We start from the raw sequence: 57,671 nt of genomic DNA on the forward strand, positions 1-57,671 counted from the left end.
CTTGCTCATCGACAGCTGTTGTTGCATTATTATCTAGATAAATCACTCTATAAAGTTATAAATTTTAGAATTTATATTTTAAATTGCTTGAAATTATTTCCTCATGAAGAAAATAGATCATATTGGCATTGCCGTAAAAGACTTGGAAGCATCTAATCAATTATTCTCAAAATTATTTAACCAAGCGCCTTTCCACGCTGAAATTGTAGAAAGTCAAAAATTAATTGCTTCATTTTTTAAGCTTCAGGATACAAAGGTTGAACTTCTGTATCCTAATTCAGAAGAAAGTACAATACATAAATTTTTATCAAAAAAAGGCGAAGGCATACATCATATTGCGTTTGAAGTTGAAGATATTGTTTCAGAAATGCAAAGGCTCAAACAGGAAGGATTTGTTCCTTTGACTGATAAGCCATATATTGGTGCATTAAATAAATTAGTATGCTTTCTTCATCCGAAAGATACTAATGGTGTTTTAATAGAACTATGCCAGAAACAAGATTAATTACTCAATATGAATTTTCTTAGCTAATACAAACTTATCATTCACTAACTGAATAATATATACGCCTCTTGCCAACTGTTGACTTGGAATAATAGAAATAATCTGTTTTCCTGTTTCTATATTTAATTGTTTGCTAAATATATTTTTTCCATCATATTGGAATAGATTAAACTCATATTCTCCTTCTTTATTCTGTGCATCAATTTTTATTGTATTATTTCCAGCATAATACATATTTATTGATGATTTATCATCTGAACAATCTACATAAATTGTATTGAATATATGTTCTTTACCATCAATATCGTATTGTTTTAGTCTATAATATACTTTTGTAGTATTAGATAAATTTGAATAATTATATATTTGATTGGTTGTAGAAAATCCTTGTGCTGCTATAGTAGAAAGTGGTACAAAATTCAATGCATCTGTTGATTTTTCAATAACAAAATAATCACTATTTACTTCGGAAGCAGTTATCCAAGTTAATTGTACCTCTTCATTATCCATACAAGTGCTTGTAAATGATAATAATTCGACTGGAAGTGCTGTTGTTCTGCCATCTCCTCCAGCTGGTGCAAAATCTGAAAATCCAGAATATCCAGATCCAATTATTTCATAATAATTATTAGAGACAATACATTCATCACCATCAAATCCTGATGCTATTGGCCATAAACCACCACCAGTACCTGTTGTTGCTTTTAATGCTCTATAATTATTTTTGTATCCTCCTATATTATCATTAGGGAAAGTATTTACATTCAATATATTTGGATGTAAATAGATATCGTAAGTAAATGTAGTTCCAGAGCTACTATTCATATTCCACCATCCTTGACCAGTCATGCCTGTATATTCAATAAATTTAGATTGACCACTACAAACAACATTTGTTATTGGCACATTTATACTTCCAGGATTTCCTGCAATAAATTTTGCAGTTGCCATTCCTGTTCCTGATTGGATATTAATTCTCAATGAATTGTAAGATTCTCCAGTGTGAATATCTCCGATTGGATATATATATTCTCCTATTGTATTTATATTTCTTTCCAAATTTCCATATACATATCTATCGTTATTATAGACACCATTTGTACTAGGTTGATCAAATCCTATGATTGCTGCTGTACGATTAGGATTAAGTACAGAAACTTTAAATGTATTTGTCCTAATAATTCCTCCACAACCAAACTCTAGAACTCCTGTGTTTGATACTGAAATATTATCACTTAATTCCACATAAGTTTGTCTTTGTTTTTCAATTACTATACTATTAAAAGATTCTATCCCAGTATTAATATCAATGAATTGATTATTTCCGCCAAAAAACTTTACCTTACTATTACCTTCTAAAAATCCACTCGTGCCATTGTTATTATTCCAATTCCCTGATATTCTTATTGTGCCATCATCAGTTGCAGAACTGCCGTCATCTGCATCTAATATTCCTCCTAAATCTATTGTAAGATTTCCATATATATCTAATCTATTATCTGCACTTCCTTCAACCGTTACTATTGCACCATTTTGTATTGTTATGTTTTTAATAGCTGCAATATCATGGTATTGGTCTGAAAATGGAGCACTAGCACTAATTACAGGTTTATTTGTTGTGTTTGGTATTGTAATATTCACATTTGCATCAGGTACCAAGAAACTGCTCCAATTATTACAATCAAACCAGTTTGTACTTGAAGCACCAGTCCAACTTGCTACTGGATTTGTATTATCAATTAGGATATTTCTACTTGGAAAGTTGGAGTTTATATCACTATTAAATCCTGCACAGTTTCCTGTTGAATAAGAAGTCCAATTACTTGTACTTATTAATCTTTGTAACCATGTGAACTTATCTGTAACCGTTTTATCACCAGTATATAGGAAATAGTTTGTTACACCAGAACTCGGACTTTGTTCGTAACAAGAAACTTGAGAAGGTAAATTTGAACGTTGTGTAGGACTCGTTGAACAACTTGCAGACCATGTCAGATCAGTATTAAATGCAAATAGATATCTACCTCCAGTATAAGTTGCATCATGATTATTGGTGATCCCATTATCCCAAACACCACCCTGTAAAAAGAACATTTGATCACCTCCAGAATTAAAATTAAATCCACTTGTGCTTCCTAAATTTGTAACATTCCAATTACTTGCCAATGTTGTAGGAACACCTGAACTTGGGAAGTACCATGTAATAATTTTTCCTGCTGGTATTGTTGAACCAACATAAGTTACTCTATAGAATCCTTCTGTATTCCCAAATTGTCCAGCATTACATCTCTCATATCCATTATCTGTTATATCTATTACTGTTCCTGTATTTATATCCTTAAAACAAACAAAATAGATACTATCTCCAGTACCAGAAACACATGGATCGTTATTGGCGTTTACACCAATAACAGCAAAATCACCAGGTTGTATTGTGGTAGCACCATTTGGTGTAGCATTTGATGAAACACCACTACTCCAAAGTGTTCCCATTCTAGTAAATACTTTAAAATGATAAGTTCTCCCATCTTCAAGTCCATTTAATGTAATTGATGTGCCTACACCTTTGTATATTACTTGTTCACAGGCATTTACTAAACATTCACTAGATCCTGTTACATTATAGTTGCTACCATCTCCAAATGGTACTGTTGATACAACAGCATCTGTACACATAATAACAAGCATTTCATCTAAACATACAGGATTTGCCCAACTTAATTGTACATTTCCTGAGCCTGATGAATTTGCAGTAACCACACTTGGATTCTCTGGTCCAACATTTACTAATATTTTTGTTGGAGACATATAAGAACCTAATGTTCCTGAAGGCGATGTTGCAATTACCCTAATTCTATATCCATTTCCAGCAAGAGTAGCAGCTGGAATTATGCCATTAATAGTTCCACCTACATCTGTTCCACTTAATGAGAGTGATCCTATAATTATTGGACTTGAGAAACTTCCAGTTGCATTAGATAATTGTGCATGAAAGACATTACCTGAATTAAATACCCCAACTGATGTAAAATCAACTGAAACTGATGCACCTTGACTAGCACTAACACAATATTGAGTTGGGGAAATTGTATTAGTTATTATTACATTCTCATTCTTACATGTAGAAAAATGAGATCCAAGAAATGTAGATTCACTTTGATCATACTGTAACCATTCTGTGCCTAGAGTAGGAAACCCAGATGATGGATTTACTCCTATACCCAACTGAACTGTTGGCTTTCTAACTAAAGTTTGCTCTGCAGTTTCAATAGTTCCACTAACCCATTTCCCACCTGAGGGGTTTTCTCCTATTCTTCCAAATATATCTAATTTTGTAGTATTATATTCTAAAGCAATAGCATCATTTCCATCGAAAGAGAAACTTGCTTGTGGGAATGTTTGATTAGCTATGGCTAATATTTCAGCAGATGCACTAGAATTTGCTGCTACCCATGTACCATAAGCTGGAATAGTGCCTGCCAAATTAGCAGAATAACTTGATGCAGCACTTCCATTACTATAAATTCTAATATAATAATTAGTTAAGCTAATTGGGTTTGCAGTTGGATTATAAATTTCAATTGCTTTATCAAAACTCAACCCTTCAATATATTCTGAAATAAATAACTCTTGACAAGGAGCTGCGTTTATAATACCATCTAATGATTGACTAACAGATTTAGTACATACAAGTGTTGGTGGAGACTGAACAGTAGCAGTCATATTTTCTGTAAATGCACCTATAGTTAAACCAGCTTTCAATCTAATATAAACTGGAATATTAGTAAATGCTCCTTCAGTGTAGTTAATATCTACAAAATTAGAAAATCCAATATCATCTAATGACACTTCATATCTAGCAGTATTTGACGAAGTAACTCTAACGGCTCCTGTACTTGGTGCTAAATTTGTTGCTGAATATTCCCTATATTGACTTGCAGATGGACCAGAACCAATTAGGTAAGTAAAAGTATTTAAAGGTGGTAATGTTTGTTGTGTGAGACTCGGAGTAAGTGTAGTAAAATTTCCAGATGGTGGAGAAGTTTTTAGATAGCAAGTATCTGAGCCATTATATTCAAAAATTTTTATATGATAAATTGAAGTACATGATAATCCGGATATATCAACAGAATCATCACTTCCATTATAGACTACATATTCATTTGTGGCAATAATAGCACCACTACCAAATGTAGAACTTGCTGTGTATGCTGTACCACTTGTAGGTGTTCCAGCTACAGCACTTCCAGCTTTTACTACTACAATTCTATTATTGCCACTACCACTTGTCCATTTTATTGTTGCTGTTGTACTATTAATATTAGATACAGCTATTGAACTTGCTTGCGTTGTTGGCGGTGTACATATTGGCGAGATAGCTACTCTTACATTATCAAAAAATGATGTTTGAGTTGCTGTGGTAGCTGCATTCCAAAATGCACCCATATTTGTTAAAGATATTCCTGTATAAGTAGAATCTACTGTCGTACCCTGATCTGCTAATAGTGTAGATACAGGATCTAGAAAGGTTGTATTATCTTTTTCTAAAGCTAATCCCCATGTCTTTGTATCAGGAATGAATGTAACTCTTATGCTAAGATAATGGTTCCCAAAATCTGTATATCCTGACGTATTAGAACTCAATATATCTGTTACAGTTCCTCTAAGACCATTATTAAACTTAACAAGTCTAATTGGGTCTGTACTACCTGAATTTCCTAAAAGAATTGCATACCCACTCCCATTTGATGCTATATTTGAATTATTTCCTGCAAGTACATATGCTACTCCATAGCTACCAGAAGCCATACCTGCTGGATCTGCTCTAATTTGTCGCATATTGAATGTCCATGTAATGACACCTATATTTGAAGCTAGTGTTGTGTTATATGGGCTTAAAAATGATGTTGTATTTGTGTATGCATAAATCCAACCGTTTGCATTTGTAGTTGCAGACGCATCATTTGTTAGTTCTAATTGTTCTGGAGATGTATTTCTTCTAGCACCCATATCATCTCCACTTCTTACTATTGTCCATGCGCTAGTTCCGATAGCACCCGAAGTAGTCCAAGTTGCATTTTTATTTGTAGAAAAGTGAGCTGAAAATACTATTGTTTGGCTTTTTACATTGTATCGTAAAAAAAATAAGAAAACAAAGAAAAGAATGTAAAATTTCTTCATAAGAAAGTATTATACTTCAAATTTAATTAAAATATTTCTACCTCGTTATAAGTTAGTATTAAGGTTTTTTGTACATTTTATATATGTTTATGCACAAAATCTGTGTGCAATATACACATTATAAAAAATCAATATGTAATATATTTTGATACTCTAATGTTATTATAAATAGTTTTTATGTATAATCGCTTTTTAACAAGTTAACTAATTCTTTACGTGCGAAAAATATTCTGCTTTTTACTGTTCCTAATGGTAAATTTAGCTTTTCAGAAATTTCTTGGTATTTGTAGCCTTTGTAATGCATTAAAAATGGAACTCGTAATTCTACTGATATTTTTTGTAGTGCCTTATTTATGTCTTCCATCATAAATACACGCTCTGCATTATTGGCTACTTGTATTGATGAATTTAGTAAATGTAGATTAGGTGTATTATCAGATACTATAATGTTCTTAGATTTTTTCTATAATCATTTATAAAAATATTTTTCATTATAGTATATAACCATGCTTTTAAGTTTGTTCCTTCTTGAAACTTGCCATAATTATTTATAGCTTTCATCAAAGTTTCTTGAACTAAATCTTCAGCATCTGTTATATTCTTTGTCAGCTTTACAGCAAAAGGTTTTAATGTTACATTTGCCTCACTTACACTTTTATTAAACAACTCTGCACTCATATACATATTTTTTAGTATATCAAAGTTAGTGCTATATTTTAAGACTTGCAATTAAATATTGTTAAAATGCAAGTCTAGATTATAAATTTATTTTTTCTTAGAAAAACGACTTTTTGAATACAATAAAATCAGTGTATTGAATACCATCTGCATTAGAAATAGTGATTAAATAAGAACCTTCATCTAGTGAATTTCCTTTTAAATTGATAGTTGATTCTCCCGCTAATATTGCGAATTGTACATCAGCAACTTTTGTACCTGCAATATTAAACAACTCAATATATAAATTTTGAGCTTTAGGACTTGAGACAAAAATCTCTAAATCTTCATAAATAGTAATTGACTTTTCTGGAATATCTATTTTAAATGGAAACTCAGAATAATATTCGTTGTTTGTGTTAGTATTTGTATTTGTTGTGGTATTTGAATTACTAATATTTGGATATAGTCCATTTCTTAAGTTTGGTATAGATTTATTGTTTGTATTAGTAACTGTAATTGGTTGTTGAGAACCATCGCAAGCTCTGAATCCTTTTGTTTTTGGGCAAGTTTGCTTTGCTGTATATGGAAATTCTGGCAATGATGTAACTGTTACTTCTAAACTTTTAGATGCATTTCCATTAATTACATTATTTAAGAAATCTGTACTTGCATCTAAAACATACAACATACCTTTAGATATTTTGGTATTTGCAGCATCTTGCTTACTCATAAAATCATGATCGAAATTGCACAATGTGTGTAATTCGTAATAATTATTTTGTTTCTTTAAATTTTCTGTAATTACATCTGGTCCATAAGTTTTAGGAAAATTTGGACATGCTACCATCTTGCCTTCTCTACCATAAGGTACAGCAAAATCACAACTACCATGAAAGAATGCAGTTGGTATATTTCTATAATTTGAATTATCCATAGTATGTGCACCAGCAATACTAATGATACCTGCTACTTGTGTAGACGCATCATCAGTTGGCATTGCACCCAATCTATTCTTTCTATCAGCATTGAACATACTTGCATCATCACCTAAATGTGTTAAAGCCAATATTGCACCAGCACTATAGCCTAATACAAATATGGCATTTGGATCTATTTTTAAGTCGTCTGCGTTTGTTTTTAAATATTTCACTAAGTTTCTAGAATCTTGAAATGCTCTATACATAGCATCTTTGTAATCTTCTTCTTTGGTAGAGAAACAAGCATCAATAATATCTGATTGTCCTTTTCCTTTATAATTCCATCCTAATCTATATGATGCTGTAATTACTGTAAATCCTCTTTTGTTGTAATAATCTGCTAATTGTTTGTTGATAGCACTATTTCTGCCTCCTGGAGGAAAAAAACCACCACCATGATATAAAATAATTGCTGGTCTTCTTACGTTGTTTCCATTGTCATTTGCAGTGCCTGGATAATAAAGGTCTGCTTGTAATGCTTGGTCAACTCCTTTAAAATTTTTGGCTACAGAATAAGTAATTAATCTTGTATAAGATGTATTGTAATACTCTTTTTTGAAATACATTGCATTGTTGTCTTGAGCATTAACGTACTCAGATATTGCAATTAAGATTAGAAATAAAAAAAATATTTTATTTACAAAGGATAAGTCTGGAAGATATTTTCTCATAGTGAAGTGCTTTAATGATATAATTTTATACATTTATAACAAATTATCTGCCAAAATAAAAAAAATTATATGAAATCTCTATTTTTTAACGAAGAACACGAATTATTTAGGAATTCTGTAAAGCAATTTGTGGAAAAGGAAATCATGCCTTATGCCAATCAATGGGAAAAGGATAAGAAAATTGATAGAGCATTATTTCAAAAATTAGGCGAACAAGGATTTTTAGGTATTAATCATGATGAAAAATTTGGTGGTACACAAGCAGATATTTTTTACACAATTGCATACTTAGAAGAATTGGCTAAGTGTGGCTACGCTGGTGTTTGTGCTGCAGTATCTGTACATCAATACATGGCAACAAACCACTTAGCTGAAGCTGGCTCTGACGAATTAAAAGAGCGATTTTTAAGACCATCCATTGAAGGAAAGAAAGTAGGTGCCATTGCAATTACTGAGCCTTTTGGTGGTTCTGATGTTCAGGCAATAAAAACTACAGCAGTAAAACAAGGTAATAACTATATTATCAATGGTTCTAAGACATTTATTACAAACGGACATTATGCAGATTTTGTGGTGGTAGCATGTAAAACTGATAATAATGCAGGCATTAATGGTATGAGTTTAATTGTAATAGAAAGAGGCACAGCTGGTTTTAGCTCTACATCATTAGATAAAATTGGTTGGCATTCTTCAGATACTGGCGAATTAGCTTTTGATAATGTAATTGTACCACAAAGTAATTTGGTAGGCAAAGAAGGCATGGCATTTTTTTATATTATGGAAAGTTTTCAAGTAGAAAGGTTAGTTGCTGCCATTCTTGGTGTTGGTGGTGCTGATGCTTGTTTAGAGCAAACATTAAAATATATGAATGAACGCGAAGCATTTGGAAAACCGATAAAGAAATTTCAAGTATTAAGACATGAAATTGTACAACTATATACTGAACTTGAAGCTGGGCGACAACTAACCTACCATACTGCTTGGCAAATGCAAAATGGCATAGTGCCTGTGAAAGAATGTACCATGGCAAAAATGTACATGACAGAACTTAGTAATAAAATTGTAGATAAATGTTTGCAAATGTATGGTGGCTATGGCTACATGGAAGATTTTCCAATTGCAAGAGCTTATAGAGATGCGCGTGTAGGCACAATAGTTGGTGGCACTACACAAATTATGAAAGAAATTTTAGCAAAAATAATTATTGATGATATTAGATACAAAAAAATATATCAAGAAGACGTTGTAGAAAATTCTAAGCCTTGGGGCAATCCACAAACTGCAAAAGAAATTATTTATTCTATTCCATTAAGAATAAAAAAAGATAAAGCACACGAATTATTCTACCATTTTTAATTTTGATATTAGTGGCAATAATGGTGGACAATATCATGTTATAATTGAAAATGGAAATGCCACAGTAAGTGAACAACTACATGCTAATGCAACATGTACAATAACTGCTGATGACGAAACATATGCAAATGTAGAATTGGGAAAACTTGACCCTACTGCAGCTTTTATGGCTGGACAAATAAAAGTAGATAACTTGCAAGCTATGATGCAATTTTCTAAGATGTTTAATAGAATTTAGACAATGTAGCAATATATCGATTAAATAATTTAGCAATATACTAATTAAAAAAACACAAATATTAATGGACTTATTTATCATAGAAGTCAATAAATGAAATTAGATTCAACATCTATTATGATAATTTAATAATTTTTCTGCAAGATATTGCTTACTTTCGTTTTTATTTTAATGAATTAAAATTCTATTGTGCCGTATAAAGAAAAAGAAATAGAGAAACTGTATTATAGCATTGGCGAAGTAGCTGATATGCTAAATGTAAACAAATCATTGCTTAGATTTTGGGAAAAAGAATTTCCATCATTAAGACCAAAAAAAGCATCGAAAGGAAATAGATTGTACACCAAAACTGACATTGAACTGATAAAGAAAATACAAGTATTGGTAAAAGAAAAAGGATTTACAATTGATGGCGCGAAAAAACAATTAAAAGAGAAGCAAGAAATCGTCATCAACAACAATATATATGTACAATCAGATATTAATAAAGATGAGATTATTGCAGAACTAACTAAAGTAAAATCTGCGTTGATTGGATTAGCTAATAAATTATAATACATGAAAAAATATTATATTATATTATTAGTTATATTATTTACATCATGTAGAAATGAGAATAATATAGAAATAAGCAATCCGACAATTTATTTTAATGAGTTAATTACCAAAGAAAAGAATGCAATTTTTAAAAATATAAATTTTGATTTTACTTTAGATGATGTAAAAAAGACAGAAAATGCACAGTTGTACGAAGCTACAGCAGAGCATTTATTTTATAGTTACAATTTCCCAAAAGACAGCTCGCAATTTATTGAATACACAGATATAAAATATTTTTTGATGAAGATAATATTTTGAAGATAATTACTGCTACTGTGTATTTGAATGATAGTATTCAAGAAGCTAAATTACTAGAAAATCTAAAAGAATATTATACAATTAAGTATGGCGACACGAAAGTTGATGACTATAGTTATGATAACTGGGAAGCTACTGCTGATAGTAAAAATAAAAAAGGAAAATATTACTACAATATTGCCATCAAAAAATTAGAAAATGAGTATGGCGTAACAATTGAGTTATTAAGATTATAATCTACAAACTCATGATTTCATCTACCAAACAATAATTGTATGGTGCGTAAGCTACTTGATGTTGCACTGCAAATTCACTCAAAACTTCTGATGTAGTTTTGCCTATTGAAATTACTTTTTGCGTTGCATCTATTTGATGTGTAGAAAAATATGCTCTCACATTCATTGGACTTGTAAATACTAAAATTGCTGCGTCTGATTTGGGTACATTTTCAATCATAGCATTTTCGTACACTGCAAGATTTTCAATATTTATTTTTTTATTTGTAAAGTGTCTTTGTACTTGGTACAATGACTGAGTTGCACATGGAAATAAAACATGTACATTATTGTCAATTATATTTTCGAACAGTTTTGCTGTAGTTCTGCCCAAACCATCGCCAACAAAATCTGCTTGAATTTGATATTTATTCAAATGTGCTGCTGTACCTAAACCAAGTACTGCAATTTTTGTATTTTTTAGTATTGATTGGTCTATTTTTTGAATAAAGAAATCAATAGCATGTTTGCTAGAAAAGAAAATCCAATCTAAATTTTTTATTTTTTCAGTTGAAAAATCTACTGCATTGAATTGCAATAACGATTGTGCTTGCACCGAATAATGATGTGCATTTAAAGTATTTTCAAGGTAATCATCTTCAATACTATTGCGTGAAATAAATACAGATTTTCCAGTATGTTGCTTAATCTTATCTACTATATTTTTTATATCTATTTCTTGTGTATGATTAAATTTAAAATGCATTCTTATCGGAATTTCATTCCATGCTTTTGCATAGCTTATCCAAATATGAATTTGATTATCTTCTTGTTTTGTAAAAATACCCAATGGAATCTGGCATCCACCATCAAATGCGTTTAAAATTTTACGTTCTATTCCAGAAATTTCTGCATCATTTGCATCATTCAATAATGTGCAAATTTGTTGCATATTTTCATCGTTTTCTCTAATTTGATAAGCCAAAATACCTTGTTGATTGCTGGAACAAACATTGGTGAAACTAAAGGAAATACAAAAAAATCATCTGTACAAATTTCTAATCTATCAATGCCTGCTTGTGCTAATACAATAGCATCAAATTCGCCTTTCCTTAGCTTTTCAATTCGAGTAGGTACATTGCCTCTTATATCTTTAATTTCAATATCATTTCTATAGGCTAATAGTTGTGCTTTTCTTCTTGAGCTTGATGTGCCAACTATTGCATTATTTTGCAAAGAAAGTGTTTTGCTGATATCTACTTTTTGTTTATTTATCAATAAAACATCAAAAGGATTGGCTCTTTTTGAATATGCTGCGATTGTTAATCCTAATGGAAATTGCGTTGGTAAATCTTTGCAAGAATGTACTGCTAAATCTATTTCTTGTGCTAATAATGCTTCTTCAAGTTCTTTGGTAAAAAAACCTTTTCCTTCTAATTTATCAAAACTTGTGTTCCAAGTTTGCGAAGCATCACCTTTTGTTTGTATAATTTTTATCTCAGATGTGATATTATTTTGTGCCAATAAATTTTGAGTGTAATTTGCTTGCCAAAGTGCAAGTTTACTACCTCTTGTTCCAATAATTACTGTTGATTTTTGCAAAACAATTAAGCATTAAATTGATTAAGCAAACTTTCTTTAGATGCCTTAAATGGTAATGCAGTATATTTTTCTTCCATGTAGCCCATCACTTTGTATAAGATATCTTTGGCATAATCATCTAATGTATCGATATCTTTTTTGAATGCTTTTTCTAAAGCAATAGTTTTTATTTCTTTTACTTCTGATGGAATATTTGACAATGCAAGTTCTAGTTTTCTTTCTTTTACAAGCTCAGCAAATGTGTTGATAAAATCTTCCAAAATGGCTTCTGCTTTATACATTTCATTTTTTCTGAATTGTAAATTTTCTTTTGCTTTTTGTTCTAAAGAAACGATATCAATATATTCTACAAAAGGAAGTTGCGTAATTGTTTTGTCGATATCTTGTGGTACTGCCAAATCTACAATAGTTACTTTATTGTTGTTTGGATGAATTTTATTAAATATAGATTCATGCAAAATTGTGTGATTTGAACCAGTGCATGAAATAATAATATCAAACGACTCTTGATGGTTTGGCAATGACTCCAATGGCATTGCTTTTCCTGCTTTAAATCTTGATGCTAAATCTTCTGCTTTGCTCAGTGTTCTATTGTACACTGTAACTTGTTCGTAATGATTTTTCACTAAAAGGTTTGCCATCAAATTATTGGTTTGTCCAGCACCTATAATGATAATTTTAGAATTTGGGTTTAATGTTTTTTCTAACAAAGAACGATAAGCTAAAGACACTACTGAAATTGGTTTTTCGCCAATTTTTGTTTCTGTATGAATTTTTTTTGCGAATACGATAGATTGTTCAATTGCTAATCTGATGCTATCGCCAGACAAATTAAATTCTTTTGCTTTTTGATAAGCATATTTTATTTGTCCTAAAATTTCTCTTTCGCCAACAACCAAAGAATCTAAAGAAGCAACTACACCAAATAAATGTCTGATGGCATCTTTGCCTTCATACACCATTGCTTTTGAAACGTGTAATTGTATTAGTTCTTTGTTTAAAGATGGATTTATGAATAAAAATAATCTTTCTAAAAATTCTTCATTCAATTTATAATCGCAAGTAAAGAATAAAGTAACTCTATTGCAAGTATTTAGGTATAATAATTCTGTTAATTGGAATGTAGATTTTAATTGCTCTACTCTATGGATTGGATAGTCTGTATCATCATCATCAGTTAGCAGATAATCTTTCAATCTGTTAACTTTTGTAGTTTTGTGCGTTATGGTTACAACTTTATATTGCTTCACGTACTATTTTTCTAATGCAAAGATGCAAAAAAATATAGTAACTCAAAAATGATATTTGTCATATTGAATTCTAGTAACAAAAAATTAAGATTGTTATTTATTTGTTTAAATTCCACCATTTTTCTGATTTCCAACCTATTACAGCAAAAATAATAGCTAATAGTAAGAAAAATACTGATTTATGTAATGGTTTCCAGAGATATTCGAAGTATCTGCTAATCAAATTAATAATTAAAAAAATAAGTGCTAAGTTGGCTACATACACATTTTGTCTTCTGAGTGCATAAAACATAGCAATGATGCAAAATGCAATACTCACAATTGCGAATGGAAGCATATACAATTGTGATGTATTTAACCATCTGTCTACAAAAACTGTATTTCCGAAAATTGAAATTAACCACATATTGAAAAATAGAAATATCCAAACTGTTTTCTTATGTACTTCATAGAATTGTTTGGTGTATGTTTGTTTGGCAATTAAATTAGAACTTAACAGTAGAATTATAACGAAAGGCATATTTCTGATAATCATATTCATTCCTAGAAAATATCCATTTGTATTTTGATAATTATAGGTAAATGTAATATAACACAAAATTGACATGATGATGGCTATTACCCACAAAAATTGATATTGAAAAAATATGGCAATACACATATATAATATACTTGCGAAAAGGAACAGATAATGTATATTATTGTTGCCAAGGCTCAATGCTTTGCCTAAAAATGAAATAGCGATGATGCTAAAAAATGATGCTACTAGCAAAACACTTTTATTAAATAGTGTAGTATGTGGTTTTTTCTGAATTCTATGATTTGATATATAAAACAACACTACACTTATTATAAATGTGAGTACGCTAATTCCAAAGTTTGATAAACTGAGTAGTTTTTCTATAAATAAACGAATTGGTTTATCTGCAAGCAAAACTATTACTGATAAAATAATACAACATACAGCAACTATAAATGCATAATATGCTAATAAACGCCAATTTGTTTTTCTAACTGTTAAAGAAGATTTTAGCTTAGTGGCAACATCATCAGAAATGTATTGTTCATCAGACCAAAAATCTATGAGTTTTTGTGCAATTTTTTCTTCTTCTTTATTGAGTTGCATATTGCAAAAATAGATAGAATTTTTATATTATTCTATTCTATAAATTCCATTTCTAAGTATGCTTTGCTATTGCCCATGTTTATTGCTTTTCGCACACCCAATGACAATCTAATCAGTACATTTTTATTTTCGTCAATATCTGGCAAAGTGCCAATTACTTTTGCGTAGCTTGTTTTATTATTCTCTAAGTTTTTTATTTTTATTATACTACCAACTTTTGCTGTTTTATGCAATGCAAAAAATGTGTTATTTATACTTGGATCATTAGTACTCATTGGAGCACCAGTTGCTTTTTTAACTACAGTTTCATTTTCTTTTTTTTGTGTTGCAAATTGTTCAGATAATGGTAATAATTTTACTTCTTGTTTATTTTCTTCATCTTGCTTAGGCACTTCAGTCGTGGCTGTTTTTATGTCTTCTTGTTTTATTGTTTCCTGTTTTTTTATCTCTGGTTTTGTAACATTTTGAGTTGTTTCTGTAGGTTTTTTATTTATTTTTTCTTCAATTTTCTTTGTTTCTTCTTGGTTTAGTATTGCTGTTGCAGAACTACTTTTAACTGTTGTTGTCTTAGGTTTTATAATTTTTATAATGGCATCATAACTTAAATCTGAGCTTGACAACTTATTCCATTTTTTAATATCATCAATATTTACATCATATAATTTTGAAATGCTGTACATTGTTTCTTTAGGCTTAACTTGATGTAAAATTGTATCAAAATTATTATTTGGTTTAGTTGGTGTATTTACATTCTTTGTTGATGTTGTTGTTGGAGTCGTTTTAGTTGTTGTAGGTGTTGTCTTCTTTTTTGGAATTCTTAGTTCTGTTCCTATTTTTAAATTATTACCAGACAATGATGGATTATTTTTGTGAATAGCATCTATAGTGACTGCGTATTTTTTTGCAATAGCATAGAGTGATTCGCCTTGTTTTACCTTGTGAATCAGAAAGTTTTGAGCATTTAAGTGTAAGTTAATAAATGATATAAGCAGAAAGCAACAAATGTATAATGTACGCATCAATTTTTTATTTTTATTTAGTGCAAATTTTATGCCTATTTTAATTAATTTTGTAGTGCAATTTATCAACAAACGTGTGCAATATGAAAACAATCCAGTTCTTTACATTAATATTTTTTTTATTTGTTAATATTCAAGCAAATTTTGCAAAAGAAAAAAATATTTATTACTTAAAACTACATGCAGAAATTGACAAAGGTGCAGCAAGATTAGTAAAGAATGCTGTGGATGAAGCTGAAAAACAAAAAGCTGATTATTTTTTATTAGACTTAAATACATTTGGTGGTTTGCTAGATGCCGCTGACGAAATAAGAAGCAAACTATTAAATACAAAAATACCAACCATTGTTTGGATAAATAATAATGCTGCATCAGCTGGTGCATTGATTTCTATTGCATGTGATAGTATTTATATGATAGAAGGTGCAAGCATTGGCGCAGCAACTGTTGTCAATCAAGATGGTGAAAGAGCGCCAGACAAATATCAATCTTACATGCGATCATTAATGCGTAGCACAGCAGAAACCAATGGCAGAAATCCGAAAATTGCAGAAGCTATGGTTGATGAAGATGTTATTGTATCTGGAATTAAAGACACAGGAAAAATTCTGACGTTCACATCACAAGAAGCACTAAGATATAATTATTGCAATGCTATTATAAATTCAAAATCTGACATTTTGAAACTTATAGATGCACATGAAAAAAATATTGCTGAACATAAGATTACAGCAGTTGATAAAATCATTTCAATATTACTCAATCCATTTATCAATTCTATTTTAATTATGATGATAATTGGTGGTATTTATTTTGAGTTGAAAGCACCAGGCATTGGGTTTCCTACAATTATTGCCATCATTGGCGCAGTTGCTTATTTTGCACCTTTGTATTTGGAAGGTTTAGCTGCAAATTGGGAAATTTTAATTTTTGTTTTAGGTATGTTATTAGTATTGCTAGAAATATTTGTCATTCCAGGATTTGGTATAACAGGAATTGCTGGAATTATTTTAGTCATAGCTGGTTTGACTTTGAGTTTAATCAATAATACACAATATGGTTTGCCAAATGGAATTATGGACGCAATAGGTAGTGTATTATTTAGAGTAACAATAACATTACTTGTATCATTTATTTTACTATTTGCATTTGGTGGTTCTATATTTAATTTTCCAATACTCAACAAAATGGTGCTAAGCACTGACCAAAAATCTGAAGAAGGTTTTACAATAAAACAACAATCGCAAGTAGCATTGATAGGAAAAATTGGTGCTGCCATCTCAGACTTAAGACCATCTGGAAAAGTAGAAATTGAAGACAATATCTATGATGCTATTGCTGATGCTGAATTTATCAGCAAAGGCGAACATGTAGTAGTTACTAAAGTAGAAGGTTATTCTATTAAAGTAAAAAGAGTAAAACATAGTTGAGAATATTAGGCATTATACCATCAAGGTTTGCATCAACAAGATTACCTGGAAAACCATTAATCAATATTGATGGAAAAACGATGATACAACGTGTGTACGAACAGTGTACACAAGCAAAATTATTGAACAATGTTGTTGTAGCAACAGATTGTAGTTATATTTTTAATTCTATAAAACATATAAATGGCAATGTCATAATGACATCATCATCGCATGAAAATGGCACAAGTAGATGTATTGAAGTTGTGAAAAATTTAGAAGAAGAATATGACTATGTTGTGAATATACAAGGCGATGAACCTTTTATACAAGCTGAGCAAATTGATGAATTGTGTAATTTTATTATCGAGCATAAAATTGAAATTGCAACGCAAATAAAAAAAGAATATAACTTGGCATTGAACCAGCAAGCTAATATTGTAAAATGCATTACAGATGACAATGTAAATGCAATAAATTTTACTAGAGCAGAAGTACATTTAAAAGATAATTATTTTTTTAAGCACATTGGCATTTATGCTTTTAGAAAAGATATATTAATAGAAATAGAAAATTTAAAACCAACAGAAAATGAAATGATAAATAATTTAGAGCAACTACGTTGGTTAGATAATAATATTAATATCAAAGTGCAACTTACCAGCTATTCATCAAAAAGCATTGATATAATGAGTGATTTGAATTAATTACATTTAATATTTTACTATAAATTATCAAGAAGATTTATGCATAGTGTGCAAAATAATTACAACCTGAATATTCTACAACTTAAATAACTTTCAAAAATTGTCATCTTAGACATTTTGTTTCTTTCTATTGTTATTCGTAATTTTTCTTTTTTTTATTTCTTTTTGCTTGCGTTTTTCTTTGTCTGCACGAATAAAGTTACTTATTGCTTGCTCTTCTTCTTTAGTCAATGGTCTTGGATCAACAACAAAATCTACATCAAGTGGTTCTTTAATTATTCCCATAAAATTCAATTTAAAAATATTTATTTGTTAGTTTCAATGCAGCATCTGGTGTTATTACCATTTTATGTCCACCAAAATGTGTTGCTCCTAAATTTCTTTCATAATGTTCAATAAGTTTAGTCTTTGATAGAAATGAAACATAGCCTTCTCCACCACGTTGAAATGAAAGTTTGCATGCAAATGCTACAAGATTTCCTGAAACGCCCAAATATGTTTTGTTTTTACCTATATTAAATGGTGCGCTCTCAATTAAATGCATATAAACATGGTCTGATTTTACTTCTAAACTAATAAGCCCTTGGATAATATTTGGATTATTTGCAATTGTCAATTTATATACTTCTCTAGTTGGGTTTCTCAGCTCAGAAATCCAATTAAATTGCCAACCTTCTTTTTTAGTTAAATTTTTCACTTCAGTTACTGTCAAAACAGAAATTTCAGTAGGAAAACTATCACCTGACCTTACATTCTCTATTGAGTTTGTTAGTTTATCAATTTCAAAATCAAGTTTTATCCCTTTCTGATTTTTCACAATACTAATATACAAAATTTGCTCTTGCTTTGCAAGTAGTTCTTAGTCTTATAAGATTCAGATAATGTAGAAAAATAAAAAACTTTAATTTGAATTAGTCTTCTTTTATATAATAATATAATGAGAATAAAACTTGAGATAATGGAATCACTAATCCGAATACTGCTAAGATCAACAAACCTAGTTCTCTAAATCCAAATGTCTCTATTTTGTTGAAATAACCATACAGAAACATATAAATAATTGGTGTATAAAATAATATCATGCTTACACCAAATACTATCCCTCTGATTTTTGGATTATTCTTTTTCTTTGCATAGTATGCTGAAGAAAATTGAATAACAGCAAGCGCAATGAATAGTATGTATAGAAATAATTGTTCCAAAAAAATTAATCTTCTACCCTATTCAAACTATAATCTAAAATTTGCAATGGTGTTTTGCCTTTATAATTTTCGTTGTTAAACTCTGAGTAATAAGTTGAATAACATAAACCACGCAAGCCCATATTTAATTGACGTAGATTTGATGCAACAACACCATCACTTTTACTTGACATGGCATTTGTAAATTGATGAACCAAGAATTTAATTATAAAAGATGGTACAAAAGAAAAAATAACCAACACCATATTCAATGCTTCTATATCTTCTTTGGGTGCGTTTTCTATCAGCATATCTAATTTGCTTGTGTCTGCCACATCACTATATTTTGGAAACTCACCATTTTGTGGCAAATAAATATCTCCAATTTTTGATAAACCTACTACTGCTCTTTTGCTAAATGTATTCATGGTATTTTTATATATTCATTATGGTGTAAATAATATCTAAATTCATCTACTAATTTAATTTTTAAAATTGATTTATTTATAAAAAACAAAAAATATTCTTTTTTAAAAGTCATTCATGAAAATGATAAAAGCAAAAAAAATGACTCTATTATTCTGTATAATTTTAATAATACATGTATGCTTAGTATAAATTTTGTAGAAATAGTACAAATTTACATCTTCAAATATCATTATTTATAACTATTTATTGGAAAGAAATACATATTAAAAATAAACACAAAATACTTATAATCAATAGTATATAAAACAATTACTATACTATTTTTGACAAGAATCAAGGAAAAAACATGAAAATAAGTTTTTTTTTAAGTTCTATATTTAATTCAGATTTGCATTGCAAAACAATCCAATGCTATCAGAGAAAATCAATATAATTTTCAATCATCTACTAGAACAGAATATTACTAGTCATACATTTGATTTATCAAAAGACAAACAAATTATTTTAAACTACATAAACAAATCTACATATAAAATTATACTTCATGACACTACTAAGTTTAATTTGATTATAGTTAATGACGCTTTAAAAACTTATTTAGATTTAGATAGTAATTTTTATCATAATAATAACTTAGTATCATTATATTTTAATATTATTCACATAAATAATTTTACAACATTAGGAGAAGTATTCAAACATATACATCAAAAATCTACTAATGTCTTGATAATGTATTTAACTATCAGTAAGGATAGAATACATTGGAAAGACATTTATAGTATTTCAAAAATTATGTTTAATGAAGCACATCAAAAACCAAAATATTTATTAACCATTTTAGAAGAAAACCATAGGCTTCCTAAAAAAAATAAGATTGAATTTAATACCAAAATAAAACATATTTCTTATTCAGAGCAAAAAATACTCAAGTATTTATACCATGATTTAACAACTAAAGAAATCGCAGATTTATTACATGTGTCAGTATATACGATTAATACACATCGTCAAAATTTAATCAAAAAATTAGAGGTTAAATCAAGTCATGGATTAGTTAGGAAAGCAATTGAATTAGGTTTGACAACACCTATACATCATTTCACATAATTCATTAAATATAACTATTTATAAAACAGATGTTAAAATATATATTTGAGAAAAACAACAGAGAAATCAAAAAACTATAATTACTATACATAAAAAAACAAACTATTTAAACTATGAAAAACTTATTTATTATTCTAATCAGCACATTATTATGGTATAGTTGTACAACAACCAAAATGGTGTCTTCTGAAAAACTAAATGCCAAAACGATAAAATTAAAAGGCGACAAACGAGTTATTCATTTTATCTATGATGCAGATTCAAACAGAACTTACACATTGAGTGAGCCACCACCTGATGTGATCTTAGAAAAAACATTTGGCATCCTAAATAAAGTAAAAACTTCAGATAAAGTAGATGTAGAACAAAAACTTGATATCGCCAATAAAGCATTTTCGCTTGGTGAACGAACTGTTGCTGTAAATATCCTAAGAGATGCATTGTTTAGACTTAGTGAAATGAATATCAATAACAGAAATAAGCCACTTGCACCTGGATATAAAGAATTATTTGATAGTATTATTGCAGCATCTAAAACAATTGCTATTAGCCAAATTATTAAAGCAGAAGCAGAAAAAATAAATGCAGAGACAAAAAATAAAGAAGTTGAAATAAAGAAAACAGATGCTGAGACAAAAAAAATAAAAGCAGAAATAGAACTACAAGAATTAGACTTAAATAATGGTGCATATAAAAACTACCAAAAGACTATTAAGTTTCTAATAGATAAAGATTATAAAAATGCTGCTAATTATTTAGAACAATTATATGATAAGTATCCAAAGTATTTCAATATAGATCCAATATATAAAGAACTAAATAAGTTATCAAAAAATAACAAGATGACAGAAGAAAATTGGAAAAAACTATACAAATACATCATCGATGAAAAACTTACATGGAAGATAGATGAAGAACTTGTTGAAAAGATAAAAGAATTAGCAAAATAAATAAAAAATATTATAAAAAAACAAATTAAAATTATATTCTATGAAAAGACTAATTGTATTAAGTACCTTATTGTTTATGATATTATGTAGAGTATCATCACAAGACCTAATAATTAAGAATGATAAAACTGAACTTAAATCAAAAATAACAGAAGTATTAAGTTCTGAGATTAAATATAAAAAATGGGAAATGTTAGATGGACCAATTTATACTATAAACAAAACAGATATTTTCATGATTATTTATCAAAATGGCACAAGAGAAACATTTGAAACTGCTAAGAAAATATCAAATACAAACCAAGAGATATTAATTACAGAAGGTAATACAACAGCAAGCAAAAATAAAAACAAAGCTCCTGTAGATTTAGCAATCACATTTATGCCCAAAAATAAATTTGTAGCAAAACCAACTAAAGAACAAAGAAAAGATAAAGAATTTTTAAAAGAATATGCTAAATCAACAGCCGACAGGTCTGTCTCTTTTGGAATAAATTTAATGAATATAGGAAAATCAACAGTTCCAACAATTATGTTCTTAACTGATGTTACTATAGCAAAAAACATTGCAATTACTTGGGGTTTTGGTTTTAATTATCATAGAGAAAAATTTTCTGGATATAAGTATTCTATGTTTACTTATTGGTTACCAATAGGTGCTGTTTATTACTTCAACCAACTTTAAAAATAAAAAACAAAAAGCATCCTTATATGCAGGAGTACTTTTAACGCCATCTATTTCTTCAATAAATATTAAATCAGATGAGACATATAGTTATAGTTCATCATCTTCTTCATCGAGTAAATTCAATTTTAACGGAGGTTTAAGAGTAGGCGCAAGTTATAATTTCGTAAAGAAATTTGGAGTATATGCTGACATATTAGTTGGCAAAGGAAGACCTGGAATCCTTGTGGGTTTAAAATTATCAAATTTTAGAGAAAAATAAAATTCATTATTAACAAATAAAAATAATTATCATGAAAAAATTAACGTATTTAATCATTACAACAATCACAGCTATCTTATTCATATTTGTAGCTTGCAAAAAAGAAAAAGAAGCAACAATTTCTGCTCAAGAATTAAGTGAAAAGATTACAATCGAAGGTGCTAGTAGAATAAAAGGAAATATACCAGTACCTGATGGTGGAGAATATGGAACAAGTATAGAAATATATACAGATGAAATTATTGTAGAAGAAAATAAAACATCATTTGATGTAACTTTTGAAGGAATTGAAGATAAGAAAATAGCATATTTTAAAGTTGATGGTTCTGATGATTATTTTGAACTGGAATTGGATGAGTACGGTTCCATTGCTTCAAGAATTTCAGATCTCATAAAAGAAGAACAGAAATACATAGGTTTTTGTATTTTTCCTGGTACTCCAGTTCAAAGACAAGTAACTGTGCAATTCTGCAAAATACCAAAAAATAAAACAAAAGCAGAAGCAAAAGCAAACAAGCAAAACTGGTGTACGCCAAAAAATATAAAATTTCAATGTATTTATAATAAAACTGGAAATTGTAGCGAAGCAGATATACAAGCAGCTACAAACAAATTGATAAGTTTAACCACTACATTTCAAAACAATCCAACAAATAGTAATTGCAATGCTGTAAAAGCAGCAGCTATGCAACTATTACAACAAATGAAAAATTGCAATATAGATGATGCTTCACTTACTCAAGCTGCAAATGCATGGAATGGAGTTGATTGCTCTCTACTTAATTAATTTAATATTTTACAACAATAGTGTATAGCAATCAAATGCTATACACTATTTTTTTACTACACAATTAATATGGAGAACGTCGTTGTTATTATTACCAAAAACAACAAATATATTAACAAAGACAACAAAGATATAAGTTATTCATTGTGAGATAATTTTATATTCAGAAAATAAATTTTATTCTTTATATTTAGTAAATAAAACTATTGAATTATGGCAATTAGTGTTAAGAACTATGGAAACTTAAAAAAAACAAAAAGTTGTACAGCAATTTTTGTAGACAACAATAGTATCATTGATACCTATGACGAAAAATATAAAACACTTGATACTACTACTTTTGGCAAAAAGTATAATCTACTTATCAATTCATCCTTGTATAATTTACCATCAATAAAAAACAGCTTACCTACTTGCTTTCTTATTAGTAATAATAACGGTAAAAAACTTATCATTACAGCAAGACATGTATTAGAATATGGATTAATCAAGACTATATCATCTACTTTAGATGAGCTATTTACAAAAATTAGCGTTGTATTTGGTTATGATGATATGCATAATAATCATAGTATAGCAACAAAAGAAATATTTAAAATTGTAGGTGTATATAATGACACTTACAATGCAAAAACAAATCCGCATGATTTTGTTATTCTTGAAATTAAAGATGAAAATAATTTATTAGATAAAAAGCAAAGTTCTATTCAAATTGGGAAATTATCGGAAACAGAAATTGAAATCGATAATAATATTTATACTCAAGGATATCCGTATGGAATGCCATTATATAAAAGCTATGGTAAATTAGAAGCAAAAGAAACTAAAAAAACAGGTTATTACATTTCTAGTTTATCAGCATTTAATGGACATAGTGGTTCTCCTGTATTTAATTCCAATCATGAAATAATAGGAATTATTTTCGGCGGTAGTGGAGATTTTGAATATGTAAAAAAGAAAACTAATAAAAAAACAGAAGTATTTAGAAAACTCAAATATAGAAAGTTCAAATTAGAGAAAGAAAATGGCATATACATATTACCAATAAAAAATATAATTAATTATTTATAACTTTAAAACTATTAATATGGCAAAGTACAAAAACAAAACAATTTTACCAGCAGGAGTTGAACTTGATGGTATACTAACACTAAATCCTGAAATTCTTTCAGAAGAAGAATTCAAAGTACATCTCATACAATGGGCAGATAAGCAAAACAGACAAATTAATATTGATGACATAACCATAACAGAGTATGATGAAGGTTGGCAAAATAAATTAGAATCCAACAAACACAATTTTTCTATCACTATTCAATCAAATCAAACTGATGGTGTATTAAAATTAGATGAAGGCAATATTGGATTTTCAATACAATACAAACCATTTGTTACTGGAGAAGAGTATACTTTATATTTTATTGTAACAATTAAAATTAGTGGAGAAGAACCATTTGATATTGCATTTTCTTCTTTTATTAAAGGTGGCGACACAGTTACAGGTCATGGTGATGTAAACATTACAGCAAAAAGTAGTTAATAATTAGAATTGTAATTTCATATTCTGAACCGATGATATTTGTCATCGGTTTTTTTATATTATAGATAAAAGTTTGTTTGTATCTTAATGATATATTTCAAAACTTATGAAAAAATCTAAACTAATAGACCTGTTAAAATCATTTAATAATTTAGAAATAAAAGATTTATCTATTTATATTAATCAAGTCTATTATAAAGATGAAGCTCATGCATATAAAATGTTCACTTATTTATATAAGCAATACCCACAATTTTTAGAAAAGAATACAGAAAAAACAAAAGTATATAAAAAAATATTCGCAAATAAAACTTATGATGAAAATAAGTTATCTAAAATTATGTCAGAATTAACAAAGAATATTGAAGATTTCATAATTACAATTTTCTCAAAGAATAACGAACTATCAAATAAAATACAATTGCTAAATTATTATAATCAACGCAATTTAACAAAGCACTATTTACAAACAGAAAAAGAGATATTAAAACTACAAACCGAAACTCCGATTAGTATTCAACAAGGATTGCTATCATATCAATTTGAATTTATTAGACTAATTAATAGAATTAAAACTGATGTGAGAAATCCAAACTATCAAATAATATTTGACAACATTAGTATATTTTGCGAAACTCAAAAATTAAGATGGCATAATTTAAACTTTACAAGTATGCTACCAGAATTAAAAACAACAATAATTAATGAAGATACTGTAAGTATATATTATGAATTACATTGCAAGATTAGAACTCTATTCTTAGAAAACAATGACACTTATCTAAAAGAAATAATTCAATATCTAAAAGAAAATAAAATTAATCTTGATAAGATTGAAAGAGATGAAATATATTTTTATTAGTAGCATATACCTTAGACAAAGGAAACAAAGGTAATATAATTTATCATCAATACTTGTTTGAGATTTACAAACTAATGGATGAACATAGTATATTTCTAAATATATATTTACAAATAGAATTAGCAGCGTACAAAAATTACATCACCTTAGCATTAAAGTTTAATGAAATTAATTTAGCAGAAAAATTCTTAGAAAAATACAAATCACATTTACAAGATGAACACAAAGAAGAAGTATACAATTTTAATAAAGCACTTATTTTATTTGAAAAAAAAGACTATTCTAGCGTAATAGATTTATTATTATTTCTCAACTTTAAAGATGTATTTTATAAGTTAAATCAGCGTAGATTATTAGTTAAAACATACTTTGAAATTAGCCAAACAAACGAATCATATTTTAAACTACTAATAGATTATATTGCATCTTTCAAAAAGTATCTTTTATCACTCAAAACACTTCCAGAAGATTATATTATTCTAAATAAAAATTTTATAAAATTTACTGAAATACTAATATCAAAACAAAAGCTGAATAAAAATGATGCAAAAACATTCTCAGATAAACTCTCAAAAGTAGAAAAAATTTCTGAACGAAATTGGTTTAACGAAAAGATTGCACAAAGTCTAAAGTGAAATTTATTTTACAAGTTCGCTTGCTAATTTATTGCCCAATGTCATGATAGTTAATCCTGGATTAATGCCTGGTGCATTTGGAAAAATACTTGAATCTGCTATGTATAATGTTTTTTCTCCATGTACTGTAAAATCTGGTGCTACAACAGATTTTGCGCCATCTGTTCCCATTACACAACCACCCATCAAATGCAAACCAAAATATAAGTTAGACTCATACACTTCATACGCACCTGCTTCTACCAATATTTTCTTTATGGCATCAAGTCCTTTATTTTTTCTTGCAATATCTTGATTGGTTAATGGTTTATGTACAATCAATTTTCCATTATTGTCTATTTGTATTTCGCCAACATTTTCATCACGCACAGCCACTTCTATACATTGCATATGTCTATATCTTTTTAGTGCATCTTGGTGTGCTGCACCAACTTGTCCAAACAACATGCCTGTTGCAATTGGTGGTGCAAATACATTTTCCAACTTAAAACCTTCTTTCCTAAAATTTGGATCTTTTGAAGCAACACTCTGAAACATACCTTTGTGTGCATCTACTTTTTCTTTTTGAAAACCAAACCACATAAATTGCGGATGTGATGCAAATTTTTTGCCTAGTGTAGGCAATTTACTTTTAAACCCAGATTGCAACATCATTTTTGTAGTGCCAAATGAACCACCAGCCAGAATTACTTTTTTTGCTTCAAACTTCACTCTAGTTCCTTGCTGCAATCCATATATTTTACAAGTATCTTGATTAGGTTCTACTTTGAGTATTTCTACTTCTGTTTGAATTGCCATTCCTGTTTTTTCTGCTTTCTGTACAAAAGCTACCATAGAACTTTGCTTAGAATCTCGATGACATCCACCTAAACATGCCAAACAATCATTTTCTCTTTCAGGTGCGCAATCACTTTGTCCTCTTCGTAAGAAATGCCATTTGTATCCTAATTTATCACATGCTGCAGCAAATAGTTTTCCGTTTGGGCGCATTTCTTCAGCACAAAATGTATGTAAAGCTAATTCTTTTTCAACTTGCTCATAATGTTTTTGCATAGCATTAGAATTAAACCAATCTACACCACTTTCTGCTTTCCAATCATCCAATGCAATATCATCAAATCTGTCCATCAAACATTGATAAACAATTGAAGAACCACCAACCAATCTTGTGCGTAGAAATCCCATTCTTCCATCTTTCGAAAACTCAATTCCTCCACCCCAATATAATTTTGCTGATGTTTCTGCTTCTGTTCTTGGAAATGTATTTTTTCTATAAAATTTCCCTGCTTCTAATAGCAAAACCTTTGCACCTGCTTGGTGCAAAAAGAAAGCTAAAGAACCACCGCCACTTCCAGAACCTACTACTATAAAATCGTATATCATTTTTATTTAGTATTTTAGAGATGAGATTATGAGATATTGAGAATATACAAATACATCTTTATTCATAAAATTATTTAATTTGTTCTTTTGTTCCTATTGCGTCTATTTGTAAGCCATTTACAGCAAACTTGATGTATTTTCTTGATTTTGCAAACCATGCTTCCATTAAATTCTTTAATAGTTTTGCTTTATTTTCTGTGTATGGATACCAATGTGGATCTACTACTTTACTCATATTATCAATAAATACAGATTTGTGATTGCAGAAAGTTAGGATACCTTCTTCACCTTTAAATCTGCCAATTCCTGATTGTTTGGTACCACCAAATGGTAAGTATGGATTTGCTTCATTAATCATGTGGTTGTTGATACAGAAATTTCCTGTTTTAATTGCACGTGCTACACGCACACCACGTTCTTTATCTTTTGTCCATACAGAACCACCTAATCCATAAATAGAATCATTGGCTAATGTAATAGCTTCTTCTTCAGTTTTAAATTTCATAACTGCAAGCGTTGGTCCAAAAGTTTCTTCTGATGCAATTTTCATCTCATGTGTACAATTATCTAAAATAGTTGGTGGAATATGCATAGAACCTTTTTCCTTAATTCCTCCACACAATAAACGTGCGCCTTTAGCTAATGCATCTTCAATATGATCTTCTACAATAGCTACTTGAAAAGATGCAGTCATCGCTCCTACATCACATTCATCTGGTCTTGAGGTATCTCTATTTGGATTGGAAACGCGAAGTTTTTTAGTTTTATCAACTAATTCTGCCACAAATTTATCGTAAATAGATTCTTGCACATATAATCTTTCTATCCCAGTACAGTTTTGTCCTGCATTGGTAAATGCACCCCACATTATTCCATTAATAGTTCTATCAAAATTTACATCATCAAATACAATTGATGCATCTTTTCCTCCGAGTTCTAAATCAACTGGAATTAAATCTTGAGCTGCTAATTGTGCAATTTTCTTTCCTGTGTTCACAGAACCTGTGAAATGTATTTTATCTGGTCTTTCTGCAATTAATGCTGCACCTGTAGATTTTCCGCCAAATACAATTTGAATGGCATCTTGCATAAAACCTGAATGTGCAAAGAAATGTTCCCACAATGGTTTTAATGGTGTTACCTCTGATGGTTTTACAATAGTTGCATTGCCTGCAATAAATGCTAACATACTTGGAACAATTACTTGATAAAAAGGAAAATTCCAAGGTGTGATAACTAAGATTGTACCCAATGGTTCGAAGAATTGTTTAGATTTTTTTCCCATTAAAAAAATTGGTACTGGCACATCTTTATCTTTCAATAATTTTGGTGCTAATTTTTTATATACATCAATCACATCGCATACTTCAAATACTTCTGCTGCAAATGCATCTGTTCTTGCTTTGCCTGTTTCTGCAATGATATAATCTAAAATTACATCTGCATATTGCATGACATATTGATTGATTTTTTCTATTTCTGCTAATCTATCTGCAAGTGACATCTTAGCAATTTTATTTTGCACAATATTTGCTTTTTGATAATATTGTTTGATTTGCGCTGGTGTTTGCTCTTCAATACTGTACAATATTGAGCCATTAATTGCATTTGTAACATTCAATGAATTTTCTTGCATATTTTTACTTTTTACAAAGTGAAAATACCAATTTTTAGTGATATTACAAGAAATGAATCGGAAAAAATTAGCTAATTACTTATAATGACATCTTTATTATCTGAATTGCTTTTGCTATTTCTTCTTGTGTAATGATAAGTGGTGGTGCAAACCTAATAATATTTCCGTGTGTTGGCTTGGCTAGCAAACCATTTTTCATCATTTTCAAACAAATATCCCATGCTAAGTTTTCGTTTGATGAGTTATCTATTTCTATTGAATTTAATAAGCCTTTGCCTCTTATTTCTTTTATAGCTGGGTGATTTATATTTTTTAATTCGCTTCTAAATATTTCACCCATTTTATATGCATTGTCTGCTAAATTTTCTTCTAATACAACTTCCAATGCTGCTTGTGCTACTTTGCAAGCCAAAGGATTGCCACCAAAAGTTGAACCATGTTCGCCTGGTTTTATAGTTAGCATAATTTCGTCATTGGCAAGTACTGCACTTACTGGCATTACGCCGCCACTTAATGCTTTACCTAATATTAGAATATCTGGTTTTACTTGTTCATAATTGCAAGCTAACATTTTTCCTGTGCGTGCTATACCTGTTTGCACTTCATCTGCTACAAACAGTACATTGTATTTTGTACATAGTTCACGTACTTTTTTTAGATATCCATTATCTGGAACCATTACGCCTGCTTCGCCTTGAATTGGTTCTACAAAAAATGCTGCTACATTTTTATCTTGAAATTCTTGTTCTAATACTTCTGTATTGTTGAATGGTATTTTGTAAAATTCTGGTACAAATGGTCCAAAATTATTGTATGAGCTTGGATCTGTTGATGCAGAAACAGCTGCAATGGTGCGTCCCATGAAATTGTTTTCTGCAAAAATTATTTTTGCTTTATTAGGCTCAACTCCTTTTACTTCATACGCCCATTTTCTTGCTAATTTAAGTGCTGTTTCATCGCCTTCTACGCCTGTGTTCATCATCAATACTTTGTCGTAACCAAAAAGTGTTGTGATGTATTGTTCAAATTCGCCCAACAAATTATTATGAAATGCGCGTGATGTAAGTGTAAGTGTTTGTGCTTGCTGAACTAATGCATCAATTATTTTTGGATGGCAATGTCCTTGATTGACTGCAGAATAGGCAGAAAGAAAATCTAAGTATTTTTTTTCTTCGACATCCCAAACATAAACTCCATTGCCTTTGGCAAGTACCACTGGCAATGGATGATAGTTATGTGCTCCATATTTTTTCTCTAAATTGATATAGTATTGTGAAGATTGATTCATTACTACAAAGATAGAAAAATGTTATGGTTTGTAATGGATTTGGTATTTGTAATTTCCTATGGTAAATGATTCTATTCTATTGTCCTTTACTTGTATTTCTTGTATAAATAATGTCTATATCTGTATTTTCTCCGTCTAAATTCACTGTAATCTTATTTGGTAATTTTGATGATGGTGTAGATTCAATTTTTACATTATTTGCTAACAATAATTTTTGTATGCCTATTGATGTTATAAATTCATCTGTATTTAATTTTTCTATTAAAGCACTCAAAATAAAATCATTAATATTAAAACCAATCATTGAATAATCGTTACTTATTCCGGTAGAATAATCAAATGTATAAGATTCCTTTAATTCATTTTGATTGATATAAAATGGTTCATTAGTATAAAAGTCACTAGCTGTAATTGTATTTATACTGTTATCTGAATAAGTAATATTTTTATTAACAGAAGCATTAAAATCAATACAATCGCCAAATGAACAATCTCTTTGCTCAACTTTATATTTATATTGCGTTAATTTACTTGATAAATCTCTGATAAAAAACATGGAATCTGGTGTGATTAAATCATTACCTGGGTCATCATTGGTGTAATATGAAATATAGTTGATTAAATTACTTTTCACATCAATATCTAATAGTCCAACTGTTGGAGCGTATAGTGAACTTCTATCATACAACCTGTATGTTTTTGATATACTAGTATTTGTTGATGCAAAGACTAGAGAGTCATTAGTTTTTAAGTTATCAACTAAAATATCTTGATTGCCTGCAACTACAAATACTTGTATTGAATCTATAAAATATTTTTGTTGAGCTGATGGTTGTGGCACTTCATTTGGATTACATGCAATGAAGCTAAAAGAAATTAGAATCAAGTAGCTAAATTTTGAGATTATTTTTTTCATTTTGTTGTTTTTTTATTTGTAATATAATTTATATTTAATATATGTTTGATTACCATATATATCAAAATTAATGGTAAAGTCTTTTATTCTGTTATTGAAATTACTATCAAAAGTATAAGAAATTTTTCCTTGTGTAACTTCAGAAAACGAATAGTTTCTTAATGGAATTTCACTGATTAGTTTAGAAGATGGCGTATTTATTTTTTTACTTAAATTAAATATACATGCATTCAAAAAATAGGGTTTAGAGAAATTAAGAAAGTGTGAAAGAATTAGGTCATTTACATCTAGTCCTATTTGGTTATAGTTGTTATCAAAGTTAGAATAAACAATTATTGGATTATCATAAAATATAGAATCAGGGTAAAAGTCTATACAAAATGGATCGTCAGATGGGAAAGTATTTCTATTCTCATATGTTATTGATTTTATATTTTTATTTTCATATGCTATATTATAAACTGTCTCATTAAATCCATATGGACATGTTGGACTATAAGGCATATCTACTGATTTCCTATTATAAATTTTGTTAATGCTATTATCTGTATTTCTTGTAAAATATAATGAATCATAAGTTGTAGTTTGTGAGCCTAATGTTTGCATACTTTGAGTATATAAATAATCATTAATAAAACGGTATTCTTTAGCAAAATCATAAGGTAAACTTGCATCAATATTATAGACAAGTGTGGTATCTACTTTCTTAATTATTGTTTCTTGAAAATAACTAGTGTCATTCTTCCTCAACACATAGTTCTCATTAAAAAAACCATCCTCAATTGAAATAGAATCTATTTCATATTGTACATTATCAACCTTACTATTTTCATTCTTGTTACAAGAAGATAAAATAATTGATATAAAGATTACATAAATTATATTTTTCATATTTATATTTTTAATGGCTCATCATTACCATAAAACTGGATTTAAAAATTTGGTCTTTAGTTTGAAAAATCAAATAATAGACTCCAGTATTTAAGAATGGAATATCTATCATTTTATATTCTTCATTTTGTGAAATCTTTAAATTTCCTACTTGATATAATTTTCCTGTTACATCTACCACAGCTATATTTCCTTCAAGTAATTCATCAGTATTGGTTTTTATGAGAAGTTGATGCTTTCCTTCAGGAATTAAATTATCAATGATAGTGAATTGTTGTTGTGTATTGAAATTATTTTTAATTGGTGTATTCAATACATTTACCGAATCTGTATAAGTATACAGAATTTTATTATTTGGAAGAGTATGTTTTATTCTATAATAATTCCATCCGATATCTGGCAAATTATCAGTTATTTCATATTGTAAAGTATCAAACAAGCCGAATTCTGGAACAATAGTCATCATTGTTTCAAATAGATGATTTTGTTCTGTATGTTTTTCGACATGCATACTTTCTGTTTCATATTCATGAATATTTTTCCAAGTTAGATATACCACACCATCACTTAAAGTTGCATGAAAATCTATAATACTATCCATAATGTAGTATAAAGTATCAATATTAGAATATTTAATTTGTCCGTTTGGCAATTGCATCACAATTCTATAAATTGATGAATCTTTAATTGGAAAAAAATCTTTATAGTTATAATTCTCAGAAACACTATTATTGGCTAGAACTTCCGTTAAAGAATCTAATGTTTCATATATTTTTGCTTTCTGAACAATATATTTTTGTACGTTTTTTTGTTGTGCCAACCAATCTACATTTATAGTTTTATTTCCTATCTCAACATTAAAATATAATATAGAATCAGTACAATTCAATAAATATATCGAATCAACACCAACTAAAAAAATTGAATCTGAAAAAGTTATCGCTTCTAATTTATAATAGTTCTTTCTTACTTGTGAGTTATTATCGTTATATTGATATTGGTCAATTACATTTAGATTATTTTTTGCTGAAATTGTTTTCAACAGTGAAAAATTTGAAGTATCATTACTAGATTTGTATATATTATATTTTTTTATGTTTATTTCATTTTTTACTTTCCATGTTAGTATAGCATCACAATAATTAGCATCTACATTGAAATTAAAGATTGAATCTTTTGGAAATATATTTGATGTTGTTTTATCCTTATCTACCCAAATTGGACTACTCCATGCCCAAACTTCTATATTATTAACCTTATTTTTTTGTTTAGCTCTAATGTAGTACATGGAAGTATCTGAATATGTAGAATCCATAAATGAAAAATCAATTACTCTATTATTTGTTGCTTGAGGTTGTATTCTTTTTATAACATTAAATTTAGGCACACCATTGATATATTGGTTGTTTGTAAAGTCCCATTTAACAACATCTACATATTCTATTTCATTTGTACCAGCAACAAAAATTTCTAAGACAGGTTTTAAGTATTGATTAAGTAAAAGCTCATCTCCCATCATTTTGTTATAGATATTAAACTTTAATACTATTCTTTCGCCTGTTGTTGCGTATGCATTTCTATTATATAAATGCTGAAATAAATTATTTCTGTTTAAACTATCAGCAAATATTGCTGCACCACCTGCTTGGTCTCTGAATGCACTTCTAGCAATATGTCCATCACAACTACCAATAATGCCAACTCTTTCTCTTTTAGACCATGCGTCTTGAATAAATGAACCTTTTATACCACATGCATTAGGATTATTGCTTTTATAAGATAGCGGATGATTATCATCATAGTATTCGCTTAAACCATGTGAACTATATATTTCATATATTCTTCTATATTTTTTATTATAATATTGATTCCCAAACTGCATAGGTACAGTACATTGAGACAAACATGCAAAACATTTTCCTGTATGGTGTGGTATTGTTAATACTTGTAAGCTTGTATCAACTGTATCAGCAGATGCATAAATCTTTAGCACATTATTATACTCAATTTTATTCCCCCATCTTGGAATCTTCCATATATCTTCGTCCTTAAAATTAAAAATCATATTGTTGTGTTGCGATGGTGTTGGCATACTATTCTCGTATCCAACAAATGTTATATACCTATTTGGTTGATGGTATTCTAGAGCTCTTAATTTTATTTTATACCATTCTTGGTCATTTATACCATAATAATCAGTACCACCACCATCTATATGGTCTGTAATACTAAAAAAATCTAAGCCTTCTGAATTTCTTGTATAGTCATAAGCACCTGAACCTCTTCCATCTCTACTAAATTCTGTATGCGTATGAAAATCTCCCCAATAAATTTTTATACTATCATCAGATACATGTATTGGATTGGAAGTATATACTTTATTACCAAACTGGCATGAACATGTATATACACCATCTCTTGTAAATTTTACATACAAATCCTTAACTCCTTTATCATCATTAGAAATAGATATATAATTATCTACAATAGCATATGGAGTATTACATGATACTTGAATTATTCCAGTTTTTGTTGGAGTTGTATTATAAAACTGGTCTGTTAACATAATTTTTAACAATGCTGATTCATTTGCTTTCGCAGTTGATTGTAATACTAAATTTATTTTATGACCAAAATTTTCTTCTTTTATATGTAGTATTGGTCTATCTCTAATAATTTTAAAATTAGTGTTTCCAAAATTACACATCGTAGCAAAAAAGTCTGTTGTTTTAGAAAGACCTACATTTATATATGATTGTGCTAATCCTGCACCATGCACAATTTGTAGTGTATCCCCAATTTTAAATGTATCAATCAATTTTATGGTTGCAATCAATCCAAATGCATCTTTGTCTACCAAATATTGTTGAAGCGTATAACCAATAAATTCATCTCTTGACGGTTGTATATTATTTATAGTTTGTTGTTTTGTAGTATTAATTACTGCTTTAGTGTACCCAGCAGTTACTGCAAAAAGGGCAGGTATAGTTAATGGCTTTCCATCCCATACTGCTGAAATAAATTGTTTTGGTAAAATAATTTTAAACAATGTATTGGGTAAGATATTTGTCGTGTCATTTACAATATTAAATGTAATCTTTTGTCTTGTATTTACCGTTACAGTATCTGGATTTACAAATGTTCTAAATGCATTTGTATAACCATCTATTGTTTGTGCAGATAATGAGTCACTAGCAAACAAGCCAACAAGTATATAAGCTATTAAAAAGTAAAAAGATTTCATAAATTTGTTTTATAATTTACCAAATGTATATAATATATAAATACCATGCATATTAAATATAAACTATTTTCAAAAAAAACATACGCGCATATACTATGTATTGATTTACATATAAATAATATCTCATATGACTCATTAGTATTAAAACTTCCTGTGTGGATTCCTGGTAGTTATTTGGTGCGTGAATTTGCTAAAAACATAGACTATATCATTGATATTAATACTCAACAGCGTATTAAAAAAACAAATAAAAATACTTGGATTGTTGATACTAAAAATATTGATTCTTTACATTTGCAATATCATGTTTATGGTTTTGATTGGAGTGTGCGTACCAATCATATCAATGAAGAACATGCTTTCGTAAATGCAGCAGCATCGTTATTGTATATTGAAAATCATGAAAATATTCCGATAGATATAGAAATTGTACCTGATAAAAATTGGAATTCTATATCTTCTAACTTAGAAATATTGAATAATAATATTTGGCAAAGAAGAGCTAATAATATTCATGATTTATATGATAGTGTATTTGAAATTGGCAATCAACAGATTGTACATTTTAATGTAAAAAACACCACTTATGAAATTGCAATGTATGGTAATAACAATTGCAATACTGAACAATTAATCGAAGATTTAAAAAAAATAATTGCATCGCAAATTGAAATATTTGGGCATCATCCATGTGAAAAATATTTGTTTATTATTCAACATCGGCTTTTAGGTTTTGGTGGTTTAGAACATTTGAATGCGTCTGTCAATCAGATTCCAAGTTATCATTATCAAGAAAGAGAAAAATACAGACAAGCTATTGGTCTTCTTTCGCATGAGCATTTCCACTTGTGGAATGTAAAAAGAATAAAACCTAAAGAATTATTACCATATCAATACGAACAAGAACAATACACAGAATTACTTTGGTTTTTTGAAGGCATTACAAGCTATTATGATGATTTAACTTGTTATCGAGCAGGCGTTTTCTCAAAAGAAGAATATTTGGAAATTGTAGAAAAGTTAATTAATGAAGTTGTTAATCATCCAGGAAATGATGTGCAAACATTAGCAGAAGCAAGTTTTGACGCGTGGATAAAATATTATAGACAAACAGAAAATTCAATCAATTCTGAAGTGAGTTATTATAGAAAAGGTGCTGTTGTTGCTTTACTAATAGATTTATATCTTATATATTATTCTGATGCTAAATATTGTTTGGACAATATAATGCAAATTCTATTTGCTGAAAGCCAAAAGCCAAATTATTCTGGACTAACTAAAGAAAGAATTATACAAGTATTACAACAATTTGTAGATTTTGATTGGAATGATTTTTATGAGAATTATATAGAAAATACAAGACCTTTGCCAGTAGAAGATATTTTTAATTCAATGGAATTTTCGTGTATCAATAATCAAAATTCTAGTTATTATTTAGGATTATATTTACAAGAAAAAGGCAATAGTTTTGTCATCAAACAACTAGATAAAAACTATGGTGCATACAAAGCTGGCTTGCAAGTAAATGATATTATTGTAGAAGTTGACACACAAAATTTTGAAAATAATTTAAGCAGCATTTTACAAGAAAAAAATACTGGCGACATAGTTATTTTTAAGATTGAAAGAGATGGAAGTATACACAATATTGCAGTTACGCTAACACTTGACTTACGTAAAAACTATTCCATATCTAAACCTGAAAACATATCTCAAAATAAATTTGAACAGAAATGGTTGATGCAACTAAATGTAATTAGTTAAAACTACTCATGCATAACTACAGCTTTCTCTTTTAATTTTTTATGTTCTAATGCAAGCACAGATTCGTAGGTTGCTTGTCTAAGTGCCAATTCTCTTGGATCATTTGCAATATGTGTGCCCATTTTATTCATTACATAAGCAAATGAAAGTTGTAAAGTTGGATCTGCAAATGCGCCAGAACCACCAGCACCAAATGTTCCGAACGCTTTATAATCTACACCAAAATCTTGATAAGGCGAAGGCTTAGCAAAGCCTAATGAAAATGGAATATCTACACCAAGTACCAAATCTATTTTATCAACTTTTGGAGCAATTGGTGGCTTGCTCAATTCTTCTAATGTTTCTGCTGATATATTTAGTTTTTTCCCACCTGTGGCTAAGTCATTATAAATAGTAGCTAAACTACATGCATTTCCAAATCCAAGTGCAGAACCATTTTGCAATGATATATATTTTATATTATTAAAATTATTCAAATTTAATGCAAATGGTGGATTTAGTAAAGATTTATAAAACATAGAAAATGGATTGACAATATTCTTAACCAAACGACCAAAATCTCTATTGTCTCCGCCTGTTATTGCATCAGTTGGCGAAAATGGAATACAACTCGCTTTTCTGTTCCAATCTACTTGAGCTGGAAAACCAATGTATAATTCTATATTTAATGGTTGTGCTATTTCTTCTTGAACAAACTGTGCTAGATTCCTTTTTTGTGGATCAATTCTTTTCATCAACTCATTTTGGTACATGGCAATGGTCCATGCATGGTAACCTTGCCTATTACCTACTTTCCAATATGGTTTTTGTTTTGCCAAACAATTAGATAGTTTATTTTCGTCGCACAATGTTTCATAGTTGAAAGATTTATCATTGCTAAACAAACCTGCTTGGTGCGAAAAAAGTTCTCTTATTGTAATATTCTCTTTTCCATTAGCTGCAAATTCTGGCCAATAGTGAGCTACCTTTTCATCATAATTGAGTAGTTGTCTGCTATGCAACATTGCCATTGCTATTGAGCTGATACCTTTTGTAGTAGAAAACAAAATTGATAGTGTATCTGCTGTCCATTCTTGTGTGCGTTTAGAATCTTTAAATCCAGCATACAAATCTACTACCTTCTCACCTTCGAAAAAAACACAACAACTTGCACCTACTTCTTTTTTATTATAAAAATTGTATTGAAATACATCTCTTACTTTTTCAAATCCTTCTTTTGCATAACCTTTAATTTCTACAAATTTCTTTGACATAATATTCTTTTATATTAATATATTAAAATAATACAATATTCTAAAAAAGATGTGTACACACAGCATAAATTAGAAATTACAATACAAGATAATAAAATACATAATAAATTCACTTAACAAACATTAAGTAATATGCAAATAGAATGTAAGTAAATGAGTAAAAAAATAAGTAATTGGCTAATAAAATTTGAAAATAAAATTTTACCTTAGCAAAAAAAACACATGGAATATCCTGCTACACTCAAATATTCAAAAGAACACGAATGGTTAAAAGTTGAAGGCGATGAGGCTGTAATTGGCATCAGCGCATTTGCACAAAAAGAACTAGGCGATATTATTTTTGTAGATATTGACACACTTGGTGAAAACTTAGAACAAAACGAAATATTTGGTTCTGTAGAAGCTGTAAAAACTGTTTCTGATTTATATATGCCAATTTCTGGAGAAATCATTGCAATAAATGAGGCACTAAAAGACAAACCTGAGTTGGTAAACTCAAAACCATATGATGATGGCTGGATGATAAGAATAAAAATAACAGATGCATCACAAATAGATGGTTTGCTTTCCAGCGAAGATTATCAGGCAATAATAGGATAAAATGATACAGAAAATAGGTAGATACATTCCTGCAATATTGTGGATTGCATTCCTATTTTATTTGAGTTTTCTGCCAGTAGATAAACTTCACAAAGAAGAATTTGAAGAGAAACTACATGTTGCTGAGTTTTGGCACTTAGTTATTTATTTTGCATTATTTAAGTTACTACAATTTAGTAATGCCTTTAAAAATTGGCAAATTCTAATTTTCTGTATTTGTTTTTCTATCTCAATAGAAACCTTACAATACTTTTTTGTTCAAGGTCAACAATTTAAAATTACAGAAATAATTGCTGCAATAGTTTCATCATTATTGACTTATTATTTTGCTAGTAAAGAAAAAGTTGTAGAAGAAAAAAACATAGAAACAGCCAAAAATGTATTTCATTTCAAACATTTAGATTCTTTGCGTGCTATAGGTTGTTGGTATATTTCTATTGCACATATACTTATATTTATTTCAAATTATAAATTACATAAAATTCCTATTGAGGAAAATGGTTTTATTGTACAATTTGGGCATATGTTTATCAGTACATTTTTTGTATTGAGTGGTTTTCTAATCTCTTATTTTTTAATTAAAGAGAAAATCAAGACAAATAAAATAGACATCAAGAAATTTTATATCAGAAGAGCATTTAGAATTTTGCCTGTGTATTTAGTTGGATTATTTGTAATTGCATTAATCTATCATCTTATATGCTCGCATATGATAAAGAATGGTTTAACAGATGGAACATTCGGAAATATGTGTTACAATCTAAATGAAAGATTTTTATTGTACATAACAATGCTACCTAATGTTGCTTTCTGCTTTGATAGAGTGTATTTTCATCTAAGTAATTATTGGTCTATTGGTGTTGAAGAGCAGTTTTATATTTTGTGGCCAATTATATTATTATTTTCAAAAAACATTTTCAATTCATTAAGAAATATTTTCATCATTTACACTATTCTACTTATTATCACATTTGCAATTAGTTTTGGTGCAGCAGAAACAGATACATCTTATCGTATATTTAAGCTAGTATATATTACAAGATTTGCTTGCGTTTGCATTTGGTGGATTTTGTGCTTATGCTGTTATTAATATTAATCAATTTGAAAAAACAAAATTATATCAAATTATCATTTCAAAATACACACAATTTATAGCATTTATACTTCTAATTATTTTTTCATTTATAAAAAACGAATTTATTTTTGCATTTAAGCATGTATTAATAATTATACCTTGCAATGCAATAATAATTTTCAACATGGCAATAAATAAAAACAATTTATTTAATATTGAAAATAAATTTCTAAACTATGTTGGTATGACAACATATAGTATGTACGCATATAATTTAATTTTCCTAGATATGTTTGTTGGTATGACTAAAAATATTTTTAAAACTAACAATATTATCATCTTGATAATTGTACCACTAACTTTGCTTACTTTAGTATCTATTGCATCTTATAAGTACATTGAAATTAAATTTTTGAATATTAGAAAAAAATATTTCGACTAATCGTATTTTGTTGTCTTAATTTCATAATTTTGAACTCATGTTAGAATTTTTATTAGAAGGATTATCAATACAACAAGCACTATTAATTGTACTAAATCTAATTCTTATTGAAAGCCTATTATCAGTAGATAATGCAGCTGTTTTAGCTACTATGGTAATGGACTTACCAAAAGAACAAAGAGCAAAAGCATTAAAATATGGAATAATTGGTGCTTATGTTTTTAGAGGTATTTGTTTGTTGTTGGCTGCTTGGTTAATTAAAATTTGGTGGCTGAAACCACTAGGTGGATTATATCTAATATATTTATTTTTAGATTATATATACAAAAAAAACAAACCTAAAGTAGACGAAGAAGAAGTTGTAAAAAAAGAAAGTAAACTTTACAAATATACTTTTGGACTTTTTGGAAAATTTTGGGCAACTGTAATACTTGTAGAAGTAATGGATTTAGCATTTTCATTAGACAATGTTTTTGCTGCGGTTGCATTCACAGAAAATATAAAACTAATCTGGATAGGTGTTTTTATTGGCATATTAGCTATGCGTTTTGTGGCACAAAGCTTTGTAAAACTAATGGAGAAATATCCATTTTTAGAAACTGCAGCATTTTCAGTAATAGGTATTTTGGGTATCAAGCTGTTTTTGGCATTGCCTGCACATTTCTTTCATGAAAGTCCAGTTTTTAGATTTATAGAAAGTGAAAAATTTGATTTAGTAATTTCAATAGTTACATTCCTAACTTTCTTTATTCCAATTATGACGTCTAGGTTCTTCAATTTTCCTAAACACAAATAACTAAGCATCTAACGTAAGGTCAAATTTTTGTATAAGATACCTTACACTTTCGTTTGACTCATACAATTCTTTTGCTCTTTCTCTAGGAACTTTATACACTGGCTCTTCGTTTTTTGGCTTCTGCAAAACAATCTCAAGTTCTAACTGTTTTGTATTGGTATGTTCCAAAAAGAATGTAATAATACTTGACTTATTGAGTTGCATCATTTCTAAATTGATATTGCTACTTGCAGTAACTAATATTTTATTTTTCTCAAAAACTGGTTGTTGGTTTTGAATGATATTTAGATATGAATTTTGGGCATTTGGTTTTATAAAACTTATATACTCATCCCAAAATGCAACTATGTTTTCTGAGTTTAATTCTGGTTTTTCTTTTTGTTGTATATTTTTATCATCATTAATTTCTGCAATTATACTTGTTAATGATGATTTTTTTGCAAGAATTTTCTTAGCTGATGAATTTTGTGTTGATTCATCTTCATGAGAAACATTTTTTATTTCTACTTTTTTTTCTTCAACTTGAGGTTGCTCAAGTTTAGTTTCAACTTTAGGAATTTCTACTTCTTCCTCAATAATTTTTACAACTTGATTTTTGTCTATAGTTTGTTTAGACTTTATTCTTTCAAGAAGTAATTTTAGTTTTTTTTTTCGCCTAAAATGAGTTCTAAAGTATTTTCGATTTGTGTATTTAAGAAGCAAATTTTTAATAAAAACAATTCAACATGTAGTCTTTTATTTTTTGCTTGTTTGTATTGTACATCACATTCATTCAGATAACTCAATGCATTGAGCAAAAATGTTTCTTCTATGATTTCTGCTTGCGTTAAATATTTTTGAGTTACAGATTCGCTCTTTTCTAATAACTGAATTGTTTCTGGATTTTTACTGACTAAAAGATTTCTAAAATGCTCACTCAAACCAGCAATAAATATTTCGCCATCAAAGCCATTTCTAATTATTTCATCAAATGAATTAAGCACAGCAGCACTGTCTTGTGTCATGAAATAATCAGTTATTTTAAAATAATAATCATAATCTAATATATTTAGATTTTTAATTACATCTTGATAAGTTACTTCGTTACCTGCAAAACTTACAATTTTATCAAACAATGAAAGTGCATCACGCAAACCACCATCAGCTTTTTCTGCAATAATATGTAATGCTGCATCTTCTGCAACTACATGTTCTTCTTTCGCAATAAATTCTAATTGTTTTACTATATCTTGATTGGAAATTCTTTTGAAATCGAATATTTGGCATCGAGATAAAATGGTAGGAATGATTTTATGTTTTTCAGTTGTTGCTAAAATAAAAATAGCATAGCTTGGTGGCTCTTCTAATGTTTTTAAGAATGCATTGAACGCACCAGCACTTAGCATATGTACCTCATCTATGATATACACTTTGTATTTTCCTGATTGTGGTGCAAAACGCACTTGATCTACCAAAGTTCTAATATCATCAACACTATTGTTGGATGCAGCATCTAGCTCAAAAATATTAAATGATGCATTTTGAGAAAATGATTTGCAAGAATTACATTCATTACAAGGTTCAAAATTCTCAGATGGTTGTTCGCAATTTATAGCTTTTGCCAAAATTCTTGCACAAGTAGTTTTACCAACACCACGTGGTCCACAGAATAAAAATGATTGTGCTAATTTTCCTGTAGATAATGCTTTTTTTAAAGTCTCTGATACTTGAGCTTGTCCAACTACGTCAGAAAAACGCATTGGTCTGTATTTTCTTGCGGAAACAATAAAATTATCCATCTATTACAAAAATAAGAAATTAGACTAAGTATCTACTTCAATAAAATACTAAGTTTTACACAAAATGGTTTTTTGTTAGCTTTTGTTAGATATTTACATGCACATTTCCATCTGCTGAAATATTATCCAGTGATGCATTTTTCAATGTATTGACCAAACTTTCATCATATTGTGCATTCACTTTTATATAATTATCAGTAAAGCCATGCATCAACGCTCCTTTCTTCTCTTCTTCAAACAATACTGTTCTGTTGGTGTGTAAATATTGCTCGTAAAACTGCCTTTTTTTCTTTTCTGATAAACTTCTAAGTTGTGTACATCTATCTTGTCTTACACTCATTGGCACCACATCTTGTATATCTAATGCTTTGGTATTTGCCCTTTCTGAATATGTAAATACATGTAAATATGAAATATCTATTTCGTGCAAGAAGTTAAATGTTTGCATAAAATCATCGTTTGTCTCACTCGGAAAACCAACAATCACATCAACACCAATGCATGCATGTGGCATAGTAGATTTTATTTTTTGCACTCTGTCTTTATATACATCAGCTTGGTATCTTCTTTGCATCAATGCAAGAATTTTATTGCTGGCACTTTGTAGTGGAATATGGAAGTGTGGCATAAATTTGTTGCTCGTTGCTACAAATTCTATAATCTCATCAGTCAATAGATTAGGTTCAATAGATGATATTCTAAAACGCTCTATTCCATCTATTTTATCTAGTTCTTTAATTACATCAATTAGTTTATGGTGGTCATCTATTCCTCTTCCATAATCGCCTGTATTCACGCCAGTAATTACAATTTCTTTTATATTATTCTGAGCTAATGCTTTTGCATTTTGAATGATATTTTCCAATTTATCGCTTCTGCTTTTTCCTCGAGCTAATGGAATTGTACAAAATGTACATTTATAATCGCAACCATCTTGAATTTTTAAAAATGAACGTGTTCTTTCTGCTAATGAAAACGAAGGCATAAAATCATTTACCTCATTAATTGCTGAAGTATGAATTTGTCCACAGGCATTTTTAGTTAAATCTGTGATAATGCTTGGAAGATTAAACTTATCTGTTGCGCCAAGTACTAAGTCTACACCTTTTATGGATGCAATTTCTGCTGGTTTCAATTGGGCATAACAGCCTAATACCACAACAAATGCATTAGGATTCACCTTTAATGACTTTCTAACTATATTTCTACACTTTGCATCAGCATCATCTGTAACAGAACATGTATTAATAACATATACATCTGCAAAATCGTTAAAATCTACAGTTTCAAAGCCTACTTGTTTCATTTGTCTAGCTATTGCTGATGTTTCAGAGAAATTGAGCTTACAACCTAATGTGTGAAATGCTATATTTTTGCCAGTAAACATGCTCAAAAATAATCAATATACACTATATGTGGATTATTTACAATAAAATAGATATGTTCATAGCTTAATTTTAATTTTGATTTTACACTAAATATTGTTTTTTTGAAAAAATTAAAGGTTGCTATTATTGGAATTGGTAATTTGGGTATGCAATACATCATTAGGTTGCAGTACAATAAATTATTTGAGCTAGTTGGCGTCAATGATAAACATCCTGAGCACTACGAAGATTTGAAAGAAGAATCTGGTATTAATTTTTATGAAAATGCAGATGAGCTGACTGATGCGTGTGATGCATTGATTATATGTACACCTACGCATGCCATCAATAAATATTTATTTGATGTAATTAAATCTGGAAAGCACATTTTGCTAGGCAAACCAATTTTGAATGATTTGCCAGATATTCTGTATATCAATGATATTGCTAGAGAATCTGGAATTAAAATGCAAATCAGCATGGTAGATAGTTTTAATCCTGTTTTTAGTACACTTAAAACCATGGTTGAAGAACCTATGTTTGTTGAAATAAGAAGAAACACATCATTTGAGTCTTCTAAAAACAATCCAAATATTATAAAAGAATCTTTATTGAAAGATATTTGTTTACTACTTGAATTGTGTAAGGCAAGTAATATCCAAAAAATAAGGTATAATAATTTGTATGAAAAATTAGATTTTGTTCAAGTAAGAATAGAGTTTGACAACGGAACATCAGCACATATTTCTATTAATAAATTATCTAACCAAAAATCTTTTACTGTTCAAGTATATCAAGCAAATAAAAATATTATTGCCAATTTTTTAAATAGAAGAATAAATACATTTACAAAAAGCGATAATCAGCAGCATGTGCTTGAAAACAATATAGAACTCAGCGAAACTGAAGCTATAGAAGAAGAACTGAATGCATTTGCAAGTAGTATATTGAATGATACTGATTGTAAAAATTCTATTGCAGATTTTTATAGAGCAACAGCTATTACTTATGATTTGTTAAAGAAAATAGATATTTTAGAGATATCTATATAATTATACATTTAAGTGTGATAAATCATTTTCCTTAACTGTATGGAATTTATCGCCATCTAAGCTTAGATGATACAAACATGTATTGTTATGTAAAATGTATCCATCTTAGAAATTGGCAAATCCAACAGCATACACATCATTACTCTAAGTGTTCTGCCATGTGTGCAAACTAATATTGTTTGGTATGACGCTTGTTTAATTTCGTTAATAAAAGGCAATAATCTATCTGCTAAATCTTGTGCACTTTCGCCACCTTCAATTTTATTATCCAACTGACCATCAGCCCAAGATTGTATAATATTGTAATAGTCTTTTTGTAATGTAGGATTATGTTCAACACCTTCAAAAATGCCCCAATCTATTTCATCTATTTCTGGTCTTACCAAATGTGGTATATCTTTATTGATGAATTCATCAACTGTTTGCCAAGTACGTTTTAATGATGATGTGTACACAACATCAAAATTTATTTCTTTGTGTGCCTTAAAAAACAATGCTGCTTGTTCTATTCCTGTCTGATTCAAATCAGAATTTACGCCTCTACCTTGAACAACTTGTTTTACATTAAAATCTGTTTGTCCGTGTCTTATAATATAAATTTGTTTCTGCATTTAAACTGTTATTATTCTTTCACAGAAAAAGAATCTTTCTTCTTTATCCAAATAATTAAAACGCCACCTAAGAATACAACTGGCGCAAATAATAAATATAAAATTCCTGTATTCAAACTTTTAGCATACTCTGATTTCTCGGCAGTTGCTCTACACATTGGGCATTGTGCATCAGCCATTGTAAATACAAATATGAACAATAATGTAAAAAATATTGGAAGATATTTGCTTATTTTCATCTCAGATGTTTTAGTAAAGTTACAACTAATATTGCACTTCAATATTGAATAAACATTAATAATATGGTGCTAATAATACATAAACCAATACACCTGAAATTGCCACATATAACCAAAATGGATAGGTGTATCTTGCCCACTTTTTATGTTGCACAAATTGATTTGTAAATGCAAAAGAGAATGTTTTTAAAACAAAAGGTAAAATAACAGCTGCTAAAATTATATGTGTTATTAGTATAAAATAATAGATTGGTCTTATTATTCCTTGACCTAAAAATTTAGTATCTTCTGCCTTTAATGTATGATAAAATAAGTAGCTTAATAAAAATAAGCACGACAACACAAGTGCTGATAACATAAATAATCTATGTATATTTTGCTTTTTGTATTTAATTGCAATCAATCCAAATATTAAACATAAACTTGTGCCCGTATTTAATATTGCATTGAGCTTTGGAAAAATCATTAAATTTATACTGTGTTCAACATCTGGTGGTTGAACTTTTAGTAAAGTCATTACAATAGCTGGAACAGCTACAGAAATAAATAAAATTATAATATTGATTTGCTTATTAGACATTAATCTTTTTTCTCTTCTTTCATTGGCACAATATAGCTAACCAACAACAATTGAATGTCTTTTTTTAATTTTTCAATTGATTCTAATTTAGTGCCATCGTAAAATCCTCTAATTCTTTTTTCTTTATCAATCAACACTAGTTTTTCACTATGAATAAAATCATTTGAGCCACCATCACCTTGAACTGCTGTTACCAAATATCCATTTCTTGCAATTGCGTATAAATCTTTTTTATTTCCAGTAAGTAAATGCCAAACTTTACTATTTACATCTTTTTCAATAGCATATTTTTTTAGTTGTCCTACCGAATCTGTTTCTGGATCTACAGTGTGTGATAAAATTAGAACATCTTTGTCATTAAAGTATTCTTCTTGTATGATATGCAAATTATTAGTCATATCTATACAAATTGTAGGACAAGATGTGAAGAAGAAATCTGCCACAACTACCTTATTCTTCATTATATCTTGGTTTATAGAATCACCATTTTGATTGATAAACGAAAATTTAGGAATTGTGTGATAAATTGTATCTATTACTACATCACCTTTTGAGTTGGTAGTTTCTTTTGGTAGTTTATTACCATAAATAGGAAGACATTTGTCAGTCTCTAATGTTTGTCTATTTGTATCTAAATATTTAAAAAAAATAAGAAATACAATGGGAACAAGTACTGCAACTATTAATGCAATTAGACAACCATTCTTTTGACTTTTCATGTTTATTTACTCATTTCAACTATTGCCTTCAACCATTCACTTCCATCCCACATAAATGCAATAATTCCCCAAATAAGAAATGATAATGGCAAGCCTAATGATAATGCAAATGCTCTTTTTTCATATTTCACGTGCATAAATTCACCAATGATAAAATATGCTTTCCATACTGACATTATTACAAATAGAGAATTCAGTACAAATTTAGGCAATACACCACCTAAAGTAAGTGCAATAACTACTTCTACTACAGTAATGATTGCTAAATATAATGTGGCTCTCCATACAGCTTTAACTTGGCTTTGATATTGTTCTTCTGATAAATGTTCTCCGCTCATATATTATATTATTTATATATTATTAATTATAAAGATTTAATTATTACATTAAGTAGAATGCTAAGAATACGAATACCCAAACTAAGTCTACAAAGTGCCAGTACAATCCTATTTTTTCAATCATTTCGTAATGACCTCTTCTTTCAAATGTACCATTAAGTGTACCAACTAGTGCGTACACATTTAAACAAACACCTGTAAAAACGTGAAAGCCGTGAAAGCCTGTAATTCCGAAGAATAATGCACCGAAAGTTGTTGGTCCACCAGTTTTTTGAATTCCATCAGCTATATTATAAAAATGTTGTTCTGTGCCATGTGCGTATAAATCTGTAAATTGTCCTTGTGCATTTAATGCAATTTCTCTCAATCCTGTTTCAGGATTGACAACACTTTTAGCTAAATGCAATACACCTTCTGTATCTAAGATATATGGATTAAAGAATGGTCTTAATCCATTTTCAATTAAGTGAGCCCACTCCCATGCTTGGCATGCTAAGAATAATACACCACCTATTATTCCACCAATCATCCAAATAGCAACACCTCTTTTGTTCATTCTATGTCCTTCTTGTACTGCACGTACTACAAACACAGAACTTGCAATTAGGATAGCCGTCATGATTGACACGAAACCCATTGGTACATTTGCATGACCCATTAATGGCATAGCATTAAATACATCATTTGGATTTGGCCACCAAGGTTGGCTAATTCTTATAGTAGCATATGCAATCAAAAATGCTGAGAATGTAAATGCATCTGACAATAAGAAATACCACATCATAGACTTACCATAACTAATATTCATGGGCGACTTCTCACCACCTTCGCCATTATCTGGTGTTGGCAATTGGTGCTCTTCATGTGTATCCTTAATTTCTAAAACTTCTGACATATTTATGATATTAAATTATAAATTAAAATATAAAAATCCGAATAGATATAACCAAAGAATGCCCATAAAGTGCCAAAATAAACTTAATAGGTCTGTTCTTATACTTAATACGCCTTTCTCTGATAATTCTATTTTTTCTAATACTTCGTCTGATTTAATTTTTCTTAAAGCAATTAAACTTCTTACAAATGCAACAGTAAGAAAAACTAATCCTGTTAATACATGCAGTGCATGCATCAATACTATAACAAATAAAAATTGTGGTGCTGGGTTTGGGTTACCGGCTGGATAAAATCCTTGATTTGATAATATCATCCACCCATTATACTGAAAATAACAGAATAGAACGCCACAGATAATAGTTAATAATAATGTAAACGACATTAGTATTTTATTTCCTTTTTTATTAGAAATATCTGCCACTAATAAGCATATACTACTAAACAAAATTATAAATGTAGAGATATTAAATTCATTAGGCAATGAGAATCCTGTCCATGCTCCACCTGCGCCTTTCCTTACTAAGAATGCACTTGTAAAGCCAGCAAATACCATACAAGAAGAAACGATAAAGAGCCACATTGTAAATTTATGTGCTCCTTGATTCTTTTCTTGATATTTTAGCGTTAGACTCATTATATTTTATCTAGGTTTAAAGCTATCAATACAATTGGTAAGTATAAAAAAGAAGCAAACATAAGTTTCTTTGCACTCTTGTCTGATGTATCAATAGATAATTGTATTGCTTGTAATAAGAACACAATGCCTGTGATTGTAATTATAACTAATGATATAATTCCAGAAAGACCAAAGAAAAATGGTAAAGTTCCAACAATAATTAAAAGTATTAAATATGGAACGTTTAATAATGCTGTATTTCTATTTTTTATGTTGTTTGGTAATAAATGAAATCCTGCTTTGTTGTAATCATCATTTAATAACCATGCAATAGACCAAAAATGTGGAATTTGCCAAAAAAACTGTATTGCAAATAATATAATACCACCTATTCCAATACTTCCTGTTGCTGCTGTCCAGCCAATAAGTAATGGCATAGAACCTGGAACTGCTCCAATAAATACAGCTACTGGACTAATTTTTTTGAATGGAGTGTATACAAATGCATAGCTAATTAATGACAACGCACCTAATAATCCTGATATTGGGTTAAAATAAAAACCTAAAATACCAATTCCAACGATTCCAAATAGTCCAGCAATTAAAGATGCATTTACTACGGAAATTTTTGCTTTTGGTAATGGCCTTTCCATTGTTCTATTCATCAACTTATCAGTATCTTTTTCTAAAATTTGATTAATAATATTGGAAGATGCTGTTACTAAAAATCCTGCGATAGCTAATAGCAATATTGATGTTGATGATATGTTTTGATTTGCAAACAGATAAGACATAACAGCTGAGAAAACAACTAACAATGACAAACGCATTTTAGTCAATTGACTAAATACGGTGTATGTGTCAGTTAAAACAGCAGCAATAGAACGATTGTATGTCTTAATATTATTGTTCAAAATTACAATTTAATTAGTGATGAACTTTTTGATTTTGCTCTTCAGGAGTTAAAGGTGTAGTTTGTGGTATATAATCTTCTTGTGCACCTGGTTTGCTATAATCATATGGCCAACGATATACAGTTGGTAATTCTCCATCCCAGTTTCCATGAATTCCTTCAATTGGAGAAGTCCACTCTAAAGTATTAGCTTTCCAAGGATTTTGTTCAGATTTTCTACCTTTGTACATACTATAGAAGAAATTTACAATAAATAATAGCTGTGCCATAAATACTGCAATTGTTGCAATAGTCATTACAACATTCAAATCACTATATTGAGAAAATGATTCGAATTCGTTGAAATGATAATATCTTCTTGGAATACCCGCCAAACCCATAAAGTGCATTGGCCAAAATATTAGATAAGATCCAACGAAAGTAATAACGAAGTGTATATATGCTAAAGTTGAATTCATATGTCTTCCAAACATTCTTGGAAACCAATGATAAACACCGGCAAACATACCAAAGAAAGCAGCAATACCCATAACTATATGAAAGTGTGCTACAACAAAGTATGTATCGTGTAATCTAATATCAATAACTGAGTTTCCTAACCAAATACCAGTTAACCCACCAGAGATAAACATAGAAACAAATCCAATTGCAAATATAGATGCTGGATTAATATGTATATTACCTTTCCATAATGTTGTTAACCAGTTAAATACTTTAACAGCAGAAGGAATTGCAATTAATAATGTAAAGAATGTAAATACACCACCTACAAATGGATTCATACCTGTCATGAACATGTGATGCGCCCAAACGATAAATCCTAGTACTGTAATACCTAATATTGAAAATATCATTGCTTTGTATCCAAAGATTGGTTTTCTAGAGTGTACTGCTAAAATTTCAGACACCATACCCATTGCTGGTAATATGATAATATATACTTCTGGGTGACCTAAGAACCAGAATAAGTGTTGGAATAAAATTGGACTACCACCAGAATACGGAAGTGGATTACCACCTATTACTATATTAGATAAGTAAAAACTTGTACCTAAACTTCTATCAAAGATTAACAATACTGCTGCAGACAATAATACTGGGAATGATAACAAACCAATAATTGCAGTAAATAACAATGCCCATACAGTTAATGGCATTCTGTACATTGTCATTCCTTTTGTACGCATGTTTAGTATTGTAGAAATATAATTTAAACCACCCATTAATGTTGATGCAATAAATAATGCCATTGCGATTAACCAAAGTGACATACCTGCTCCTGAACCAGGAGATGCCTGTGGTAATGCACTTAATGGTGGATATATTGTCCATCCAGCTGATGCTCCACCAGTTTTAACAAACATTGATAAGAACATTACAACACCTGCTAAAATAAAAAACCAAAAAGATAGTGCATTCATTAATGGTGAAGCCATATCTCTAGCACCAATTTGTATGGAATTAAGATATTAGCAAATGTACCACTCAAACTTGCTGTTAATACAAAAAATACCATGATAGTTCCATGCATTGTAATTAACATATAATAAGTTTCTGGATTTAATTTACCATCTGAATACCAGTTACTGAATATTGATTCTAAAATTGGGAAATTAGCGTCTGGCCATGCTAATTGCATTCTAAATATAACTGACATAAAGCCACCTATAATTGCCCACACCATGCCTGCAATCAAGAATTGCTTGCCAATTGTTTTGTGATCTAAACTAAATATATACTTTGATAAGAATGTCTCCGTATGATGATGACCATGGTCGTTATGTACATCAACATTATGTTCTAAAGCAGTCGTAGCCATATTATTCTATATTTTAATTTTTAATTTAATTATTTTTTAGTTACTCTAACATCAATCCTTCTGTTCTGTTGTCTTCCTTCATCTGTATCATTAGATGCTACTGGATGCTCTTGGCCATATCCTTCTGCTTTTAATCTATTTTTATCTACACCTAATTTTACTAATTCATTCATTACATTGTTTGCTCTATCAGATGATAATTTTAGATTATCTTCTGGTTTGCCAACATTGTCTGTGTAACCACCAAGTTTTAACTCAACATTTGGGAATGCTTTTAATATTTCTGCTATGTTCTTTAATTGTACTTGAGATGATGATTTTAATGTAGCTTTTCCAGTTTCAAATAAAAGTCTATCAAAAGAAAACCATAAGTCTTTAGAAACTTGTTTATCAGAATTGATAAATTCTACTAATTTATTTTCAACACCACCAACATTTGCACCAACAAGTTCAAAATTAGTTGGTAGTTTAAAACTAAAAGCACTGTTTGCGTCTGAAGTACCAGCATTTTCAGTTAATGCTGTTTCTGTATTTATTCCTTTTTCTGCTAAAGCAGGTTTTACTACTGTTTCATAGTATGATTTTTGTTCACTTAACCATGTTTTATATTCGCTTTCAGATACAATTCTTACTTTTTTCTTCATGTTATAATGCCCACTACCACAAAGTTGGTTACAAGTCATCACATAGTCAAACTTAGGATTATTAGTTTTTACTCTCATTTCTTCTGTGGTGATAGTTGGAGTGAACCAGAATTTTGTTGGAATACCTGGAACTGCATCCATCATTACTCTAAACTCAGGTAAATAAAAGTTATGTATTACATCAAGTGCTGCAATGTGAACTAAAACTGGTTTATTAACTGGAAGCACAATTTCATCTACAAGCATATCATCATGACTTGCTTTATTTCCCCAATTTACACCTAATTCATTATCAGGATTTACTAATGTAAAGTCTCTGATTCCTAATTTATTATCAGCACCAGGATATCTTAAAACCCAGCCAAATTGTTTTGCAGTTGCTTCAATTGTAATTGCTTCTGTTGGCGCTGGAGAAAAAATCTTTAACCATTTTTGTAAACCCATTCCAACTAATACTGTTAGTACAATTGCAGGAATAATCGTCCAAATAATTTCTAACTTATTATTATCTGAGAAAAATGTTGCTTTTCTATCTTTTCTATAGTGAAATTTATATACAAAATAGAATAATAAAAACTGTGTCACGACAAACACTAGTCCAGTAAATCCTAAAGTAATGTACATAATATCATCAATCCAAACACCTTGTTCAGATGCTGAAACTGGCAATAGTTTATCTGTACTTAATGCAGAAGCTACTACTGAGTATATTAAAGTTGCAAAACCAACAATAGACAAATACAACGCACCTTTTGAGTGATTATTCTTATCTCCATCTTTTTTGAATGTATCAATCAGTTCTGATGTTTTACTAATTTGCAAAACTACTACGAATAGTAATACAATGATTAATAGTGCTAATAATAAGGTTGACATTTTTTAAATTTGATATATTATTAAATATGAAGATTATAACTTTCTTTTACGTATGGATGAGTAGAAGACTCTAGATCTGTAACTTTTGATAATGAGTACAAAGTAACAAATGCAAACAAACTACCCATAATTAATAATGCGCCTAAACTAATTAATCCGAAGCCTCCATTTGGTACTAATGGTGGTCCAATCATTAAATAGAAATCCATCCAGTGACCTAATATAATAACAACAGCCATAAACTTTGTAACATTTGGATTTCTTTTTGAGTTTCTTCTCATTAAGATAAAAAATGGTAAAATAAAGTTTATAACTAATGTAGCATGGAATAAAATTCCATAATTATCTAATTGTCTTCTATTAATAAAGAATGTAGTTTCTTCTGGTATGTTACCGTACCAAATTAACATATATTGAGCGAAAAACAAATAAGTCCAGAATACACTAATTGCAAACATAAGTTTTGCGATATCATGTGTGTGATTTTCATTTACTCTTGGAAGTAAGTTTTTAGATTTTAGATGATAGATTATTAATAGAACTATTGAGAACATTGTTACTGCAGCACTTGCCATAGTGTACCATGGAAATAATGTGCTATACCAATGTGGTTGAATTGACATTGACCAGTCCCAAGTAGCAAATGTAGAGATAACGAATGCTATTAATACAATTGCAGTTGCAGAAATTGCTCTACTTTTAGAGAATAATTTCATAGATGGATTTGAATCTTGTTGAGTTAAATTTTTCCACCATGCAAATGCAATACCACCAGCTGCTAAAACTTGAATAGCAAAGAAAGCCCAAAATCTTGGCATGTTTAGATAATCTCTTTTCATTGCTAAAATTGGATCAAACGTGTCAGAATCTTTAATGTATAAATATTCATGTGTCCATTCAAATAAATCATGTCTGAATAACAAAAATGCTAAGAATAGAAATCCTAAGAATATAAATATGTTTCTAGATATTGCCAATGGAATTTTTTGAATTTGAATTTGCCATCCACCCCAAGCTATCGTAGCTGCAGATATGAAGAACAAAGCTGTCAATGCAATATAAAATCCGAATAAAAATAAAGAATAAAAGTTAGCTAATAACTTAGATTTTAAAGTAATTGGTTTTTCATGATGTCCACCCGAATGCGCATCTTGTCCATGTTCATCAGCGTGTACATTTTGAGCATGTGCATCAGTTGCATCATGATGTTCAGCTGCTGTTTGGTGAGTTCCATGTGCATCAGCAGATTTTGATGATTTTAATGCATTCATGCCAATTCCTAACAAAAGTATCAATACACCAATTACGAATGTAATTAATATTTTAGATTTCGTGCCAGATTCAAAAGTATATGTATTCATTATAATTTAATAAATTATGATAAAATTAATTAGTTTTAGTACTATCAGATGTTGTAGTATTTGCTGATGCAGATGATGCACCTTGTAATGACTTAACATAAGAAATTACTAACCATCTTTCTTTGTGATTTAATTGAGAAGCATAAGAACCCATCAAACCTTTGCCATACATTACAGAATGATACATTTGTCCTTCTGGTAAAGTTGCTAAAGCACCTGATAAATATGATGGTGGTGGTAGAAATTTACCAATTTGTACTAAATGACCTTGTCCATCACCAGCTTCACCATGACAAATTGCACAGTTTATATTATATAATTTCTTTCCATTACCATCCATTTCTTCTTTAGTAAATGTAAAAGGGTTTTTGTTTGTAGCAGCTTGAGTATAACCTTCTGGTGTGTTTTCAAATGGATAAATATATTTTCCTAATGCAACACTACCTTTTGGTGGCAATTGATTTGTTTTGCCATCTTTAAATATTGGGTTTTCAGAACCTGCTTCGTAAGCTGTACTATGTACCATGTCAGGCATATACTCTCTACCTGGTTTTTTAGAGCTTCTAATGCAAGAAGTTAATGCCACAGCTAGGATAATAATTGATATGTATATATATTTATTTTTCATTTTTATATTTCTTTTTGATATACTTCAACAGCACCTTCGTTTTTTAATAAATCAGAAATAGCATTTGTATCTTGTGAGCCATCTATTTCGAAAGTAAGTGCAAACATATGATCTGTCGTTCTTTCATCTATAATTGTTGGCTTTTTACCTGGATATAACTTACATAGGTAATAAAATGACACTACCATGCCTATTGCTGCAAATAATACTGTATGTTCAAATATAATTGGAACGTAAGCCATTAAACCCCAATATGGTTTACCACCAAATATTGTTGGATAGTTAAAATAATTCACAAATGTAATCATAGAAAGTGCTACTGTCAGACCTGTTGCTCCAAAGAAAAATCCAGCAGTATGTAGCCTTGTCGGTTCTACATCCATTGCGTGCTCTATACCATGTACTGGGAATGGCGTAAAACAATCGGTAATCTTGTACCCTTGTTTTCGTATGTTTTTGATTGCATGTAATAATACATCATCATCATCAAACATACCAACTAAATATTTTTTTGTATCGCTCATAATTAAAAAGCTATAATAATTTATTTATATTCTAACAATTCTTGTTCATTAACTTGTTTATATACTTCTTGTTCTTTTACCTCTTCAAGTTGTCCTTTTCTATATTGATTCCCTGAGATTTTAAGTATAGATTTTATTTCTGCAATAGCAACAACTGGGAAGAATCTACAGAACATTAAGAATAATGTCATAAATATACCCATTGTACCAATGTAAATTCCCATTTCTATCCATGTTGGAGAATAATACAACCAACTTGATGGTAAATAATCTCTATGTAATGATATAACTATAATCACAAATCGTTCAAACCACATACCTATGTTTACTAGTATTGACATAACAAATGTAACTTTAATACTTCTTCTGAATTTTCTAAACCAGAATACTTGTGGAGAAACTAGGTTACAGAACATCATTGTCCAATATGCCCATGCATATGTAGAACCGAACGCTCTTGTTGCAAATTGGAATTGCTCATATTGATTAGAAGAATACCATGCTGTAAATAACTCTGTTAGATATGCAATACCTACCATTGTACCTGTAAGCAATAATATTTTATTCATTGATTCTATATGTGCTAAAGTGATATAATCTTCTAATTTCATGATATATCTAGCAATAATCATCAATGTTAATACCATTGCGAAGCCAGAGAAGATAGCACCTGCAACGAAATATGGAGGCAAAATTGTTGTATGCCATCCTGGAATTACTGAAGTTGCGAAGTCAAAAGATACGATTGTATGTACTGATAATACTAATGGAGTAGATAAACCAGCTAAGATTAATGAAAGTGATTCCCATCTTTCCCAATGTTTTACACTACCTACCCATCCAAAACTTAATAAATTATAGAAATTCCATCTTCCTTTTGTTTTTGAACGGTCTCTTATTGTTGCGAAATCTGGAACTAAACCAGTATACCAGAATAATAATGAAACTGTGAAATAAGTAGAGATTGCAAATACGTCCCATAATAATGGAGAAGTGAAGTTTACCCAAAGTGGTCCTCTTGTATTTGGATATGGGAAGATAAACATTGCATCCCAAACTCTACCCATGTGAAATACTGGGAATAAACCAGCACAAACTACGGCAAATATTGTCATCGCTTCTGCAGCTCTATTCACACCTGTACGCCATTTTTGACGAAATAATAATAAGATAGCAGAGATTAGTGTACCTGCGTGACCAATACCA

General features: G+C 29.4%; 57 protein-coding genes and 2 pseudogenes (2 of these 59 running past the window's edge). 22 read left to right on the top strand and 37 right to left on the bottom strand.

Annotated elements, in window-relative coordinates:
* Positions 1-46, bottom strand: the 5' portion of a protein-coding gene (locus IPK18_02835; protein ID QQR98482.1) for a cysteine desulfurase. 1,085 nt of this gene lie to the left of the window's left edge; the window shows 46 of its 1,131 coding nt (coding positions 1-46); its start codon is at positions 44-46; the stop codon falls past the left edge of the window.
* Between the two features lie 57 nt (positions 47-103).
* On the opposite strand from IPK18_02835, the gene mce reads away from it, so the two are divergent.
* Positions 104-505, top strand: a complete 402-nt coding sequence (gene mce / locus IPK18_02840; GenBank protein ID QQR98483.1) for a methylmalonyl-CoA epimerase — start codon at positions 104-106, stop codon at positions 503-505.
* Here the strand turns inward: mce and IPK18_02845 are convergent, their stop codons facing one another.
* The 3 genes and pseudogenes from IPK18_02845 to IPK18_02855 form a co-directional block, all read right to left on the bottom strand.
* Positions 506-5,686, bottom strand: a complete 5,181-nt coding sequence (locus tag IPK18_02845) for a lamin tail domain-containing protein (GenBank protein ID QQR98484.1) — start codon at positions 5,684-5,686, stop codon at positions 506-508.
* Between the two features lie 175 nt (positions 5,687-5,861).
* Positions 5,862-6,364, bottom strand: a pseudogene (locus IPK18_02850) (RNA polymerase sigma factor).
* 97 nt (positions 6,365-6,461) lie between these two features.
* The gene (locus IPK18_02855; GenBank protein QQR98485.1) at positions 6,462-7,994 is read right to left on the bottom strand and encodes an alpha/beta hydrolase fold domain-containing protein; all 1,533 of its coding nucleotides are present in this window, start codon (positions 7,992-7,994) and stop codon (positions 6,462-6,464) included.
* A gap of 69 nt (positions 7,995-8,063) precedes the next feature.
* On the opposite strand from IPK18_02855, the gene IPK18_02860 reads away from it, so the two are divergent.
* The 5 genes from IPK18_02860 to IPK18_02880 all read left to right on the top strand — a co-directional run bounded on the left by IPK18_02860 (position 8,064) and on the right by IPK18_02880 (position 10,682).
* Positions 8,064-9,350 carry an acyl-CoA dehydrogenase family protein gene (locus IPK18_02860; protein QQR98486.1) on the top strand — a complete coding sequence of 429 codons (1,287 nt, stop codon included), beginning with the start codon at positions 8,064-8,066 and terminating at the stop codon, positions 9,348-9,350.
* Entirely contained in the window at positions 9,319-9,588 is a 270-nt protein-coding gene (locus IPK18_02865; protein ID QQR99287.1) for an SCP2 sterol-binding domain-containing protein, read from the top strand. Before IPK18_02860 ends, IPK18_02865 begins: the two co-directional genes overlap by 32 nt.
* Positions 9,589-9,777: 189 nt before the next feature.
* Positions 9,778-10,143 carry a MerR family transcriptional regulator gene (locus tag IPK18_02870; GenBank protein ID QQR98487.1) on the top strand — a complete coding sequence of 122 codons (366 nt, stop codon included), beginning with the start codon at positions 9,778-9,780 and terminating at the stop codon, positions 10,141-10,143.
* Between the two features lie 3 nt (positions 10,144-10,146).
* Entirely contained in the window at positions 10,147-10,446 is a 300-nt protein-coding gene (locus tag IPK18_02875; protein QQR98488.1) for a hypothetical protein, read from the top strand.
* On the top strand, positions 10,443-10,682 hold the full coding sequence (locus IPK18_02880; GenBank protein QQR98489.1) for a hypothetical protein: 240 nt from the start codon (positions 10,443-10,445) through the stop codon (positions 10,680-10,682). The genes IPK18_02875 and IPK18_02880 overlap by 4 nt, the downstream gene beginning before the upstream one ends.
* A 1-nt stretch (position 10,683) precedes the next feature.
* Here IPK18_02880 and IPK18_02885 read toward each other — a convergent pair whose 3' ends face one another.
* From IPK18_02885 to IPK18_02905, 5 genes are all read right to left on the bottom strand, one after another.
* Positions 10,684-11,613 carry a uroporphyrinogen-III synthase gene (locus IPK18_02885; protein ID QQR98490.1) on the bottom strand — a complete coding sequence of 310 codons (930 nt, stop codon included), beginning with the start codon at positions 11,611-11,613 and terminating at the stop codon, positions 10,684-10,686.
* Entirely contained in the window at positions 11,589-12,263 is a 675-nt protein-coding gene (hemC, locus tag IPK18_02890; protein QQR98491.1) for a hydroxymethylbilane synthase, read from the bottom strand. Before hemC ends, IPK18_02885 begins: the two co-directional genes overlap by 25 nt.
* Positions 12,264-12,268: 5 nt before the next feature.
* Positions 12,269-13,513, bottom strand: a complete 1,245-nt coding sequence (hemA, locus tag IPK18_02895) for a glutamyl-tRNA reductase (protein ID QQR98492.1) — start codon at positions 13,511-13,513, stop codon at positions 12,269-12,271.
* A 97-nt stretch (positions 13,514-13,610) separates the two neighbouring features.
* Positions 13,611-14,639 carry a hypothetical protein gene (locus IPK18_02900; protein ID QQR98493.1) on the bottom strand — a complete coding sequence of 343 codons (1,029 nt, stop codon included), beginning with the start codon at positions 14,637-14,639 and terminating at the stop codon, positions 13,611-13,613.
* 32 nt (positions 14,640-14,671) lie between these two features.
* Entirely contained in the window at positions 14,672-15,658 is a 987-nt protein-coding gene (locus tag IPK18_02905; protein ID QQR98494.1) for a LysM peptidoglycan-binding domain-containing protein, read from the bottom strand.
* A gap of 83 nt (positions 15,659-15,741) precedes the next feature.
* Between IPK18_02905 and IPK18_02910 the strand changes: the two genes are divergently transcribed.
* Entirely contained in the window at positions 15,742-17,088 is a 1,347-nt protein-coding gene (locus tag IPK18_02910; GenBank protein ID QQR98495.1) for a nodulation protein NfeD, read from the top strand.
* Positions 17,085-17,774 (top strand): 3-deoxy-manno-octulosonate cytidylyltransferase, encoded by a 690-nt coding sequence (gene kdsB, locus IPK18_02915; protein ID QQR98496.1) that lies wholly within the window; start codon positions 17,085-17,087, stop codon positions 17,772-17,774. Before IPK18_02910 ends, kdsB begins: the two co-directional genes overlap by 4 nt.
* Before the next feature lie 108 nt (positions 17,775-17,882).
* Here the strand turns inward: kdsB and IPK18_02920 are convergent, their stop codons facing one another.
* From IPK18_02920 to IPK18_02935, 4 genes are all read right to left on the bottom strand, one after another.
* On the bottom strand, positions 17,883-18,059 hold the full coding sequence (locus tag IPK18_02920; protein ID QQR98497.1) for a hypothetical protein: 177 nt from the start codon (positions 18,057-18,059) through the stop codon (positions 17,883-17,885).
* Between the two features lie 10 nt (positions 18,060-18,069).
* On the bottom strand, positions 18,070-18,591 hold the full coding sequence (locus IPK18_02925; GenBank protein QQR98498.1) for a hypothetical protein: 522 nt from the start codon (positions 18,589-18,591) through the stop codon (positions 18,070-18,072).
* A gap of 94 nt (positions 18,592-18,685) precedes the next feature.
* Complete coding sequence (locus tag IPK18_02930; GenBank protein QQR98499.1) at positions 18,686-18,976, bottom strand: hypothetical protein; 291 nt, start codon at positions 18,974-18,976, stop codon at positions 18,686-18,688.
* Between the two features lie 5 nt (positions 18,977-18,981).
* Complete coding sequence (locus IPK18_02935) at positions 18,982-19,383, bottom strand: hypothetical protein (protein QQR98500.1); 402 nt, start codon at positions 19,381-19,383, stop codon at positions 18,982-18,984.
* Between the two features lie 409 nt (positions 19,384-19,792).
* Between IPK18_02935 and IPK18_02940 the strand changes: the two genes are divergently transcribed.
* From IPK18_02940 to IPK18_02975, 8 genes are all read left to right on the top strand, one after another.
* Positions 19,793-20,494, top strand: a complete 702-nt coding sequence (locus IPK18_02940) for a response regulator transcription factor (protein QQR98501.1) — start codon at positions 19,793-19,795, stop codon at positions 20,492-20,494.
* A gap of 113 nt (positions 20,495-20,607) precedes the next feature.
* Complete coding sequence (locus tag IPK18_02945; GenBank protein QQR98502.1) at positions 20,608-21,444, top strand: hypothetical protein; 837 nt, start codon at positions 20,608-20,610, stop codon at positions 21,442-21,444.
* Positions 21,445-21,484: 40 nt separating this feature from the next.
* Positions 21,485-22,129: a hypothetical protein gene (locus IPK18_02950; GenBank protein QQR98503.1), complete on the top strand. Its 645-nt coding sequence runs from the start codon at positions 21,485-21,487 to the stop codon at positions 22,127-22,129.
* Positions 22,130-22,422: 293 nt separating this feature from the next.
* Positions 22,423-23,178: a hypothetical protein gene (locus IPK18_02955; GenBank protein ID QQR98504.1), complete on the top strand. Its 756-nt coding sequence runs from the start codon at positions 22,423-22,425 to the stop codon at positions 23,176-23,178.
* Positions 23,179-23,391: 213 nt separating this feature from the next.
* Entirely contained in the window at positions 23,392-24,249 is an 858-nt protein-coding gene (locus IPK18_02960; GenBank protein ID QQR98505.1) for a trypsin-like peptidase domain-containing protein, read from the top strand.
* A gap of 16 nt (positions 24,250-24,265) precedes the next feature.
* On the top strand, positions 24,266-24,718 hold the full coding sequence (locus tag IPK18_02965) for a hypothetical protein (protein QQR98506.1): 453 nt from the start codon (positions 24,266-24,268) through the stop codon (positions 24,716-24,718).
* 106 nt (positions 24,719-24,824) lie between these two features.
* Positions 24,825-25,580: a hypothetical protein gene (locus IPK18_02970; protein QQR98507.1), complete on the top strand. Its 756-nt coding sequence runs from the start codon at positions 24,825-24,827 to the stop codon at positions 25,578-25,580.
* A gap of 74 nt (positions 25,581-25,654) precedes the next feature.
* The gene (locus IPK18_02975) at positions 25,655-26,215 is read left to right on the top strand and encodes a hypothetical protein (GenBank protein QQR98508.1); all 561 of its coding nucleotides are present in this window, start codon (positions 25,655-25,657) and stop codon (positions 26,213-26,215) included.
* 3 nt (positions 26,216-26,218) lie between these two features.
* Here the strand turns inward: IPK18_02975 and IPK18_02980 are convergent, their stop codons facing one another.
* From IPK18_02980 to IPK18_03005, 6 genes are all read right to left on the bottom strand, one after another.
* On the bottom strand, positions 26,219-27,598 hold the full coding sequence (locus tag IPK18_02980; GenBank protein QQR98509.1) for a GMC family oxidoreductase: 1,380 nt from the start codon (positions 27,596-27,598) through the stop codon (positions 26,219-26,221).
* A 70-nt stretch (positions 27,599-27,668) separates the two neighbouring features.
* Positions 27,669-29,234: an aldehyde dehydrogenase family protein gene (locus tag IPK18_02985; GenBank protein ID QQR98510.1), complete on the bottom strand. Its 1,566-nt coding sequence runs from the start codon at positions 29,232-29,234 to the stop codon at positions 27,669-27,671.
* Positions 29,235-29,313: 79 nt separating this feature from the next.
* Entirely contained in the window at positions 29,314-30,522 is a 1,209-nt protein-coding gene (rocD, locus tag IPK18_02990; GenBank protein QQR98511.1) for an ornithine--oxo-acid transaminase, read from the bottom strand.
* A gap of 76 nt (positions 30,523-30,598) precedes the next feature.
* Entirely contained in the window at positions 30,599-31,438 is an 840-nt protein-coding gene (locus IPK18_02995; protein ID QQR98512.1) for a hypothetical protein, read from the bottom strand.
* Positions 31,439-31,450: 12 nt separating this feature from the next.
* Complete coding sequence (locus IPK18_03000) at positions 31,451-32,329, bottom strand: hypothetical protein (protein QQR98513.1); 879 nt, start codon at positions 32,327-32,329, stop codon at positions 31,451-31,453.
* 10 nt (positions 32,330-32,339) lie between these two features.
* Positions 32,340-35,573: a hypothetical protein gene (locus IPK18_03005; protein ID QQR98514.1), complete on the bottom strand. Its 3,234-nt coding sequence runs from the start codon at positions 35,571-35,573 to the stop codon at positions 32,340-32,342.
* Between the two features lie 45 nt (positions 35,574-35,618).
* Here IPK18_03005 and IPK18_03010 point away from each other — a divergent pair, with 45 nt between their 5' ends.
* A complete protein-coding gene (locus tag IPK18_03010) occupies positions 35,619-37,337 on the top strand; it encodes a PDZ domain-containing protein (GenBank protein QQR98515.1) in 1,719 nt (572 codons plus the stop codon).
* A 2-nt stretch (positions 37,338-37,339) separates the two neighbouring features.
* On the opposite strand, the gene IPK18_03015 is transcribed toward IPK18_03010, so the two are convergent.
* A complete protein-coding gene (locus tag IPK18_03015) occupies positions 37,340-38,590 on the bottom strand; it encodes a beta-lactamase family protein (GenBank protein QQR98516.1) in 1,251 nt (416 codons plus the stop codon).
* A 222-nt stretch (positions 38,591-38,812) separates the two neighbouring features.
* Between IPK18_03015 and gcvH the strand changes: the two genes are divergently transcribed.
* The 4 genes from gcvH (at position 38,813) to IPK18_03035 (ending at position 41,503) form a co-directional block, all read left to right on the top strand.
* Positions 38,813-39,190 carry a glycine cleavage system protein GcvH gene (gene gcvH, locus IPK18_03020; GenBank protein QQR98517.1) on the top strand — a complete coding sequence of 126 codons (378 nt, stop codon included), beginning with the start codon at positions 38,813-38,815 and terminating at the stop codon, positions 39,188-39,190.
* A gap of 1 nt (position 39,191) precedes the next feature.
* Entirely contained in the window at positions 39,192-40,280 is a 1,089-nt protein-coding gene (locus IPK18_03025; GenBank protein QQR98518.1) for an acyltransferase, read from the top strand.
* Positions 40,281-40,449: 169 nt separating this feature from the next.
* Positions 40,450-40,707: a hypothetical protein gene (locus tag IPK18_03030; protein ID QQR98519.1), complete on the top strand. Its 258-nt coding sequence runs from the start codon at positions 40,450-40,452 to the stop codon at positions 40,705-40,707.
* A gap of 37 nt (positions 40,708-40,744) precedes the next feature.
* A complete protein-coding gene (locus tag IPK18_03035; protein QQR98520.1) occupies positions 40,745-41,503 on the top strand; it encodes a TerC family protein in 759 nt (252 codons plus the stop codon).
* Here IPK18_03035 and IPK18_03040 read toward each other — a convergent pair whose 3' ends face one another.
* The 3 genes from IPK18_03040 to mtaB form a co-directional block, all read right to left on the bottom strand.
* Positions 41,504-42,205 (bottom strand): hypothetical protein, encoded by a 702-nt coding sequence (locus tag IPK18_03040; protein ID QQR98521.1) that lies wholly within the window; start codon positions 42,203-42,205, stop codon positions 41,504-41,506.
* Entirely contained in the window at positions 42,142-43,281 is a 1,140-nt protein-coding gene (gene dnaX / locus IPK18_03045) for a DNA polymerase III subunit gamma/tau (GenBank protein ID QQR98522.1), read from the bottom strand. Before dnaX ends, IPK18_03040 begins: the two co-directional genes overlap by 64 nt.
* An 85-nt stretch (positions 43,282-43,366) precedes the next feature.
* On the bottom strand, positions 43,367-44,668 hold the full coding sequence (mtaB, locus tag IPK18_03050; GenBank protein QQR99288.1) for a tRNA (N(6)-L-threonylcarbamoyladenosine(37)-C(2))-methylthiotransferase MtaB: 1,302 nt from the start codon (positions 44,666-44,668) through the stop codon (positions 43,367-43,369).
* A gap of 102 nt (positions 44,669-44,770) precedes the next feature.
* On the opposite strand from mtaB, the gene IPK18_03055 reads away from it, so the two are divergent.
* Positions 44,771-45,700 (top strand): Gfo/Idh/MocA family oxidoreductase, encoded by a 930-nt coding sequence (locus IPK18_03055; protein ID QQR98523.1) that lies wholly within the window; start codon positions 44,771-44,773, stop codon positions 45,698-45,700.
* A gap of 62 nt (positions 45,701-45,762) precedes the next feature.
* Here the strand turns inward: IPK18_03055 and IPK18_03060 are convergent, their stop codons facing one another.
* The 14 genes and pseudogenes from IPK18_03060 to nrfD all read right to left on the bottom strand — a co-directional run.
* A complete protein-coding gene (locus IPK18_03060) occupies positions 45,763-46,311 on the bottom strand; it encodes a histidine phosphatase family protein (protein ID QQR98524.1) in 549 nt (182 codons plus the stop codon).
* A gap of 11 nt (positions 46,312-46,322) precedes the next feature.
* On the bottom strand, positions 46,323-46,550 hold the full coding sequence (locus IPK18_03065; protein ID QQR98525.1) for a hypothetical protein: 228 nt from the start codon (positions 46,548-46,550) through the stop codon (positions 46,323-46,325).
* A gap of 55 nt (positions 46,551-46,605) precedes the next feature.
* Positions 46,606-47,130 carry a DUF420 domain-containing protein gene (locus IPK18_03070; GenBank protein QQR98526.1) on the bottom strand — a complete coding sequence of 175 codons (525 nt, stop codon included), beginning with the start codon at positions 47,128-47,130 and terminating at the stop codon, positions 46,606-46,608.
* Positions 47,130-47,849, bottom strand: coding sequence for an SCO family protein (locus IPK18_03075; GenBank protein QQR98527.1), 720 nt, complete (start codon positions 47,847-47,849; stop codon positions 47,130-47,132). The genes IPK18_03070 and IPK18_03075 overlap by 1 nt, the downstream gene beginning before the upstream one ends.
* A gap of 2 nt (positions 47,850-47,851) precedes the next feature.
* Positions 47,852-48,187, bottom strand: coding sequence for a cytochrome C oxidase subunit IV family protein (locus IPK18_03080; protein QQR98528.1), 336 nt, complete (start codon positions 48,185-48,187; stop codon positions 47,852-47,854).
* A 43-nt stretch (positions 48,188-48,230) separates the two neighbouring features.
* Positions 48,231-48,995: a cytochrome c oxidase subunit 3 gene (locus IPK18_03085; protein ID QQR99289.1), complete on the bottom strand. Its 765-nt coding sequence runs from the start codon at positions 48,993-48,995 to the stop codon at positions 48,231-48,233.
* Positions 48,996-49,097: 102 nt separating this feature from the next.
* Complete coding sequence (locus IPK18_03090) at positions 49,098-49,718, bottom strand: heme-copper oxidase subunit III (GenBank protein QQR98529.1); 621 nt, start codon at positions 49,716-49,718, stop codon at positions 49,098-49,100.
* On the bottom strand, positions 49,718-50,530 hold the full coding sequence (gene cyoE / locus IPK18_03095; protein QQR99290.1) for a protoheme IX farnesyltransferase: 813 nt from the start codon (positions 50,528-50,530) through the stop codon (positions 49,718-49,720). Before cyoE ends, IPK18_03090 begins: the two co-directional genes overlap by 1 nt.
* A 97-nt stretch (positions 50,531-50,627) precedes the next feature.
* A pseudogene (locus tag IPK18_03100) lies at positions 50,628-52,432 on the bottom strand (cbb3-type cytochrome c oxidase subunit I).
* Between the two features lie 29 nt (positions 52,433-52,461).
* On the bottom strand, positions 52,462-53,952 hold the full coding sequence (locus IPK18_03105; protein QQR98530.1) for an OmpA family protein: 1,491 nt from the start codon (positions 53,950-53,952) through the stop codon (positions 52,462-52,464).
* A 20-nt stretch (positions 53,953-53,972) separates the two neighbouring features.
* Positions 53,973-55,313 carry a hypothetical protein gene (locus IPK18_03110; protein ID QQR98531.1) on the bottom strand — a complete coding sequence of 447 codons (1,341 nt, stop codon included), beginning with the start codon at positions 55,311-55,313 and terminating at the stop codon, positions 53,973-53,975.
* Between the two features lie 25 nt (positions 55,314-55,338).
* Positions 55,339-55,941, bottom strand: coding sequence for a cytochrome c (locus IPK18_03115; GenBank protein QQR98532.1), 603 nt, complete (start codon positions 55,939-55,941; stop codon positions 55,339-55,341).
* Positions 55,942-55,943: 2 nt separating this feature from the next.
* Positions 55,944-56,465, bottom strand: a complete 522-nt coding sequence (locus tag IPK18_03120) for a DUF3341 domain-containing protein (GenBank protein ID QQR98533.1) — start codon at positions 56,463-56,465, stop codon at positions 55,944-55,946.
* Between the two features lie 20 nt (positions 56,466-56,485).
* Positions 56,486-57,671 carry the 3' portion of a polysulfide reductase NrfD gene (gene nrfD / locus IPK18_03125; GenBank protein ID QQR98534.1) on the bottom strand. Its footprint extends 260 nt past the window's final position, so only the last 1,186 of its 1,446 coding nucleotides appear in the window; its start codon lies beyond the right edge, outside the window — the gene reads right to left on this strand; it ends in the stop codon at positions 56,486-56,488.

The organism is Sphingobacteriales bacterium, from assembly GCA_016699615.1.
In the GTDB taxonomy this organism is placed as follows: domain Bacteria; phylum Bacteroidota; class Bacteroidia; order Chitinophagales; family JADIYW01; genus JADJSS01.

Bases quoted from the DNA above. Each gene is read 5' to 3' on its own strand.
- mce (QQR98483.1), top strand. From the start codon at position 104: ATGAAGAAAATAGATCATATTGGCATTGCCGTAAAAGACTTGGAAGCA.
- IPK18_02845 (QQR98484.1), bottom strand. From the start codon at position 5,686: ATGAAGAAATTTTACATTCTTTTCTTTGTTTTCTTATTTTTTTTACGA.
- IPK18_02855 (QQR98485.1), bottom strand. From the start codon at position 7,994: ATGAGAAAATATCTTCCAGACTTATCCTTTGTAAATAAAATATTTTTT.
- IPK18_02860 (QQR98486.1), top strand. From the start codon at position 8,064: ATGAAATCTCTATTTTTTAACGAAGAACACGAATTATTTAGGAATTCT.
- IPK18_02875 (QQR98488.1), top strand. From the start codon at position 10,147: ATGAAAAAATATTATATTATATTATTAGTTATATTATTTACATCATGT.
- IPK18_02885 (QQR98490.1), bottom strand. From the start codon at position 11,613: ATGCAACAAATTTGCACATTATTGAATGATGCAAATGATGCAGAAATT.
- IPK18_02900 (QQR98493.1), bottom strand. From the start codon at position 14,639: ATGCAACTCAATAAAGAAGAAGAAAAAATTGCACAAAAACTCATAGAT.
- IPK18_02905 (QQR98494.1), bottom strand. From the start codon at position 15,658: ATGCGTACATTATACATTTGTTGCTTTCTGCTTATATCATTTATTAAC.
- IPK18_02910 (QQR98495.1), top strand. From the start codon at position 15,742: ATGAAAACAATCCAGTTCTTTACATTAATATTTTTTTTATTTGTTAAT.
- IPK18_02920 (QQR98497.1), bottom strand. From the start codon at position 18,059: ATGGGAATAATTAAAGAACCACTTGATGTAGATTTTGTTGTTGATCCA.
- IPK18_02935 (QQR98500.1), bottom strand. From the start codon at position 19,383: ATGAATACATTTAGCAAAAGAGCAGTAGTAGGTTTATCAAAAATTGGA.
- IPK18_02940 (QQR98501.1), top strand. From the start codon at position 19,793: ATGCTATCAGAGAAAATCAATATAATTTTCAATCATCTACTAGAACAG.
- IPK18_02945 (QQR98502.1), top strand. From the start codon at position 20,608: ATGAAAAACTTATTTATTATTCTAATCAGCACATTATTATGGTATAGT.
- IPK18_02950 (QQR98503.1), top strand. From the start codon at position 21,485: ATGAAAAGACTAATTGTATTAAGTACCTTATTGTTTATGATATTATGT.
- IPK18_02955 (QQR98504.1), top strand. From the start codon at position 22,423: ATGAAAAAATTAACGTATTTAATCATTACAACAATCACAGCTATCTTA.
- IPK18_02960 (QQR98505.1), top strand. From the start codon at position 23,392: ATGGCAATTAGTGTTAAGAACTATGGAAACTTAAAAAAAACAAAAAGT.
- IPK18_02965 (QQR98506.1), top strand. From the start codon at position 24,266: ATGGCAAAGTACAAAAACAAAACAATTTTACCAGCAGGAGTTGAACTT.
- IPK18_02970 (QQR98507.1), top strand. From the start codon at position 24,825: ATGAAAAAATCTAAACTAATAGACCTGTTAAAATCATTTAATAATTTA.
- IPK18_02975 (QQR98508.1), top strand. From the start codon at position 25,655: ATGGATGAACATAGTATATTTCTAAATATATATTTACAAATAGAATTA.
- IPK18_02980 (QQR98509.1), bottom strand. From the start codon at position 27,598: ATGATATACGATTTTATAGTAGTAGGTTCTGGAAGTGGCGGTGGTTCT.
- IPK18_02985 (QQR98510.1), bottom strand. From the start codon at position 29,234: ATGCAAGAAAATTCATTGAATGTTACAAATGCAATTAATGGCTCAATA.
- rocD (QQR98511.1), bottom strand. From the start codon at position 30,522: ATGAATCAATCTTCACAATACTATATCAATTTAGAGAAAAAATATGGA.
- IPK18_02995 (QQR98512.1), bottom strand. From the start codon at position 31,438: ATGAAAAAAATAATCTCAAAATTTAGCTACTTGATTCTAATTTCTTTT.
- IPK18_03000 (QQR98513.1), bottom strand. From the start codon at position 32,329: ATGAAAAATATAATTTATGTAATCTTTATATCAATTATTTTATCTTCT.
- IPK18_03005 (QQR98514.1), bottom strand. From the start codon at position 35,573: ATGAAATCTTTTTACTTTTTAATAGCTTATATACTTGTTGGCTTGTTT.
- IPK18_03010 (QQR98515.1), top strand. From the start codon at position 35,619: ATGCATATTAAATATAAACTATTTTCAAAAAAAACATACGCGCATATA.
- IPK18_03015 (QQR98516.1), bottom strand. From the start codon at position 38,590: ATGTCAAAGAAATTTGTAGAAATTAAAGGTTATGCAAAAGAAGGATTT.
- gcvH (QQR98517.1), top strand. From the start codon at position 38,813: ATGGAATATCCTGCTACACTCAAATATTCAAAAGAACACGAATGGTTA.
- IPK18_03025 (QQR98518.1), top strand. From the start codon at position 39,192: ATGATACAGAAAATAGGTAGATACATTCCTGCAATATTGTGGATTGCA.
- IPK18_03030 (QQR98519.1), top strand. From the start codon at position 40,450: ATGGCAATAAATAAAAACAATTTATTTAATATTGAAAATAAATTTCTA.
- IPK18_03035 (QQR98520.1), top strand. From the start codon at position 40,745: ATGTTAGAATTTTTATTAGAAGGATTATCAATACAACAAGCACTATTA.
- dnaX (QQR98522.1), bottom strand. From the start codon at position 43,281: ATGGATAATTTTATTGTTTCCGCAAGAAAATACAGACCAATGCGTTTT.
- mtaB (QQR99288.1), bottom strand. From the start codon at position 44,668: ATGTTTACTGGCAAAAATATAGCATTTCACACATTAGGTTGTAAGCTC.
- IPK18_03060 (QQR98524.1), bottom strand. From the start codon at position 46,311: ATGCAGAAACAAATTTATATTATAAGACACGGACAAACAGATTTTAAT.
- IPK18_03065 (QQR98525.1), bottom strand. From the start codon at position 46,550: ATGAAAATAAGCAAATATCTTCCAATATTTTTTACATTATTGTTCATA.
- IPK18_03070 (QQR98526.1), bottom strand. From the start codon at position 47,130: ATGTCTAATAAGCAAATCAATATTATAATTTTATTTATTTCTGTAGCT.
- IPK18_03075 (QQR98527.1), bottom strand. From the start codon at position 47,849: ATGAAAAGTCAAAAGAATGGTTGTCTAATTGCATTAATAGTTGCAGTA.
- IPK18_03080 (QQR98528.1), bottom strand. From the start codon at position 48,187: ATGAGCGGAGAACATTTATCAGAAGAACAATATCAAAGCCAAGTTAAA.
- IPK18_03085 (QQR99289.1), bottom strand. From the start codon at position 48,995: ATGAATATTAGTTATGGTAAGTCTATGATGTGGTATTTCTTATTGTCA.
- IPK18_03090 (QQR98529.1), bottom strand. From the start codon at position 49,718: ATGAGTCTAACGCTAAAATATCAAGAAAAGAATCAAGGAGCACATAAA.
- cyoE (QQR99290.1), bottom strand. From the start codon at position 50,530: ATGCGTTTGTCATTGTTAGTTGTTTTCTCAGCTGTTATGTCTTATCTG.
- IPK18_03105 (QQR98530.1), bottom strand. From the start codon at position 53,952: ATGTCAACCTTATTATTAGCACTATTAATCATTGTATTACTATTCGTA.
- IPK18_03110 (QQR98531.1), bottom strand. From the start codon at position 55,313: ATGAATACATATACTTTTGAATCTGGCACGAAATCTAAAATATTAATT.
- IPK18_03115 (QQR98532.1), bottom strand. From the start codon at position 55,941: ATGAAAAATAAATATATATACATATCAATTATTATCCTAGCTGTGGCA.
- IPK18_03120 (QQR98533.1), bottom strand. From the start codon at position 56,465: ATGAGCGATACAAAAAAATATTTAGTTGGTATGTTTGATGATGATGAT.